Here is a 56,130-nt window from a genome sequence, read left to right as displayed (position 1 = left end):
GGTGCGCCCGTCGGCGGCGGCGATGAGGTCGGCGATCTCGCTCAGCTGCTCGGCCGACCCGGTGCCGTCGCGTCCGGGTGGGGGCAGGTGCGCGGCCACGTACAGGATTCCGGCTTTGGCGTGCTGGAACGGCGAACCGACGTCCAGGCCGCGCCACGGCGCGTCGTCGTCCTCGGCCGTCAGCCCCCACGCCATGGCCATCGCGTCGAACGAGCCCCCGATGGTCAGCGTCGCCGACGTCAGCACCACCGTCGAACGCGAGAACACCCGCGACCGCAGCAGCCCCGCGACCGACAGCGGGGCCACCCGCAACACCGGCCGCGACGAACCCCTGATCTCCTCGTGCTCCAGCCACACCACGTCGGTGCGATCGGGGATGGCCGGGCCGAACGATTCCAGCACCCGCGACGCGGTGTCCGAGATCTCGCTCAGTGCCGCAACGGCTTCGGCGCGCGCCGACGCCGCCTTGGGGTCGTTGGTGGTGTCGATCGCCGAGCGCGCCGCGGTCGACACGTCGCGCAGCGCGGTCAGGTAGGTCGCCAGCTCGTCGTCGAGGCGGTCGATGCGGCCCGGCGTGCCGTCGTGGATGACCGAGGCGAAGTTCGCCGTCGTCGCCTCCAGCCGCTGGACCAGTTCCGGGTCCACGAGTCGGGCGATCCGCCGCGAAGCCACCCCGAGGGAGGCCGACGTCAGCTCCGCGGTGGCCACCGACGTCACCCGGTCCACCAGCTCGTGTGCTTCGTCGACGACCAGCAGCGCATGCTCGGGCAGCACCGCCGATTCGGCGACCGCGTCGATGGCAAGCAGCGCATGGTTGGTGACCACGACGTCGGCGCGGCCGGCCTGCGCCCTCGCGCGTTCGGAGAAGCACTCGGTGCCGAATGGGCAGCGCGCCACGCCGAGGCATTCCCGCGCGGAAACGCTGACCTGCGACCAGGATCGGTCCGGGACGCCGGGCTTCAGGTCGTCGCGGTCGCCCGATTCGGTGCTCGACGCCCATTCGGTGAGCCGTTGCACGTCGCGGCCCAGGGCGCTGACCGCCATCGGGTTGAAGAGTTCCTCTTGCGGCCGGTCGTCGCCGTCGTCACCGTCGGCCGGCCCACCGTTGTGAATCTTGTTCAGGCACAGATAGTTTCGCCGACCCTTGAGCAACGCGAACTGCGGGCGGCGCGGCAGGGCATCGGCCAGCGCATCGACCAGGCGGGGCAGATCGCGATCGACGAGCTGGCGCTGCAGGGCGATCGTGGCCGTGGACACGACGACGGGGGAGTCGTCGTCAAGGGCGTGGACGATCGCGGGCACCAGGTACGCGAGCGACTTGCCGGTGCCGGTGCCGGCCTGCACCACCAGGTGCTCCTCGGTGGCGAAGGCCTGCGCCACCGCGGCGGCCATCTCCTGCTGGCCGTCGCGTTCACTGCCGCCGAGTGCGGCCACCGCGGTGGCCAGCAGCTCGGACACGGAAACGTCGGACGTGGCTACCCTCTTCGCTGTTCGGGGCGGCGCTCGCGCCGCGGCATCTTTCGGGCGTCGCTAGCGCCGGCCGGCGGGAATCTGCGTGGTCGTGACCGCGGGATCGCCGTGCGACAAGTTCAATCCCTCCCACGGCAGACTGCGCAGCCCGGAAGTTACCAGCTCGCGCGCCGCGGCGAGGTTCGGTTTGGACACCAGTTCTCCACCGCGCACCAGCGGGACGGTCAACACCCGGGACGGATCGGAGACGGCGGGCTGTCGGCCGGCGGGATACACGACCTCCTCGGTGATGATGCCCGAGCCGCGCGACAGGCGCAGCGCCTCCTTGCGCCCACCGTGAGATTCCTTGTGGCTGCTGCGCTTCTGGACCGGCAGGCCGTCCACCTCGACGAGTTTGTACACCATGTTCGCCGTCGGGGCGCCCGAGCCCGTCACCAGCGACGTGCCCACGCCGTAACTGTCCACCGGCTCGGCGGCCAGGGCCGCGATGGAGAACTCGTCGAGGTCGCCGGAGACCACGATGCGCGTCCCGGTGGCTCCCAGCCTGTCGAGCTGTTCGCGTACCTGGCGGGCGAGCACGCCCAGCTCGCCGGAGTCGATGCGCACCGCACCGAGCCCGGTGCCGGCGGCGGTGACCGCATTGGCCACACCGGTCGTCACGTCGTAGGTGTCCACCAGCAGGGTGGTGTCCACGCCGAGCGCGTCGACCTGCGCCCGGAAAGCCGCCAATTCGGTCGACTCCGTAGGGGAGTCGGCGCGGGCAAACAGCATGGTGAACGCGTGCGCGGAGGTGCCTTCGGTGGGTATTCCGTAGCAACGCTGCGCCTCCAGATTGGAGGTGGCCGCGAAGCCGGCGAGGTAGGCGGCGCGGGCCGCGGCGACGGCCGCCTGCTCGTGCGTGCGCCGCGACCCCATCTCGATCAACGGGCGCCCCCGGGCCGCGCTGACCATGCGCGCCGCGGCGGACGCGACCGCGGTGTCGTGATTGAAAATCGACAGCGCCAGCGTCTCGAGCACCACGCATTCGGCGAACGTCCCGCTCACCGACAGCACCGGGGAACCGGGGAAGTACAGCTCGCCTTCGGCGTAGCCGTCGATGTCGCCGCCGAACCGGAATTCGCGCAAGTAGCGCAGCGTGTCCGGGTCGAGGAATTGCCCCAGCGATTGGCACGCCTGGTCATCGAAGGTGAACTGTGGCAGCGCTTCGAGCAGCCGGCCGGTCCCGGCGACCACGCCGTAGCGGCGGCCTTCGGGAAGACGTCGGGCGAACAGCTCGAAAGTTGTCCGCCGATCAGCGCTGCCGTCTCGCAGCGCCGCCGCCAACATCGTCAGTTCGTACTTGTCGGTAAGCAGCCCAGTAACGACCGGGTCGTTCATCCCATAACGGTATCGGCTGTGATCGGGGCTCGGAAACGACGTCCAACCCTCGGTATCGTGTAGGCCATGGTTGTTATGTCAGCGCCCACTAAGCCGGGCACTACAGGACAACGAGAGTCCGCTCCGGTAGAGGCCACGTCGAGTCCGTGGGTCACGATCGTCTGGGACGACCCGGTCAATCTGATGACTTACGTGACGTATGTGTTCCAGAAGTTGTTCGGCTACAGCGAGCCGCACGCCACCAAGCTGATGCTGCAGGTGCACAACGAAGGGAAGGCCGTGGTGTCCGCCGGCAGCCGCGAGTCCATGGAAGTCGATGTGTCCAAGCTGCACGCCGCCGGTTTGTGGGCGACCATGCAGCAGGACCGCTGAAACTCGAGGCGCTGGCGATTCCCTGTGCGCAAATGGAAGCGGGTCGAGACCGCGAGCGGTCCCCGTTTTCGGTCGTCCCTGGCTCCGCATGAGGCCACCCTGCTGAAGAACCTGGCCACCGCGATGATCGGCCTGCTCGACGAGCGTGAATCTTCCTCGCCCGCAGACGAACTCGAGGAGATCACCGGGATCAAGACGGGCAACGCCGACCCCCCGAAAGATCCGACGTTGCGTCGGCTGCTTCCCGACTTCTACCGGCACGAAGACGAGGACACCGTGCCGCCCGACGACGCGGACAGCCTCAACGCCGCGCTGCGCAGCCTGCACGAGCCGGACATCGTCAACGCCAAACGCGTTGCCGCACAGCGGGTACTGAGCACGATCCCCGAAGACGGCGGCCGCTTCGAGCTGACCGAGGACGACGCGAATTCCTGGATCGCGGCGGTCAACGACATCCGGCTGACCCTGGGAGTCATGCTCGAGGTCGGCCCCGAAGGCCCGGAGCGCCTGCCGGCCGACCATCCGCTGGCCGTGCACTTCGACGTGTACCAGTGGCTGACGGTGTTGCAGGAGTATCTGGTCCTGGTGCTGATGGGGCCCCGATGATCGGCGACAGATGAACGCCATCACCGACGTCGGCGGCATCCGCGTCGGCCACTACCAACGACTGGATCCGGACGTGTCCCTGGGCGCCGGCTGGGCGTGCGGCGTCACCGTCGTGCTCACCCCGCCGGGCACCGTCGGCGCCGTCGATTGCCGCGGCGGTGCGCCCGGTACCCGGGAGACCGACCTGCTGGATCCGGCCAACACCGTGCGGTTCGTGGACGCGGTGTTGCTCGCCGGGGGCAGCGCCTACGGACTGGCCGCCGCGGACGGTGTCATGCGCTGGCTGGAGGAACGCGAACGTGGCGTGGCGATGGACGGCGGGGTTGTGCCCATCGTGCCGGGAGCGGTGATCTTCGATCTGCCGGTCGGCGGCTGGGAATGCCGTCCGACGGCAGAGTTCGGTTACGCCGCCTGCGCCGCCGCCGAGGACGGGGCGGCGATGGGTGTCGGGAACGTCGGCGCCGGGGTGGGGGCGCGCGCCGGCGCGCTCAAGGGCGGCGTCGGCACCGCGTCGAGGGTACTGCCGTCCGGGGTGACCGTCGGGGCGGTGGCCGTGGTGAACTCCGCGGGCGAGGTCGTCGACCGGGGCACCGGCTTGCCGTGGATGGCGGACCTGACCCGGGAGTTCGGTCTGCGGCCGCCGCCGGCCGAGCAGATCGACGCCTTCGCCCGGTTGCCGTCCCCGTCGAATCCGGTGGACAACCCGCTCAACACCGTCATCGCGGTGGTGGCCACCGACGCCGCCCTGAGCTCGGCGGCGTGCCGGCGGGTAGCCATCGCCGCCCACGACGGCCTGGCCCGCAGCATCCGGCCGGCGCACACGCCGGTCGACGGTGACACGGTGTTCGTGCTGGCCACCGGTGCGGTCGAGGTGGCCGCGGCGGCCAGTTCCAAACCACCGCCCGCCGCCTTCTCCCCGGAGACCCCGTTGGCCACCGAGGTGGGCATCGCCGCCGCCGATTGCCTGGCGGCCGCGGTGCTGGGTGGTGTGCTGGCCGCGGAGTCGATAGCCGGCATACCGAGCTACCGCGACGTGTTGCCCGGGGCGTTACCCCGATGAAAAGTTCACCGCCGTCCGCGCCGGTAACCTGCAGCTATGGCTAAAACCACCGGGCGCCCCGGCACACCGGCGACCCGGGCGAAGCGGCCCGCGTGGGCGGTGGGTGCCGCCACGATCCTCACCTTCGTGGCGCTGCTCTACCTCGTCGAGCTGATCGACCAGCTCACCCGGCATTCGCTGGACGAGAACGGCATCAGGCCACTGGAAGTCGACGGTTTGTGGGGCATCCTGGTCGCGCCGCTGCTGCACGCGAACTGGGACCACCTGATCGCCAACAGTGTTCCGGCGCTCGTGCTCGGCTTCCTGATGACGCTCGCCGGCCTGTCGCGGTTCGTATTCGCCACGGCCATCGTCTGGATTCTGGGCGGCTTCGGCACGTGGCTGATCGGCAATGTCGGCGCGCACTGCCCGTACGTCGGGGTGCGCTGCGAGACCAACCACATCGGCGCGTCGGGCCTGATCTTCGGCTGGCTGGCGTTCCTGATCGTGTTCGGCTTCTTCACCCGCAAGGTGTGGCAGATCGTCGTCGGCATCATCGTGTTGTTCGCCTACGGCGGCGTCCTGCTCGGCGTGCTGCCCGGCACGCCCGGGGTGTCTTGGCAAGCTCACCTCTGCGGGGCCATCGCGGGTGTGGTGGCCGCGTACCTGCTGTCCGGCCCGGAACGCAACACCCGCGCCCGGAAGAAGGCCGGCACCGCTGTGCCGCGGCCCAAGACATGAGTTCGGCGTTGGCGCCCATCGGGGTCTTCGACTCCGGTGTCGGGGGACTCACCGTCGCGCGGGCGATCATCGACCAGTTGCCCGACGAGGACATCATCTATGTCGGCGACACCGGCCACGGTCCCTACGGCCCGCTGACCATCCCCGAGGTCCGCGCGCACGCGCTGGCCATCGGTGACGACCTCGTCGGCCGCGGCGTCAAGGCGTTGGTGATCGCCTGCAACACGGCGTCCGCCGCATGCCTGCGGGACGCCCGGGAACGCTATGACGTGCCCGTCGTTGAGGTGATCCTGCCGGCGGTGCGCCGCGCGGTCGCCACCACCCGCAACGGCCGCATCGGCGTCATCGGCACCCAGGCGACCGTCAACTCGCACGCCTATCAGGACGCGTTCGCCGCCGCCCGCGACACCGAGGTCACCGCGGTGGCCTGTCCGCGTTTCGTCGACTTCGTGGAGCGCGGCGTGACGAGTGGCCGTCAGGTGCTCGGGCTCGCCGAGGGTTATCTGGAGCCGTTGCAGCGCGCGCAGGTGGACACGCTGGTGCTCGGCTGCACCCACTATCCGTTGCTGTCCGGGCTCATCCAGTTGGCGATGGGTGAGAACGTGACGTTGGTCTCCAGCGCCGAGGAAACCGCCAAGGAAGTGCTTCGGGTGCTGACCGAACGGGACCTGCTCCGGCCCCACGATGCGCCCCCCGCGACACGGGTTTTCGAAGCCACCGGTGACCCCGAGGCATTCACCGCGTTGGCGGTGCGCTTCCTGGGTCCGGCGGTCACCGGCGTCCAGCCCGTGCATCAGGTGCACATTGATTGACCTGCGGACGAGATTCTCGTCACACCAATGCGGCGATGTTTTCGTCACGGTCCTATCGGGCATGGCACAGTAGTGTCCGTGCGAATAACCGTGCTCGGCTGCTCGGGCAGCGTGGTCGGTCCGGATTCGCCCGCGTCGGGTTATCTGCTCCGGGCACCGGACACTCCGCCGTTGGTCATCGACTTCGGCGGGGGCGTTCTGGGCGCGCTGCAGCGCTACGCCGATCCCGGTTCCGTGCACGTGCTGTTGTCCCATTTGCACGCCGACCACTGTCTGGATCTGCCCGGACTTTTCGTGTGGCGGCGTTACCACCCGACGCGTCCGCTCGGTAAGGCGTTGCTCTACGGACCGGGGGACACCTGGTCGCGGTTGGGTGCGGCGTCGTCCCCCTATGGCGGTGAGATCGACGACTGTTCGGACATTTTCGACGTTCGGCATTGGGTCGAAGGTGAGCCGGTGACGATCGGCGCGCTGACGGTGACGCCGCGAGTGGTGGCTCATCCGACCGAGTCCTACGGCCTGAAGGTCACCGACCCCTCCGGCGCGTCGTTCGTCTACAGCGGCGACACCGGCTTCTGCGATCAGCTCGTGGAGCTGGCTCGCGGCGCCGACGTCTTCCTGTGCGAGGCGTCGTGGACGCACTCGCCGGAGCGCCCGCCCGCGCTGCACCTGTCGGGCACCGAGGCCGGCCGGGCCGCGGCCGCGGCCGGCGTGCACGAACTCTTGCTCACCCACATCCCGCCGTGGACCTCGCGCGAGGACGTCATCAGCGAGGCCAAGGCCGAGTTCGATGGTCCCGTACATGCGGTGGTCTGCGGCGAGACGTTCGATATCCGCCGCTCCGAGCGGGTCTGAGCCACCCGCGGCGCCGGCGGGTTGCCCGCTAGTGTTGGCGGCGTGACGAGACGAGAAGACGGCCGCCTTGACGACGAGCTCCGGCCCGTGGTCATCACCCGCGGTTTCACCGATCACCCCGCCGGTTCGGTATTGATCGAATTCGGCCACACCAAGGTCATGTGCACCGCCAGCGTGACCGAGGGGGTGCCGCGCTGGCGCAAGGGATCGGGCCTGGGGTGGCTGACCGCCGAGTACGCGATGTTGCCGTCGGCGACCCACACCCGCTCGGACCGCGAATCGGTGAAGGGCCGCCTGTCCGGGCGCACCCAGGAGATCAGCCGGCTGATCGGGCGGTCGCTGAGGGCGTGCATCGACCTGGCGGCGCTGGGCGAGAACACCATCGCCGTGGACTGCGACGTCTTGCAGGCCGACGGCGGCACCCGCACCGCGGCAATCACGGGCGCCTTCGTGGCGTTGTCCGACGCGGTGACCTATCTCGCGGCGGCGGGCAAGCTGTCGGATCCGCGGCCGTTGTCGTGCGCGATCGCGGCGGTCAGCGTCGGCGTGGTCGACGGGCGGATCCGGGTCGACCTGCCCTACGAGGAGGACTCCCGCGCCGAGGTCGACATGAACGTCGTCGCCACCGACACCGGGACACTCGTCGAGGTGCAGGGGACCGGTGAGGGGGCGACGTTCCCGCGCTCGACGCTGGACAAGCTGCTAGATGTGGCGCTGGCCGCCTGCGACAAGCTGTTCACCGCGCAGCGCGAGGCGCTGCAGCAGCCCTACCCCGGTGTGCTCCCCGAGGGGGCCCCGGCGCCGAAGGCGTTCGGCAGCTGACCCGCATGCTGGTCACCAGCCTGCCCTTCGCCTAACTGCCCCGCGGTTCACCATCGCCGCCGCCACGGCCAAGACGAGGCCGCTTCCGGTCGGTCATGACTCGTCGCTCCTCAGCTCGAATATGGGGATGGCGCGTGTGGTTTTTGACTGGTAGTTCGCGAACGCGAACGCGGGTACCGTCGCGTTGATCTTGGGGATGATCGCCTGACGTTCGGACGAGTCGAGCTCGTGCGCCACGACGTCGAACGAGTCGGTCGCGACTTCAACGCGCGCCCGCGGGTTGGCCCGCAGGTTGTGCACCCACCCCGGGTTGACGTCGGCGCCGCCATAACCCGCGACGATCAGCAGCTTGCCATCGACGCGAAAAGCCACCAGCGGCGCGGCGCGCGGCTCGCCGGACTTTGCGCCCTGCGTAGTGAGTAGTAACAGCTCGTTGCCCTCGAATCGCCCGCCGACCTTGCCGGCGTTGGCGCGAAACTCGTCGGTGATGTTCTCATTGAGCGCCTTGAGCGTCTCGTTATCGGGTTTTTCGTTCACTATGGCCGAAGCTGCTTCGTCGCTCTGTCTATTCCTTGCGGAGCGTGTCGCGGTGTAACGGCGCCGTTTGGTGGCATTCCCGTCGCCAACTCAGATCTCGCACTCCGTAGGGTGGCGGGGTGCATCGGCAACGGCCCAGACGTGCGCTGAGGAATGAATGCTGACCCGCCTGCTGGTCGCCAGCCGCAACCCGAAGAAGCTGGCGGAGTTGCGCCGGGTGCTCGACGCGGCCGGCCTGACGGGATTGGCATTGGTGTCGCTCGACGACGTGGCGCCCTTCGAGGAAGCGCCGGAGACCGGCGCGATTTTCGAAGACAACGCGTTGGCCAAGGCGCGGGATGCCTTCGCCGCGAGCGGGTTGGCAAGTGTGGCCGACGATTCCGGGCTGGAGGTCGCCGCGCTCAACGGCATGCCCGGTGTGCTGTCGGCGCGCTGGTCGGGTCGGCACGGCGATGACGCGGGGAACACCGCGCTGCTGCTGGCTCAACTGCGCGACGTGCCCGACGCGCGGCGCGGTGCGGCGTTCGTGTCCGCCTGCGCGCTCGTCTCGGCCGCCGGCGAGGTCGTCGTCCGCGGCGAGTGGCCCGGCAGCATTGCCCGCGAACCGCGCGGCGACGGCGGCTTCGGCTACGACCCCGTGTTCGTTCCGCAGGGGCATGACCGCACGGCGGCGGAGCTGAGCCCGTCGGAGAAGGACGCCGTTTCGCATCGCGGTCGCGCGCTGCGGCTGCTGTTGCCTGCGCTGGAAACGCTGGCCCGATCCCGGTGACGGGCCGCCCGGACCCTCGGGAGCTGCGCGGGCTTACAACCCGAAACGCGCCTTGACGTCCCTGCTTTGGAAGTGCTCGACGATGATGCCGAGCAAGGGGATGGTCCCGGACAGCAGCACGCCGACCGTCTTGCCGAGCGGCCAGCGCACCTTGACCGCCAAGTTGAAGGCGGTCAGCACGTAGATGAAATACACCCAGCCGTGCACCACTTCGATCCACCGGATCTCGTGGCCGAAGGCGAGGTGGGAGACGATCTCGTAGCACAGGGCGATGAGCCACAGACCCGTCGTCCACGCCATGATCCGGTAGCCGAGCAGTGCGGTGCGGATCTTGTCGACGGGCACTGCGGGCACAGATGTTCCGGGCGTCTCCGGTGTGGTCATGCCGTTGTCCTCTTCTGCTTTTCGGCGTCTTGCGCGGCGAGCTCGGCCAGGTAGGTGTTGTACTCGCGCAGCGCGGGGTCGTCGGGTGCCTGCGACGCGGGCTTGGGGCGCTCGGGCAGCAGCCCGGCGGGTATCTCCGTCATCGCGTCCGTGCTCCGCGGCTGTGGTGGTTCCTCTTCATAGCGAACGAACTTGCGGTAGGCGTACACGCAGAATCCGGCGAACAGCGGCCACTGCAGCGCATAGCCGAGGTTCTGAAAGGAGCCGGAGACGGAGTTGAACCGGGTCCACTGCCACCAGCCCAGGGCCAGGCAGCCGCACGCCGCGACGATCACCAGCGCGATGAGCGCGGGCCTGCGACGATGCGTAGTGGACACCCCTTGACCGTACCGCTCACGATCTGGGCCCGGCGAATTCGTCGGGCCGCTCACCGACCATCTCTGCAGCCTCCAAGGCTGTACGATCGGCACGCCGCGGGCGTGATGGAATTGGCAGACATGCCGGCTTTAGGTGCCGGTGCTCGAGAGAGCGTGAGGGTTCGAGTCCCTCCGCCCGCACTGTTCGACACCCGAGACGAAATCTTGAACACCTAGGCGTCAAACCTTTCCTGGCGGGTATCTGGAACGCACGGGACACAAGGGAGACGCCATGCCCACTGGACACGAGCCCTCTGCACGGGGCGAAAAGGCCTTCACCGCAGAAGATGTCGAACTCGCCGAACATAACGCCGCCGCGGCCCGCAAACGCGCCGCCCGCGCGGGACTGTCCGCGGCCGACAGCTTCGAGGAATCCGCGATGCAGCACGAGCGGGTCGCCGAAATTCAAGACCAGACCGTCCAGCAAGGCGTCTCGGACACGGAGGTGCACCGCAGGTCGGCGCTCAAGCACCGCGAGGCGGCAGAAGAAGACCGCAAGCTGGCCGAGCTGAAGCGGAAGGAATCCGAAGCCGACCTCGCCTCGGCGCCGGGCACCGACTGACGCCGGTCAGTCCGCCACGAAGCGGGCACGGACCTCCGGGAGCGGCAGCGGGCAACTGTCGTACTTGCCGCCGACCCGATAGCGGATCGCAGCGAACCTGTCGTAGAGCCAATCGCGCAGCGTAGCCGGAATTACCCGCGCGACCAGGAGCATTCGCCATGGGCCGCCGAGATAGGCCGCCACGCGCAGCACGGCCTCGGATCGGACGGCCACCCGTTCCGAGGGCCCGCCCGGGTCATCCACAAACACCACCGAGTCGACGCTGCCGATCTCCGGATGCCGCTCGATGATCGCTTTGGCGAAGACACTCTCCAACGCCGCGAAGCGCAGCGGACCGGTCGGATCGAACCGAAGGATCGTGCGCACCGACCGGTTGCACAGCCCGCACACCCCGTCGTACAGCAGCACTGGCGCCGCCGACTCACCTTTCATATCTCCCAGGTTATCGAGCGGGGCCCAGGTTGACCTATGGTAAGGCAACCCTTAGTTTGTGGGGGTAACGTACCAAGTCGTGACCGGCTGGCCGGTGATCGCGGCGCCGGCGTGGGGTCGTGGCAGGTGTCGATTCAGGGTGTGCGCGGCCCATGCGGGCCGCATCGATCCGTGGCCTCGTGGCGGTGAACCCGCCGGGTCGTCAGATCGGCGAGGCCATCGCGGCGCGGAGCGCCGCGAGAAAGGACCGCTAATGGCACGCGGACTCTCCGGTGTGATGCTGCGCAGCTTCGGCGCGCGCGATCACACCGCGACGGTGATCGAAACCGTCCGGATCGCACCGCATTTCGTGCGGGTGCGCATGACGTCGCCGACGCTGTTCGAAGACGTCGATGCCGAACCGGCTGCGTGGCTGCGGTTCTGGTTCCCGGACCCGGACGGATCGAAAACGGAATTCCAGCGCGCCTACACGATCTCGGAGTCGGACGTCCCCGCCGGACGTTTCGCGGTCGACATCGTGCTGCACGATCCAGCCGGCCCGGCGTCGTCATGGGCGCGCACCGTCCAGCCCGGGGCGACCATCGCGGTCATGGCCCTGATGGGCTCGTCGCGATTCGACGTGCCCGACGAGCAGCCGGCCGGTTATCTGCTGATCGGCGACTCGGCGTCCATCCCGGGGATGAACGGGATCATCGGGGTCGTCCCCGACGACGTCCCGATCGAGATGTACCTCGAACAGCACGACGACAACGACACGTTGATCCCGGTCGCAAAGCATCCCCGGTTGCGGCTGCACTGGGTCGTCCGCCACGACGAGAAGTCGCTCGCCGCGGCGATCGAGAGCCGGGATTGGTCGAACTGGTACGCGTGGGCGACGCCCGAGGCCACGACGCTCAAGCAGGTGCGGGCACGGCTGCGCGACGAGTTCGGCTTTCCCAAATCCGAGGTACACGCCCAGGCCTACTGGAGCGCCGGGCGCGCGATGGGAACCCGCCGCGGCGACGAGCCTGAGGCACCGGGCAGCGCCACGCCCAGCGTTTCCGCGGAAGACGTTGCGGTGCAACTGGAGTCGGCTCAGCAGGTATCGGACGCGGCCCCCGCCCCGGTAGCACGCGGGAACTGGCGTGCGCAGGGCGCCGGCCGGCTGCTTTCGCCGCTGCGGTCGGCGCTGATCGTCTCGGGTGTGCTGCAGGCGGTGATCACGCTGGTGCAACTGGCGCCGTTTGTGTTGCTGGTCGAGCTGGCGCGGCTGCTGGTTTCCGGGGCGCCCGCGTCCCGGCTGTGGGATATCGGCATCGCCGCGGTGTCGCTACTGGGCCTGGGTGCGTTGCTCGGTGCCGCGCTCACTCTCTGGCTCCACGTCGTCGACGCCCGATTCGCGCGCGATCTGCGATCGCGACTGTTGCACAAGCTGTCTCGGCTACCCCTGGGCTGGTTCACCGCACGCGGGTCGGGGTCGATCAAGCAACTGCTGCAGGACGACACGCTGTCGTTGCACTACCTGGTCACCCACGCCATTCCGGACGCGGTGGCCGCGGCCGTCGCACCGGTCGCGGTGCTGGTCTACCTGTTCGCCGTCGACTGGCGGGTGGCGCTGGTGTTGTTCGTGCCCGTCCTGGTTTACCTGGTCCTGACGTCGTCGCTGACCATTCAGTCGGGCCCGCGCATTCCGCAGTCGCAGCGCTGGGCGGAGACGATGAGCGGCGAGGCCGGCGCATACCTGGAAGGCCAGCCGGTGATCCGCGTCTTCGGTGGTGCGGCCGCGTCCAGCTTCCGGCGCCGCCTGGACGAATACGTCGGCTTCCTGGTGGCCTGGCAGCGCCCGCTGGCCGGCAAGAAGACCTTCATGGACCTCGTCACCCGCCCCGCCACCTTCCTCTGGCTCATCGCGGTCACCGGCACTCTGCTGGTGGTCACCGGCCGGATGAGTCCGGTGGATCTGCTGCCGTTCTTGTTGCTGGGCACCACCTTTGGGGCACGGCTGCTCGGCATCGCCTACGGCCTCGGCGGCATCCGCGCCGGCATGTTGGCCGCGCGGCGCCTGCAGAACACGCTCGACGAGGCCGATCTCGCGGTGCGAGACCACGACGAAGCCCACCACGAGGTGGCGGCGACGGTGGTGTTCGACAACGTCGGCTTCGGCTACCGCCCCGACGTTCCCGTCATTCATGACGTGTCGCTGACCCTGCGGCCCGGCACGGTCACCGCGCTGGTCGGCCCCTCCGGATCCGGCAAGTCGACGCTGGCCGCCTTGCTGGCCCGGTTCCACGACGTCGGCCAGGGCGCGATACGCGTTGGGGGGCAGGATATTCGATCGATGACCGCCGACCAGCTCTACGCCGAGGTCGGATTCGTGCTGCAGGAAACGCAATTGGTGCACGGCACCGTGGCGGAAAACATCGCGCTGGCCGTCCCGGATGCCACCGCGGCGCAGATCGAACAAGCGGCGCGCGACGCGCAGATCCACGACCGGATCATGCGACTGCCGGACGGCTACGACACGATGCTGGGCGCGGGAAGCGGGCTCTCCGGCGGTGAGCGCCAACGACTCACCATCGCCCGCGCGATCCTGGCCGACACCCCGGTACTCATCCTCGATGAGGCCACCGCCTTCGCCGACCCCGAATCGGAATACCTTGTGCAGCAAGCGCTCAACCGCCTGACTCAGGACCGCACCGTGCTGGTGATCGCGCACCGATTGCACACGATCACCCGGGCCCACCAGATCGTCGTGCTCGACCACGGCCGCATCGTCGAACGCGGCACCCACGATGAGTTGCTGACCGCAGCCGGCCGGTACCGGCGGCTGTGGGAGGGCGGCCGCCGTGACGAGGTGGCCGCCGGCACGACGGGCGAGGGGGCACGATGATCCGCACGTGGTTGAGTTTGGTTCCGGGCGATCGCCGCAACCGGGTCATCACCTACACGGTGCTGGCGTTGATCTCCGTCGTGGTGCGCGCCGTGGCCACCGTGCTGTTGGTCCCCCTGGTCGGGGCGTTGTTCAGCGACGAGCCGCGGCGCGCCCTGGTCTGGCTGGGCTGGCTGACCGCGGCGACCGTAACCGGCTGGGTGATCGACACCGCAACCGCGCGCATCGGTTTCAACCTGGGCTTCGCGGTGCTGGATCACAGCCAGCACGATGTGGCGGATCGGCTGCCCGGCGTGCGGCTGGATTGGTTCACGGCCGAGCACACCGCGACCGCGCGGCAGGCGATCGCGGCCACCGGACCGGAACTCGTCGGCCTGGTCGTCAACCTGCTCACGCCGCTGATCTCCGCCATCCTGCTGCCCGCCGCCATCGCGGTGGTCCTGCTGCCGGTCTCCTGGCAGCTGGGGGTCGCCGCGCTGGGTGGCCTGCCGCTGCTGTTGGGCGCGCTGTGGGCGTCGGCCCGCTTGGCCCGGCGCGCCGATGCCGCGGCGGCCGACGCCAATAGCGCGCTCACCGAGCGGATCATCGAGTTCGCCCGCACCCAGCAGGCGCTGCGGGCCGCGCGTCGCGTCGAGCCGGCGCGAAGCCTGGTCGGCGACGCGCTGGCCGCGCAGCACGGCGCCACCATGCGCTTGCTTTCCATGCAGGTCCCCGGGCAGCTGCTGTTCAGCCTCGCCAGCCAGCTTGCACTGATCCTGCTGGCGGGGGCGACCACAGCGCTGACGGTGAACGGAACGCTCACGGTGGCCGAGGCCATCGCGTTGATCGTCGTCATCGTGCGCTACCTGGAACCGTTCACCACCATCAGCGAGCTGGCGCCGGCGCTGGAGAGCACCCGCGCCACGCTCGACAACATCCGTTCGGTGCTCACCGCGCCGCTGATGAATGCCGGCGCCGGCACGCTGACGGGCGCCGCGGCGCCCCGTATCGAGTTCGACGATGTCGTGTTCCGGTACGACGGCGCGGGTCCGCCGGTGCTTGACGGGGTGAGTTTCGCGTTGGAGCCGGGCAGCACGACGGCGATCGTCGGACCATCCGGTTCGGGTAAGAGCACCGTTTTGGCGCTGATCGCCGGGCTGCATGAGCCCACCGGCGGCCGGGTGCTGATCGACGGGGTGGATGCGGCGACGCTGGACGGCGACGCCCGGCGCGCGGCGAGCAGCGTGGTGTTCCAGCATCCCTACCTGTTCCACGGGTCGATCCGCGACAACGTGTTCGCCGGGGATCCCGGCGCCGGCGACGAGCGGTTCACGCGAGCGGTGGCCCTCGCGCGTGTCGACGAGCTCGTCGCGCGCCTGCCCGACGGCGCCGACACCGTGGTCGGCGAGGCCGGCTCGGCACTGTCCGGTGGTGAGCGGCAACGGGTCAGCATCGCGCGCGCGTTGCTCAAGCCCGCACCGATACTGCTGGTAGACGAGGCGACCAGCGCGCTGGACACCGAGAACGAGGCCGCGGTGGTCGACGCCCTCACCGCCGACCCGCAAGCGCGCACCCAGGTGATCGTCGCGCATCGGCTGGCCAGCATCAGTCACGCCGACCGCGTCCTGTTCCTCGACAACGGCCGCGTTGTCGAGGATGGAACGGTTGACGAATTGCTCGCTGCGGGCGGCCGTTTCGACGAATTCTGGCGGCAGCAGCACGAAGCCGCCGAATGGCGAATTCTGGCCGACTAGCGCACCGCGATGGACCGCAACTCTTGCGGTATGCCTTACAGTTTGTCAGTCGGACCGAGCTGTCCGCGTACAGGAGGCGTGCTACTTATGAGTGCTGTGCTGTCGATACCGCGTTACCCCGGCGACGTGACCCCGCAGTGGTTGTCAGGCGCGCTCAGTGGCAGCGGCACACCCGTCGAGGTCGCCGATGTGGACGTGGTCGCGATCGGCACCGGGCAGACGGGGGCGACCTACCGGGTGACCGCCCGCTACGCGACGGATCCCGGTGACCTGCCGCAGACGTTTGTGATCAAACTGCCCGCGCAGGACGACACGGTCCGCGACCGGGTGGTCATCGGCTACCGCAGCGAATGCGCGTTCTACTCTTCGGTGGTGGATCGGGTCCAGGTGCCCACACCGCGGTGCTTCTACTCCGAGATCACGGATGATGCAATGGATTTCGCCCTGCTGCTGGCCGATCAGGCGCCGGCGGTGCAGGGCGATCAGCTCGTTGGTTGCGGTGAAACCGAAGCGCGCCTTGCGGTTACCGCGCTGGCCGGCCTGCACGCGCCCAGTTGGTGCGATCCCGTCTGGCTCGATTTCCCGGGCATCGCGTTCGGCCGTCCGGACGAGGCCGGTGCCAACGGCATGGGCGAGGTGGCGAAGATGAGCGCCGACATCACGTTGGAGAAGCTGGGTAATCGGATGAGCGCGGAAGATCGCGACACCTTCGCCGCTGCAATGGGTTCGATCGCGCCATGGCTGCTGTCCGAATATGACCGGTTCGCCTTGCTGCACGGCGACTACCGGCTGGACAATCTGCTGTTCGATCCCGAACGAACCAGGGTCAGCGTGGTCGACTGGCAGACGCTCGGCGTGGGCCTGCCGGCCCGGGATCTCGCCTACTTCACCGCGACCAGCCTCAATTCGCAACTGCGCGCTGGTATCGAGAAAGAGCTCGTCACCGACTACCACCGCGCGCTGACGGCCGGCGGGGTGAGCGACTACGACCGCGAAACATGTTGGCGCGATTACCGGCTCGGCGTGTTGCAGGCACCACTGATCTCGGCGCTGGGTTTCGCGTTCGCCGCGGCCACCGAGCGCGGCGACGACATGGTGCTGACCATGCTCAGCCGCGGCTGCCAGGCGATCCGCGACCTGGGAACGCTGGACCTGATCGGCTGAGACCTCAGAGGTCGCCGGTGAAGTCGGCGCTCAGCCAGCGGTCGGGCCGGATGGTGAAGAGCACCTCCTCGACGCCTTCCATGCTGCGCACGAACGCGCGTCCGCCCTCCTCGCCGAGGTAGCGGATGGCGATCGACTCCTGCAGGTCCGCCGGAGCCGGATTGGTGGTCTCGACGACGGTGCCTTCCACCACCACGTACTGATATGGCGGCTCCTCGCGCTGAACCACGAGCGTCACGGCGCCCGCTTGCTTGATCAGCCGGGCCTTGCGGCTGGACGCCCCGGTCATGATCCGGACATCTCCCCCGGGGGTGTAGTCGTACCAGATCGGGACGCTGGCCGGCGGGCGGCCCTCGGTGGCGGCGACGGACAGCACCGCCACATGCTTGTCGGCGAGGAACTCCTGGCGCTCGGTTTCGCTGAAGGCTTTCATGTCGAGTGCCAACGCCGCGATGGTGGAGCTATTCCCGGGCGACCGATGATCAGTACTGCGTCGAGCCCTGGTCGACCGGGATCTGTGCGGCGGTGACCTTGCGCGACTCGTCGCTGGCCAGCCAGCACACGGTGTCGGCGATCTCCTCCGGCTCGGCGACCCAGTCGGGCAGGAACGGGGTGAGGACGTGCGACAGCTGCGGGTTGGTCTCCATCGTCTTGCCCACCGCGTTGACCATGTCGCCGGAGCCCATCGCGGTGTTCACCGGACCCGGGTGAACGCTGTTGACCCGGATCGAATGCTTGCCCAGTTCCGCGGCGAAGGCCCGCGCCATCCCGGTGACGGCGTGCTTGCTAGCGGTGTAGTGGATCATGAACGGCTGCATCTTCATACCGGCGGCGGAGCTGATCAGGATGATGGAGCCGCCGCGGCCACCCTCGATGATCTTGTCCGCGCCGGCCATCACGGTGTTCCAGGTGCCGGTCACGTTGATGTCCATGACGTCGCGGAAGTTCTCCGGCGTGATGTCGTCCCAGGCCTGCGGAGCCGCCACCCCGGCATTGGCCACGATGATGTCCAGCCGGCCGAGCTCGGCGACGCCGTCCGCGACGACCTTTCGCAGACCGTCGAAGTCGCGGGTGTCCACGACCGACGAGATGATCCGGCGGTTCGTCGCTTCGACCAGGCGCACGGTCTCGCTCAGATCATTGGGCGTCGCCGGGTCGTAGGGCACGCAGGACGGCAGCTTGCCGGCGATGTCGACGGCGATGATGTCGGCGCCTTCCTGGGCCATGCGCACCGCGTGCGCCCTGCCCTGGCCGCGGGCCGCGCCGGTGATGAATGCCACTCTTCCGGCAAGCTTGCCGCTCATAGTTGCTCCTCCATTGGGTTCGGCCGCTGTTAGCGCTGCGCGGCTTTGACGAGATTCGCCCCGATGATCAACCGCTGAATTTCACTGGTGCCCTCGTAGAGCCGCAGCAGCCGCACATCACGGTAGATGCGTTCGACGGCGACGCCGCGCATGTAGCCGGTGCCGCCGTGAATCTGCACCGCGAGATCCGCGACATTGCCGGCCATTTCGGTGCAGAAGACCTTGGCGGCCGACGGCGCGATCCTGCGGTCCTCGTCGGCGACCCACAGCCGGGCGGCTTCGCGCACCAGCGCACGGCCGGCCATCACCCCGGTCTGCTGGTCGGCGAGCATGCCCTGCACCAACTGGAAGCTTCCGATCGGCGTCCCGCCCTGCGTCGCGGTGGCGGCGTACGACACCGATTCGTCGAGCGCGCGTTGAGCGGCGCCCACCGCCAGGGCGGCGATGTGGACGCGGCCGCGGGCCAACGAGGTCATGGCCGCCCGGTATCCGTGGTCCTCACTGCCGCCGACGAGGGCATCGGAGCCGACACGGACGTCGGTCAAATTCACGTCGGCCGTCCAGGCGCCCTCCTGGCCCATCTTGGCGTCCTTGGCGCCCACCTCGACGCCGGCGGCGTCGGCCGGGACCAGGAAGACGGCGATACCCGGACCCTGGTCGTCCGCGGGCCGGGTACGCGCGAACACCACGAAGAGATCGGCGACGGGCGCGTTGGTGATGAAGCGCTTCTGCCCGGAGATGACCCAATTATCGCCGTCGCGAACGGCTTTGGTGCGCAAGCCGGCCGGGTTCGATCCGGCGCCGGGTTCGGTCAGCGCGAAGGAGGCGACGACGTCGCCGGACGCGATCGACTCCAGCCAGCGGGATTTCTGTTCGTCGGTGCCGAACCCCACCAGCACCTGTCCGGCGATGCCGTTGTTGGTGCCGAACATCGACCGCAGCGCCAGCGACGTGTAGCCCAACTCCAGCGCCATCTCGACGTCCTGCATCAGGTTGAGGCCAAGGCCGCCCCACTCCTGGGGAATCGCGTAGCCGAACAGGCCCATCTTCTTGGCCTCGTCGCGCAGATCGTCGGGGACGCAGTCGGTGTCCAGGATCTCCTGCTCCCGGGGAACAACAGTGCTGCGAACGAATTGCCTTGTCTGAGCGAGGATCTCGCGGAAGTCCTCATCGGAGACTTCGGCGACTTCGGCGGTGGCCATGGGCTCCACACTCCTCTCTCGATCCGGGGCACCCCGGTTCAGAGCAGGATCCTATATCAAATATGATATTCGCCTTACGGGTGCCCGGTGGAGGCGATAACAGTGAAGGGTGTGTGATCGACAGTGGCGTTGTTGACAGGTCAGACCGCGGTAATCACGGGCGGAGCGCAAGGGCTGGGCCTGGCCATCGCGGAGCGCTTCGTCGCCGAGGGTGCGCGAGTCGTGCTCGGCGACGTCAACCTCGAGGAAACCCAGGTCGTGGCCAAACAGTTGGGCGGCGATGACGTCGCGGTCGCGGTTCGGTGCGACGTCACGCAGGCGTCCGACGTCGAAACCCTGATCCAGACCGCGGTCGAGCGTTTCGGCGGCCTGGACATCATGGTCAACAACGCCGGAATCACCCGGGACGCGACGATGCGCAAGATGACCGAGGAGCAATTCGATCAGGTGATCAACGTGCACCTGAAGGGGACCTGGAACGGCACCCGGTTGGCCGCCGCTGTCATGCGCGAAAACAAGCGCGGCGCCATCATCAACATGTCCTCGGTGTCCGGCAAGGTCGGCATGATCGGCCAGACCAACTACTCGGCGGCCAAGGCCGGCATCGTCGGCATGACCAAGGCGGCCGCCAAGGAGCTGGCCTACCTGGGCGTCCGGGTGAACGCGATCGCTCCCGGCCTGATCCGCTCGGCTATGACAGAGGCTATGCCGCAACGCATTTGGGATTCCAAGGTCGCCGAGGTGCCGATGGGTCGGGCCGGTGAGCCCAGCGAGGTCGCCAGCGTGGCGCTGTTCCTGGCTTCCGATCTGTCGTCGTACATGACGGGCACCGTTATGGAAATCACCGGCGGCCGCCACCTATGAGTGCCGAGGCCGTCATCTGCGAACCCGTTCGGACCCCGATCGGCCGCTACGGCGGAATGTTCAAGGCGTGCAGCGCCGTCGACCTCGGTGTCACCGCGCTGAAGGGGCTGCTCGAGCGGACGGGGCTGGCGCCCGACGCCGTGCAGGACGTGATCCTCGGCCATTGCTATCCCAACAGCGACGCCCCGGCGATCGGGCGCGTGGTGGCGTTGGATTCCGGTCTGCCGGTGACGGTTCCGGGCATGCAGGTCGACCGGCGTTGCGGCTCGGGCCTGCAGGCGGTCATCCAGGCGTGCCTGCAGGTGGGCGCCGGGGACAACGACCTCGTCGTCGCCGGCGGCTGCGAGAGCATGAGCAACGTCGCCTTCTACTCCACCGACATGCGTTGGGGCGGCGCACGCAACGGTGTACAGGTGCACGACGGGCTGGCGCGGGGGCGCAGCACCGCCGGCGGGCGGAACTACCCGGTGCCGGGCGGAATGCTGGAGACGGCCGAGAATCTGCGCCGCCAGTACGGCATTTCACGTCAGGAGCAGGACGAGCTGGCGGTCCGATCGCACCAGCGCGCCGTGGCCGCGCAGAAGGACGGCGTCCTGGCCGAGGAGATCATTCCGGTCGCGGTCCGCACCCGCAGCGGCGAGGAGCTCATCGACACCGACGAACACCCGCGCGCCGACACATCGGTCGAGTCGTTGGGCAAGCTCAAACCCGTGCTGTTGAAGGATGATCCGGAGGCGACGGTCACCGCCGGCAACGCCAGCGGGCAGAACGACGCGGCATCGATGTGCGTGGTCACCACACCGGAGAAGGCCGACGAATACGGCCTGAACCCGTTGGTGCGCCTGGTGTCGTGGGGCGTGGCGGGGGTCGCACCCAACGTCATGGGCATCGGTCCGGTGCCCGCGACCGAGGTCGCGCTGGCCAAGGCGGGCCTGCGACTGTCCGACATCGACCTCATCGAGCTCAACGAAGCCTTTGCCGCGCAAGCGCTTGCGGTGATGCGGGAATGGAACTTCGGCGCCGCCGACCACCAGCGGACCAACGTACACGGTTCAGGGATCTCGCTGGGCCATCCGGTGGGCGCGACGGGCGGCCGGATGCTGGCCACCCTGGCACGTGAACTCCATCGTCGCGAGGCGCGCTACGGCCTGGAGACCATGTGCATCGGCGGCGGCCAGGGCCTGGCGGCCGTCTTCGAACGGGTCGCCTCGCGATGACCGATTCGGCGTTGCCACTGGACGGTCTCACCGTCGTGGAGGTGTCGAGTTTCGTCGCGGCTCCGCTGTGCGGCATGACGCTGAGTCAGCTTGGCGCGGAAGTCATCCGAGTCGACCCGATCGGCGGCGCATCCGATGTACAACGGTGGCCACTGACGGCGGATGGCACCTCGATCTACTGGACCGGCCTGAACAAGGGAAAGCGTTCGGCCACCATCGATCTGCGGTCCCCGGAGGGCCACGAACTGGTCCAGCGGCTGATCGTCGAGGGCGACGGCATCGTGGTGACCAACGCCGCGGGATTGTCCTGGCTCAGCCACGAAGCGCTGGCCGCCACGCGCCCGGACGTGATTCACGTTCAATTGCTCGGGCGCGGCGACGGTTCCACGGGAGTGGACTACACGGTCAACGCGGGTCTGGGCTATCCGCTCGTCACCGGTCCGGCCGATCATGGCGGAGCGATCAATCACGTCCTCCCGGCCTGGGACGTGTGCTGCGGACTGTACGCCGCGCTGGCGGTCGTCACCGCCGTGCGCCACCGCGAGCAATCCGGGACGGGAGCGCGGATCAGCCTGGCGTTGGAGGACGTCGCCCTGGCCACCGCGGCCAACCTGGGGCTGCTGACCGAACCGCAAGTCAACGGGACGCAACGCGAACGTTTGGGTAACGCCATCTACGGTCAGTACGGGCAGGACTTCGTCAGCAGCGACGGCGCCAGGTTCATGGTGGTTACCTTGACCGGCAGGCACTTTCGCGACCTGCTCGCGGTGACGGGCACCGGCGCCGCGGTGTCGGCGCTCGCCGAGGCGCTGGGCGCCGATTTTGGGTCCGAGGGCGACCGCTACCGGTACCGTGACGTGCTGTCGAGTCTGTTCGCCACCTGGTTCAGCGATCACACCGCCGACGAGATCACCACCGCGCTGTCCGCCACCACGGTGCTATTCGAGCGGTACCGCACCTTCGCCGAGGTCGCGGCGGGGCCGAAAGTCACCGACAATCCAATGTTCTCGCGGCTGCACCAACCCGGTCTCGGCGAGTATCTCGCACCGGGCCTGCCGGCCGCATTCGACGGCGCACATCCGGCCAGCGCGCCCGCGCCGGCCCTGGGGCAGGACACCGCCGACATCCTGGCGCGGCTGGGGTTGAGCGCCGCCGACATCGAGCGCCTGACCAACGCCAAGACCATCGCCTGCTGAGCCGCTGGAAGGGAAACACAGCACATGACCAAACTCGCCCAGACCCTCGGACTGACCGAGGTGCAGAACGAAATCATCGCCACCGTAAGGAAATTCGTCGAAAAGGAAGTCATTCCCCACGCGGCCGAACTGGAACGCGGTGACACCTACCCACAGGCGATCGTCGACCAGATGCGCGAAATGGGCCTGTTCGGCCTGATGATTCCGCCGGAGTACGGCGGGCTGGGTGAGTCGCTGCTGACCTACGCCCTGTGCGTCGAGGAGCTGGCACGCGGCTGGATGAGCGTGTCCGGCGTGCTCAACACGCATTTCATCGTGGCGTACATGCTGCGCCAGCACGGCACCGACGAGCAGAAGCAGCGGTTCCTGCCGCGGATGGCAGCCGGTGAGACCCGCGGTGCCTTCTCGATGTCGGAGCCGGAGCTCGGTTCCGACGTGGCCGCGATCCGCACCCGGGCCCGGCGGAACCCCGACGGCACCTACACCATCGACGGTCAGAAGATGTGGCTGACCAACGGCGCTACCTCCACGCTGGTGGCGGTGCTGGTGCGCACCGACGAAGGGTCGGACAAACCGCATCGCAACCTCACCGCGTTCCTCGTCGAGAAGCCGGTCGGTTTCGGCGAAGTCGTTCCCGGCCTGCGCATTCCGGGCAAGATCGAGAAGCTGGGCTACAAGGGCATCGAAACGACGGAGATGATCTTCGACGGCTACCAGGCCGGCGCCGACGACGTGCTCGGCGGCACTACCGGCCAGGGGTTCTTCCAGATGATGGACGGCATCGAGGTCGGCCGCGTCAACGTGTCGGCGCGTGCCTGTGGTCTCGGGATTCGTGCCTTCGAGCTCGCGGTGCGCTACGCGCAACAACGCCAGACCTTCGGCAAGCCGATCGCCGAGCATCAGGCCATCGCGTTTCAGCTCGCCGAGATGGCGACCAAAGTCGAAGCGGCACACCTGATGATGGTCAACGCGGCGCGGCTGAAGGACTCGGGGGAGCGCAATGACGTCGCCGCCGGGATGGCCAAATACCTGTGCAGCGAGTACTGCACCGAGGTCACCCAGCAGAGCTTCCGGATCCATGGCGGCTACGGCTATTCCAAGGAATACGAAATCGAGCGGCTGATGCGCGACGCCCCGTTCCTGCTGATCGGTGAGGGCACCAGCGAGATCCAGAAGAACATCATCAGCAAGCGACTGCTCGCCGAGTATCAGGTGTAAGCGATGAGCGTTCCGGAATTCGCAGCGCGCCCTCAACTTTCCGAGGACGTCGCACGGATCATCCGCGGGCGGATATTCGATGGGGCGTACGCCGCCGGATCGTACGTCCGGTTGGACCAATTGGCCGCGGAGTTGGGTATCAGTGTCACACCGGTGCGCGAGGCGCTGTTCGCGCTGTGCGCCGAAGGCCTGATCAACCAGCAGCCGCGCCGAGGTTTCGTGGTGCTGCCGGTCACCGGACGCGACGTCACCGACGTGGCGAACGTGCAGGCGCACGTGGGCGGTGAGTTGGCGGCGCGGGCTGCGCTCAACATCACCGACGACCAACTGCACGAGCTCAAGGAGATCCAGGCGCAGCTGGAGGACGCCTATGCCGGCGATGAACACGAACGGACCGTCCGGCTGAATCACGAATTTCACCGCGCCATCAATGTCGCGGCGGACTCGCCCAAGCTCGCCCAGCTGATGTCGCAGATCACCCGTTACGCCCCCGAATCGGTGTTTCCCGCCATCGAGGGCTGGCCCGAGCAATCGATGCAGGACCACCGGCGGATCCTGTCCGCGCTGAAAAAGCACGACGACAGGCTCGCCCGCGCGGCGATGTCGGAACACCTTGCCGCAGGCGCGGTGCCGCTGATCGATCACCTCGTCGCGCGCGGTGTGGTGGCCGACGGGGGCGGCCAAATGTCCTCGTAACACCGCCCCGGCGGCAACGCTTGTTGCTTGCGCTCAGCTAGGCATACGCTGCAACGCAGGGGGGCAACCGAAGAGCGAGGAAGAATGTCCCCACCGCTTGGCGCATCGGCAGTATTCGTAGCCTGCGCCTCGGCAATCGCGTTCGCGCCACCGGCTCACGCCGACCTGCTCGACCCCATCCCCGGCAACGGCGTCTTCGTCGTCGGGCCCGACATCGCGCCGGGCCTCTACCACACGAGCGGGTCGGGGTCGGCGTTCGGAGTGTGGATCAACAACGTGCCGACCCAGGACTCGATGTGCTCGTGGTTCACCTACAGCACGCCGGACGCGAACAAGGACCACGTCCTGCAGACGAATACCTCGATCGGCCCGATGTTCGCGAACATCAACTCATCGGTGAAGGCCTTCGAGTCGCAGAACTGTCAGCCCTGGACGCGGGTCCCCTGAGCCTGGTCTGACAACATCTCGCGCAGTCGACGGAGGTCGACCTTTCCGGTGCCGCCGCGCGGAACGTCGTCGTCGGAAGCCAACAGCAGCCACATCGTGGGGACCTTGAAGGCGCTCAGCAGAGTTCGCGCGGAGCCGCGCAGCTGTTCTGCGCTCAGCGCATGGCACACGACCGCCGCGCCCACCCGATTGCCCGCCGCGCCGGGAACATTGGTGACGAAGGCGTTGTCGACGCCGTCGATCGCGCGCAGGGCAGTCTCGACCTCACTGGGGTAGACGGTCGCGCCGCTGACTTTGAACATGTCGTCGGATCGCCCGTGGTAGAACAGGAATCCCTCGCCGTCGAGGTGGCCGAGGTCACCGGTGGGGTAGAAGCCGTCGGCGGTGAACAGGTCCTCGCGGGTGCGCCCGCAGATGCCGCGCAGCGTGTGCGGTCCGCGGATCTGGATCATGCCGGTGACGCCCGCCGCCACGGGCGCGCCGCTGTCGGTGTCGACGATGCGGACCTCCATGCCGGGGAACGGTTTTCCGCAGCTGCCCCACGCCGACGCGGGCATGTCGGTGTCGGCGGGGTAGCCGCAGTACGGGCCGAAGGCCTCGGTCATGCCGAACAACGTGGCGCGCGCGCCGGGCTGGGCGCGCTGCTCGGGCGGTAGCAGGGCCTGCAGGCTCCCCGCCTGTAGAGCCGACAGGTCGGCGCCGGCCTCGCCGGCGTGCCGGGCCAATGTCTCGGCCTGGTCCGGCCAGCCCCGAAACAGCGTGACCCCTTCGTCTTCCAACAGTTTCAGGGTCGTTTCCGGCCGGGGAATCTCTTCGGTCACCAGCGTGGCGCCGGCCAGCAAGGCGGACAGTATTCCACTGCCGAAGCCGCCCACCCAGAAAAACGGCATCGGCAGATACAGGCGGGTCTCGGCGGTGATGCACCGCGCCGCGAGGCCCGACCGCACCGCGGCAAGCGCGTTGCCGTGCGAGTGGATGACTCCCTTGGGCGATCCGCTGCTGCCCGAGGTGAACATGATCACCAACGGGTCGGCGGATGTGACGGTCGCCGTCATGGGGTCGACGATGTTGCGGACCTGTTCGCTCGCGACGGCGTTATCGAGCCGGTCGGCCGGCCAAACCTGCTGTAACGCAGGAAGTTCGGCTCTATGGATCGCCGCGAGGTCATCGAGGTAGCGGTGGCCGCGGAACTCCTCGACACTGACCACGAACTGCACCGCGGCTGCCCGCAGCTGCGCGGCCAGCTCTGCGGCCGTCAACAGGGTGCTCAGTGGTACCAGCACCGCGCCGATCCGGGTCAGGGCGATGGCGACCCGCACCCAGCGGGTGCTGTTGGGCATGATGAGTCCCACCCGGGTGCCCTTGCCCACGCCCGCCTCGATGAAGTTCGCAGCCAGATCCTTTGTGGTGGAGTCGAGTTCGCGGTAACTGATCCGGGAGGTGGGATCGATTATCATCGGTGTGTCACCGTCGTGGTCGGCCCGCAGTCGCACCAGCCGGTCGATGGTGTTAGACATCGAAAAGACCTCTGAGTCGCCGCACGTCGACCTTGCCACTGGACAGCAGTGGAACCTCGGCACCGCGCAGAGCGATGAACCGTTTGGGAATCTTGTATGCGGACAGTTCCGACTTGAGCCGCGCGACCAGTGCGGCTTCGTCGAAATGCGCGGCACCGTCGGGCTGGACAACCACCGCGGCGACGACCTGCCCGCGCCGGGCGTCGGGAATGCCGATCACATAAGTCGGCGCCCCGTCGGTGACCCTGCTGATGGTCTTTTCCACCTCGGCCGCCGAGACATTCGCGCCCGCCGTCTTGATCATCGCGCTGCGCCGGCCGACGAAATAGACGAACCCGTCGGCATCGATGCGCACCAAATCGCCGCTGTGGAACCAGCCGTCGGCATCGAAACACTTTTCCCGGCTGCGTTTGTAGTAGCGCTGCATCAGGTACGGCCCGCGAAGGCACAGCTCGCCGACCTCGCCGACCGGCACGGCGGTCGCGGTGTCCGGATCGATGACCTTGGCCTCGAATCCCGGCGCCGGCTTGCCGAACGAGCCGCGCCGGTGCTCGGGTTGGTCGGATTCGTCATCACCGAGCAGCACGACGCTGCCGGCCTCGGTCATGCCCAGCATGTTGTGCCGCAGTTCCGGGTCGGCCGGGCGAGCGTCAGGGGCCATGATCGGGTACAGGTTGCCGCGCCGCATCGATGACAGGTCACGTCGGGGGAAGCTCGGGTGGTCGGCCAGGTGGGCGATTCCGGCCGCGAATCCGTTGGTGGCGGTGGGCTTTTCGGATTCCAGCAGGTCGAGTGTCGCCCCCGCATCGGTGGCATTGGAACACACCAAAGTCGATCCGGCCATCAGAGTCGCGAGTAGGCCGAACGCGAGCCCGCCGATCCAGAAGAACGGCGAATTGCAGAACAGCCTGTCGTCGGCCGTCAATCCCCGGATCCGATTGAGGTTGCGTTGATGTGCGAGCAGACTGCCGTGTGTGTGCACCACGCCCTTCGGCGCACTGGTCGAGCCCGATGTGTACACGATCGCCAGCGGATCACCTTCCGTGACGTCACCTTCCAGCGCCGTCAGCAGTGCCGGATCGACGGTGTCGGCCAGACGGTACACCGGCTCGTGGGTGATCGCCACGTGGCGCAGCTGGGGGGCTGCGGCACACAGCAATCGGGAGCCGAGATCGGCGCCGGTGCAGATTTCGGACAGTCGTTGCACGTAATCGTGAGAGCGAAACGATGCTGCAGTCAACAGGATTTCCGCGTCGCTGTCGACCAGTTGCTCGCGCAGCTCGCGACCGGTGACGAAGGTGGAGAACGGGATCACCACGGCGCCGATTCGCGCCGCGGCCAGCATCCCGACGACGAACTCAGATCCGTTCGGATAGAGCAGTCCCAGATGGGTTCCCTTGCCGGCACCGAGCGCGATCAGACCGCGCGCGAGCCCCGCCGACCGGACATCGGCCTCCGCGTAGCTGATCCGGTCGGCATCGCAGACCAGAAGCGGGTGATCGCCGCGCAAACGGGCTCGCTGGCGCAGAATCCCGGCGACCGTCAATCGATCAACGGGCATGGTCGCGCTGCGTCACGGGCTCGCGGAAGTAGCCCCGGATCGCACCGAGATCGGCTTTCCCCGAGGGTGTTCGGGGGATGGTGTCGACGATCGCGATCTCGGTGGGTATCTCGTAGCGGGCCAGCCGCTCGCGCAGGTACTCCACCAGCGCGTCGACGTCGGCGTCGGCTCGTTCGCGTAGCTCAACCATGGCGACCGGCGTCTCGCCCAGCCGCTCGTCGGGTCGGGCTATCACGGCCGCGCCGGCCACCGCGGGGTGGCTCTCCAGTGCCGTGCGAACGTCGTCGGGCATCACCTTGAAACCACCGCGGATGATCGCCTGGTCGGCGCGGCCGACGATCCAGAGAAACCCGTCGGCGTCGATCCGAGCCATATCCGTGGTCCGCATCCATTGTGCGGCGGGCCCCAGCTGGCCCGGCTTGACCTCCAGCAGGCCGACTTCGCCTGGGCCCGAGGGGGTTCCGTCCTCGGTAACCACCCTGAGCTGGGCGCCCGGATTGGCCCGACCGACGCTGCCTCGTTTGGTCTGCCAGTACCGCTGGTAATCGGCAAGGGTCCAGCCCGCCACCCCACCGCCGAACTCGGTTGCCGCATAGGAGGTCAACACCGGAACTCCGTACTTCTCGGTGAAGGCGTCGGCATCCTCGGCCGACAGCGGCGCCGTCCCGCAGGTGACGGCCCGCAGGCTTTCCAGGTCGGCGCGCGGAACATCGGAGTGCAAGACGGTGCGCAGTGCGGCCGGTACCAGCGACGCCGCGCGGGGCCGATGCTTGCGGACCGCTCCGGCCCAGGCGTTGAGCTCGAATCGTTCCAGCAGCACGAACGGTCGGGCCTCGGCGATGCATTGCAGCACCCGGAACACGCCGCCGATATGTACCAGCGGCGAGTTCACGATCGCGACTCCGCGGCGCAACTCTTGAGGCGGCGCCGCCTGATCGGGATCCGGCCCCATCACGCTGCGCGCCAGCATGTCGTAGCCCAGATCGATTCGCTTGGGCGGCCCCGTCGTGCCGCTGGTCAGCATGCGCACCGCGACGCCGGACCGCGAAGCGGAGTCGCCGTCGAGGGGCGCGGACACATCGACGTCGTCCAGCACGCTCGAAATCGCGACCGTCGGCGTGTCCGCGGCGACCAGTGTCGCCAGATCGTCGCGCTCGCCGACGATCATGGGAAGCCGCAGTCCCTTGATATCGGCCTTGGTGCGCTCGTCGCCGCGAGAGGGGTTGATGACCACGACCGTTCCGCCGCCCAGCAGCACGCCCAGAAACGCGGCCACGTGTCCCGGCCGGTTGCGCAACAGCATCCCGACCTCGGCCCCGGAGGTTACGGTGGCGATGCGTCGTGCCGATGCGGCGAGCTGAGCCCAGGAGATCCATTGGCCGCCAAACTCGATGGCGTGCGCGTCGGGCTCCAGGTCGAGCACGTCGGCGATGCGTTGCACCAGCGGGTGACGCGGCATCAGCGAATCTTCGGTTTGCGCGCGGAGCCCCGGGCTTGGGAATCGCTCTGAGTGGCCAGCTCGGCGGTGCCCAGCGGATTGCCCAGCCGGGTGTAGATCAGGTTCTGCTCCATCGCGGCGCGGTACGGCTTGTCCAGCGACTCCCAAATCGCTTTGACGGTACCCGCGGTCGCGGTCGGCGGCTTGGCGGCGATGGTCGCCGCGATCTGGTGGGCGCGGTCCCACAGCTGGTCGGCGGCGACGACCTCGGAGACCAGTCCGATCCGCAGCGCCGTGTCGGCGCTCACCCGTTCGTCGTTGCCCATCAGGGCGATGCGCAGAGTCTCGCCCAGCCCGATCCGTCGCATCAGGCCGACCGGCTCCAATGCGCAGACCAGGCCCGCCGACACGTGAGAGTCGAAGAACGTGGCGTCTTCTGCGCAGATGACCACGTCGGATTCGTTGACGAAGTAGAACGCGCCGGCGGTGCACATCCCCTGGACCGCGCACACCACGGGCTTCCACATCTTCTGCCACTTGGGGCTCAGCAGCTCCCCGGGATCCTCGTGGTTCCAGATGTTTTCGGGTTGGCCATACGGTGTTTTGATGTCAAGCCCGGCGCTGAACGCCCGGTCGCCGGCCGCGCGCAGCACCACCGCATGCACCGACTCGTCGAGTTTGACCGCGCGCCAGGCGCGGGCCATCTCCTCGCACATGGTGCGGTTGAACGCGTTCAGCTGATCGGGGCGATTCAGCGTGATGGTGGCGACGTGGCTGTCCGCGTCGACGTGGAGCAGGATGGTGTCGAAGGTCATCGGCATTGCCAATTCGGTTTGCGTTTCTCGACGAACGCCCTGGGGCCTTCGGCCGCGTCCTCGGTGCGCAGCACGCGTTCGCGGAAGGTTTCGGCGAGTATCTCCGCCTCGTGCAGTGGCACGTTCAGGCCCTTGAGGATCGCCAGCCGGGTGCCGCGAACGGCCAGCGGCGCATTGGAATTGACGATGTCGGCGATCTCGTGCGCCCGCTGCAGCAGGTTGTCGTGCTCGACGATCTCGCTGATCAGCCCGAGCTCGTAGGCGCGTTGTGCGCTCATTCGCTCGTGCTTGCCCATCAAGGCCATTCGCAGCGCGATCGAGCGGGGCAACACCCGAGACACCCGCACCAGTTCCCGGCCGGCAACCAGGCCGATGCTGACGTGTGGATCGAAGAAGGTCGCCTGCTCGGAAGCGATGACGATGTCGGTCGTGGTGACCCAGTCCATCCCGGCGCCACAGCAGATTCCGTTCACGGCGGTCAGTACGGGCTTGGCCATGGTGCGGAAAGGCGGCGTGCCCTCCTGTGGCGCCTCCCATTGGTCGTACGTCGACAGGTACGGGCGCTCGTAGATCACCTTGCCGTCTTCGGGAATCTCTTTGACGTCGGCGCCGGTGCAGAACGCGCGGCCGGTGCCGGTCACGATGGTCAACCATACGTTGTCGTCGTTTTCGGCCTCGTCGTAGGCGGCTCGCAGCTCGGTGATCATATGCGGGCTGAGCGCATTGAGGGCATCCGGGCGGTTCAGGGTGATGGTCGCGGTGTGGCGAGCGACTTCGTATTTGATCGTGTCGAACGAATCAGTGGGCATTGATCATCCCTTCGATCATCGGCCATTGAACTTCGGTGGGCGTCGCTGCCGAAAGGCCTCCAAGCCCTCCTTGAAATCGCTTGTTCGGCAGGACAATTCCAGGTTGAACAGCTCCTGGGTCAGCGATTGGCTCAGCGTCGCATGCTGGCCGAAGTTCACGGCCTGTTTGGCCAGGCCGATCGCGGCCGTCGGTCCGGAGGCCAGTCGACGCACCAACTGCTCGGCGGCGTGGTCGAGCTCCGGGCCGCCTACCGCCTGGTGGATCAATCCCCAATCGGCCGCGTCCGGCGCGCTCACCTTCTCGCCGAGCAGCAGCATGCGCCTGGCCCGCGCCAGGCCGACGAGCCGGGCCAGCAGCCAGGTGGATCCGGAGTCCGGGCTGAACCCGCGATCGATGAAGGGCTCCCAGAACACCGCATCGTCGGCGGCCACGGTGAAGTCGGCCGCCAGCGCGAGGTTGCAGCCGAATCCCACGGCCCAGCCCCGCACGCTGCACACCACCGGCAGCTGGATGGTTGCCACCAGCTCGATCACCCGGTGCGCGGCGTGGGGGATCCGCCGCACCAGATCACCGGCGCGGGGACGCTGCCCGCCCGGATTGTTGGCGGCCACCCAGTCGGCACCGGCACAGAAGTCGTCACCCGCGCCGCGGATGTGGACGACTCGCAGTGAATCGTCGGCGGCCGCATCTGTCAGTGTTTCGACCAGAGTCCCGATCATCAACTGCGTCAACGAATTACGCCGGGATGGACGGTCGATCGTCACCAGCAACACCGCACCGTCGCGGTGCGCTGTTACCGAACCCTCGGCACCGGCCGTGTCGGCCCCCTGACTCACCGTCGAATCCGGCCTTTCTTCGCCGATACGGTTACCCATACAGTAGGCAATACGATTGATACGCTGTATAAGTTAGCAAGGATACGCTGCCTGCGAAACAACCCGGGTGAAAGAGAGAACCATGGCCGCGCCGGCGACGATGCAGAGCGCGGCGATGAGGAGGAGGGGCGCCGATGACACTGTCGGAGGGGCGCGCCGCGCCCGCGTCGACGAGCAATGGCGCCGCCAGGTTCGGCGAGGCGCCGCTCGCCCAGACGGTCGCCGCCGCTGCCGCGATGCGGCGCCTGAGCTCGCTGCTGGTCTCCCTCGAGCACCCGCACCGCGCGGTCGATGCGATGTTGCAGAAGTTCGCCGAATGGGAGGGCGAACTGTCGGCCGCGGCGCCGACGGACAATGCTCCGCGTATCGGCGAACGGCCCGACGATCCCCGCCGCGTCTACCTCAACCACGCAACCGATATCGGTGCGTACAACCCGTGCTTTCCCGAATACCGGTTCGACCGGCTTGATGCCGAGAACGCAACGGGCGGTGTCGAATTCCCGCTTGTGTACGAGGGACCGCCGGGGCTGGTGCACGGCGGATTCCTGGGCGTCTTCTTCGACTGCGTCATTCAGCACCACAACTGTGTCACCGGCCTGTCCGGCAAAACCCGGTCCCTGGTGGTGACCTTCCGCCGGCCGACGCCGGTGCTGACCGACCTGCGATTCGACATCACCCGCTCCGAGGGTGAACGCGGCATCACGTCGACCGGGCGGCTGTTGCTCGACGACGAGGTCCTGTGTACCGGCGAGGTCAACACGTTGGCGTCACGGCCGGAGAAGCTTGCCGGATCGCGATTCGGCAGGCGCCGAAAGGAGTCCGATACATGACCGCCTCGAGCAGCTCAGACGATCGGGTGCTCTTCGACGTCGATCCCGATCGGCGCATCGCGACCATCACGCTGAACAATCCCAAGCAACGGAACTCGTATGACGCGTCGATGCGTGAGGCCGTCGCCCGTTGTCTGGACCGGGTGGCCGAGGACGACGACCTGACGGTGGTGTTACTGCGCGGTGCCGAGGGGGTCTTTTCCACCGGAGCCGACATGAACAATGCCTACGGCTGGTACGGCGCCGCCGCGCCACAGAACCAGGCGGCCGGCGACGACCGGGCGGCCAAGCGTCGTCCGAGTCAGCGTCGGCGACTTACCGTGGACCGCAAGTCTTTTGGCTTCTATCACAATTTCATGGGCTTCCCGAAGGTGACGGTAGGAGAGATCGCCGGCTACGCCCTCGGCGGCGGCTTCGAGATGGCGTTGATGACCGACATCTCGGTGATCGCGCGCGACACCAAGATCGGCATGCCGGCAACCCGGTTCCTCGGGCCCGCACTCGGCAGCCTGCACATGTTCTTCCACCGGCTCGGGCCGGTACTGGCTCGGCGCCTGCTGCTGACCGGCGACATCATCGAGGCGGCCGAGGTCGAGCACCTCGGAATCTTCACCGACACCTGCGCGCCCGGCGCTGTGACGGCCCGGGCCCGATATTGGGCCGAAAAGGCGGCGAAGATGCCCGCCGACGGCGTCGTGATCGCCAAGGAGGCATTCCGGCTGGTCGAACAGAGCCAGGCGTACCAGGGCGAAGAAGTCGCCAGCTATCTGTTCCATGCCTTCGGCACCAATCTGCAATTCGGGCCAGACGAATTCAACTTCGTTAAAACCCGTGCGCGGCATGGCGCCAGGGAGGCATTTCGGTTACGCGACGAGCACTTCCACGTACCTGAACCCGAAGACTGACAGGCTATTTCGGCTCAGGTTAGCGGGCCGCTGCCGCCTTGGTCCGGTTCCGGGTGGTAGCCGACTTGGCCGGCTTGGGCTGGCGTGACGGCGCCGCCTTGCCGGCCTTGGACCCGCTGCTCTCGTCGATCAGCCGGCTGGCATGGTCGAGAATGCAGGTCAGACCATATTCGAAATTGGTTTCATCGGGCGCGCCGATGCGGTGACCTATCCGGGTCACCTGAGCCAGCAGCGGGGTCTTTTCCGGATCGATCGACACGGCGTCTTCGATGGCCCGGGGGCCGACGTCCGACGACTGGTTCTTTTCGTAGAGCCGTTGCAGCACCACCGACCCGCGCACGTGAACCGAAATCGCCGAGTAGGTGTCGAACGCATCCTCCGGGGACAGGCCGGCCTGCACCAGATTGGCAACCGCCTTCTCCATCTCCTGAGCGCCCATCCGCGCCGCCTTCGGGGAAAGGGCCGCGCGAATCAGAATCAGGTCGCACAGAATTGGGTTGCCCATGAACGTCTTACGCATCAACCGCGCGTGGTTGGCCAACGTCTCACGCCAGTCGCTGGCCTCGACATAGGGGGTGGCGAACACATACTTGCTCAGCGCGCGGTCGGTCATCGCGTTGAGCAGGTCGTCCTTCTTGCGAAAGTACCAGTAGATGCTCGTCACACCGACACCGAGATGTTTGCCGAGCAGCGGCATGCTCAGGTTGTCGATCGACACCTGTTCCGCGAGTTCGAATGCGCCGCTGATGATGTCATCGGGATTGATGGACCCGCGTTCGCGTCGCTGACGCTTATCGGCGGTTGCCTGTTTTGCCACTACGGGCACCTCCATCAAAATCTGTTTCGTGCGTGTGGTCCGGCGGCCGTGCTGCCGGTAAAGTCGAATTTACCGGCACTTCCGTTTCTGACCTGCGTATACGCCTACGTGTCGTATTCTTCCTCTGCTACTGTAATACCTATCGTAGGCTTTTTGGTAAACCGGCTGGACGGGCGAAAATGACCAGACTAGAGCTACGGATTAAGCAATGGATCTAGGGCTGGGGAATGCCACTGCGGTGGTAGTCGGCGGTAGCCGCGGTATGGGATTGGCGACCGCACGGTGTTTCGCCGACGAAGGCGCCCGGGTGGCGGTGGTCGGGCGTAGCCGAGACGCCCTCGACGCGGCGGTGACCGATCTCACCCGACGCGGTAGCCCGGACGCGGTCGGCCTGACCGCCGACATCGGGGACGACGATGCGGTCGGCGCGGTGTTCGGCGAGCTAGCGCAGCGATGGGACGGCGAACTCAACGCTCTGGTCGTCACGGTGGGGCCGGGCGCCGCGGGCACGTTCGAAGATCTGACCGACGACCAGTGGCGTGAGTCCGTCGAAGACGGCGTGCTGGGGATGGTGCGCTGCGTGCGCGCCGCGCTGCCACTGTTGCGCAAGGCGCAATGGGCCCGGATCGTCACCTTCTCGGCGCACTCGACTCAGCGGCAAAGTGTCATGCTGCCGGCCTACACGGCGGCCAAGTCGATGCTGACCAGCGTTTCGAAGAACCTGTCCCTGCTGCTCGCCAAGGACGAGATCCTGGTCAACGTGGTGTCGCCCGGCAGCATCGCGTCGGAAGCCCTGGTCGGCTGGGCGAAGTCGGTGGGGGTCGACGGCAACGATCTCTACGCCCTGATGGAGGCCATCGCCAAGCATTTCGGCCATCCCGCGCACATGCCGCGTGCGGGCCTGCCGGACGAAATCGGCCCGGTCGCGGCGTTCCTCGCCTCGCGACGCAACTCCTACATGACCGGAGCCAACATCAACGTCGATGGCGGCTCAGACTTCACCTGAACCGCGGGTCCAAGAAATCGATTGGCAGACAAAAGGAGTCGGTTATGGCTACGGCAGCAGAGGCGCGTGCGTGGGCGCCCGGCGCATTGCGGGGGATCGGTGACTCCCTCTACACCCCGTTCTGCGGGCCCGACGGCGATGACATCGACTGGGACGCCTACCGGACGCTGGTGCGCTACTGCGTGGGTGATCTCGGGCATCCGATGTTGTGGTGCACCAGTGGAATAGCCGAGTTCTGGTCGCTGACCCTCGACGAGCGCAAACGCCTGCTGGAGGTGGCTGTCGAGGAGGCGCGCAGCATCAATCCCGACGTGGTGGTGCAGGCCTGCACGGCGGCCATGTCGGCCAAGGACTGTGTGGACTTGACGCTGCACGCCCAGCAGGCGGGTGCCGACATCGCGTACATCCAGACGCCGATGATGGAGGCGCACGGCGGCGACGGCGTGCTGCGCTTCTTTGAATACGTGGCGGCGCGCACGAATATCGCGTTGGGCATGTTCAATTCGCCTTCGTCGGGTTATGTGCTGACGCCGGCCGAAAGTGCCCGGATCTACCACGAGGTTCCCGCGGTGTGCGCCACCAAGGAGGGCGCCTTCCGGCCGGCGAGCAGCCGGATGTTGCATGAACTGGCGCCCGGTCTGGCGGTGTGGGAATGTGACAAGACGGTGTACCGGGCCGGCTGGCTGCGCGACGGGATCGTCTGCCCGGCGCAATTGGGTACCGCGGGCTATCTTTTCGAAACACCAACGCGGCGTTTGTTTTCCGAGTACTGGGAGTTGGTGCGCAGCGACAAGCTGGTGGAGGCCATGGACTACGGCCGCGAGTCCGGCATGGACCAATTCGATCTCGACGTCGGATCGTGGTGGACGTGCTACCCGGGGCGGGCGGACTACTTCACTCACTGGGGCGGCGCGTTCAAATACGCCGCGTCGTTGCTCGGCCTGCCGATCGGGGCCTATCCGCACTCCCGTCCTCCGCAGGCCGAGCTGCCCGCCGAGGCGAAGGCCCAGATCGAGAACGCCTATCAGCGTCTGGGCCTACTCGAAACTGTGTTGCAGTAGACGGGATTACGCAGCGAAGCGGGCCCGGTCGGTGACCGGGCCCGCTCCATAAACTGGCCGTCTAGTTCTGCTCGGCCCGCTCACGCTGCTCGTAGGCCTTGGCCTTGCCGCGGGCCTTCTCGGCAGCGGCTTCCTTCTTGCCGGCGTTGCGCTGTGCTTCCGCCTTGTCCTGCTGAGCCTTGCCCTCATCGATCAAGCCGTCGTTGCCGATGACGATCCCGATGACCTGCTTGGTCTTGCCGAGGGCATCTTCGACGATGCCTCGCACGAATTCGACCGGACCGCTCTTGACGTCAACCATTGCATGTACCTCCCAAATTGTCGGCTGGCTTGTGTTGGGTTTCCCGATCGCGCGACCGATGCAAACGTGGCTTCGACGTGTCCCACACCACAGGAATTAAGTCTTGCCACGTCGACGGCCGTTTGTGCGCCGAAAAAGAATTGCCGGCGTTCGGTTACGGCGCCGTCAAATTCGTCGCCCGCCGGACCGCCGATTCGTGGGTGGCTGGAGCGACGGTTCGGCACCCGAAAATCGCAGTTTAGTCGGGGTTTCAGGACCGGATGGCGCCGGTTGTGGAATGCAGTACCGATAGGTATACAGTATGGGTACAAACTCGCCTGTTGGTCAGCTATGAGGGGACGGTCCGATGAGCGCCGCCGACCATGTGGTCACCGGTGAGGCAGTGCTATATGAGACCACTGAAACCGGTGTTGCAATTCTGACGTTCAATCGCCCGGATCGCCTCAACGCCTGGGGCCCCGACATCGCCGCCGGGTTCTACGCGGCGATCGACCGCGCCGAGCAGGACCCGGCCGTCCGGGCCATCGTGTTGACCGGCAGCGGCCGGGGGTTTTGTGCGGGCGCGTATTTGGGCGCGCCGAGTGCGGCACCCAGCTACGGCGAGACGATGGCGAAGGCGAGTCGGACGAACCTGGCCGACCTGGTCGGGGAGCGCCCGCCCCACTTCGTCACGACGCTGCGCAAGCCCGTCATCGCCGCCATCAACGGTGCATGCGTCGGCATCGGGCTGACCCAGGCGCTGATGTGCGATGTCCGGTTCGCGGCCGCCGGCGCGAAGTTCGGCGCCGTGTTCGCGCGCCGCGGTCTGATCGCGGAGTTCGGGATTTCCTGGATACTGCCGCGGCTGACCAACTGGGGCGTGGCCCTCGATCTGTTGCTGAGCGGGCGGACCTTCCTCGCCGAGGAGGCGGCCGAGCTGGGCCTCGTGAAAGAGGTTGTCGCGCCGGACAGTCTGATGAAGCGTGCCTTGGACTACGCCGAGGACATCGCCGCCAATTGCTCCCCGGCGTCGATGGCGGTGATCAAGAGGCAGGTCTACGGCGACGCGACCCGCGACGTCGAACAGGCCAATTCGCTCGCCGAAGTTTTGTTGCACGAGGCCATGCCGCGCCCGGACGTGATCGAGGGCATCACGAGTTTTCTCGAGAAGCGGCCGCCGCAATTCCCATCGCTCGATTCGACCGACGCTTAGTGTTCGCCGGTATGGCGGAAAGGATGATCATGGCTGACTTGGGTTACCAGGCGATCGACGTTGACAATCACTACTACGAGCCGCTGGACTCGTTCACCCGCCACCTGGACAAGAAGTTCAAACGGCGCGGCGTCCAGATGGTCAATGAGGGCAAGCGGACGTGGGCCGTGATCGGGGACCGCGTCAACCACTTCATTCCCAACCCCACCTTCGATCCGATCATCGTGCCGGGCTGCCTCGATCTGTTGTTCCGCGGCGAGATCCCCGAAGGCGTCGACCCGGCCTCGCTGATGAAGGTCGAACGGCTGGCGGACCATCCCGAGTATCAGAACCGCGACGCCCGGATCACGGTGATGGACACTCAGGACATCGAGACGGTGTTCATGCTGCCGACGTTCGGATGCGGGGTCGAGGAGGCGCTCAAACACGACATCGAGGCGACGATGGCGTCGGTGCATGCGTTCAATCTGTGGCTCGACGAAGACTGGGGTTTCGACCGGCCCGATCGCCGAATCATTGCCGCGCCGATCATTTCGCTGGCCGACCCGGCCAAGGCCGTCGAAGAGGTCGAATTCGTGCTGGCGCGCGGCGCCAAGCTGGTGCTGGTGCGGCCCGCGCCGGTGCCCGGCCTGGTCAAGCCGCGGTCGCTGGGCGATCCCAGCCACGACCCGGTCTGGGCCCGGCTGGCCGAGGCGGGGGTGCCGGTGGGATTCCACCTGTCCGACAGCGGATATCTGCACATCGCGGCGGCGTGGGGCGGCAAGGCGACGTTCGAGGGCTTCGGGGCCAAGGATCCGCTGGATCAGGTTCTCCTCGACGATCGGGCCATCCACGACACGATGGCCTCGATGATCGTGCACGGGGTGTTCACCCGTCATCCGAAACTCAAGGCGGTCAGCATCGAGAACGGCTCCTACTTCGTGCACCGGCTGATCAAACGCCTGAAGAAGGCGGCGAACACCCAACCCCAGTTCTTCCCAGAAGACCCGGTGCAGCAATTGCGCAACAACGTGTGGATCGCCCCTTACTACGAGGACGACCTGCCGGAGCTGGCCGAGGCCATCGGCGTCGACAAGATTCTGTTCGGTTCCGACTGGCCGCACGGAGAGGGCCTCGAATCGCCGGTATCGTTCGCCGAGGAGCTGAAAGGCTTCAGCGAGTCCGACGTTCGAAAGATCATGCGCGACAACGCGCGAGACCTCCTCGGCATCCAAGTCGGCTCGGCTGCCTGATCGACTTGATTACTCAAGGCCGGCTGCGCCCGTGAGCGAATGGACCATCGGGGCGGTTCTCGACGAAATCGCCGACGTCATCGGAGACCGGACGATGACGGTTTGCGGCAGCCGCCGCACCACTTTCCGCGAGTCGGCGGAGCGCACTCGCCGGCTGGCGAACTTCCTGGCGGGCAAAGGGTTAGGGGCGCATCGCGAACGTGCGTCCCTGCAGAACTGGGAATGCGGGCAGGACCGGGTCGCGCTGGTCATGCACAATGATCTGTATCCGGACATGGTCATCGGCTGCCTCAAGGCCCGCACCGTCCCGGTGAACATCAACTACTACTACACCCCGCGCGAGGTCGGCGAACTGCTCGACTATGTGAAACCCCGGGCGGTCATCTATCACCGCGCCCTGGGCGCTAATTTCGCCGACGTGCTGACGGGCGCAGGCGTCGACGTGCTGGTGTCGGTCGACGACGGAAGCGGCGTCCCGGAGTTACCGGGCGCGGTGTCGTTGGAAGATGCTCTGGCACAGGGGGATACCGACCATCACGTAGCGGCGTCCCCGGACGATCTGCTGATGATCTGCACCGGAGGCACAACCGGCCGCCCCAAGGGCGTGCTATGGCGACAGTCCGACATCTACGTGTCCTCGATGGTGGGGGCCGACCACGCCTGTGCCCAGGAGATCCACGACAAGGTGCGGGGCGACGCCGGTGCCCCGTGGTTCGCGGTCTCGCCGCTGATGCACGCGGCCGGCATGTGGACGGCGTTCGCGGCGATCATGGCAGGCACCCCCGTGGTGCTCTACGACACCTCGAAAAGACTTGATCCGCATATAGTCTGGGAGACGGCCGAGCGCGAGAAGGTCGGCATGATGACCATGGTCGGCGACGCCTACGCCGCACCGCTGGTGGCGCAGTTGCGGGGTGGTTCCTACGAGCTGTCGTCGCTGTACGCCATCGGCACCGGCGGTGCCGCGACGAATCCTAAATATCAGCAGGCCCTACTGGAGCTGCTGCCCCAGATCACCCTTATCAACGGTTACGGCTCTTCGGAGACCGGGAACATGGGCTTCGGTCACAGTCGGCGCGGCACCCAGGCCGACACCTTCACGCTGCGCGAGGGCGGATTGGTGCTGTCCGAGGATTACAGCCACTTTCTTTCACCCGGCGAGTCGGAGGTGGGCTGGGTCGCCAGGGAAGGGCGAATACCTCTGGGATACTTCAACGATCCCGAAGCGACCCGCAAGACCTTCCCCGAGATCGACGGCAAGCGGGTGGTGATATCCGGTGACAGGGCCGCGCTGGAGCCCGACGGCGCGCTGCGGTTGTACGGCCGGGACTCACTGGTGGTCAACACCGGCGGCGAAAAGGTTTTCGTCGAGGAGGTCGAAGAGGTGCTGCGCGCCCACCCGGCGATCGCCGACGCGCTGGTGGTCGGCCGGCCCAGCGAACGCTGGGGCGAAGAACTCGTCGCCCTCGTCGAACTCCGTGATGGAGCCGCGCCGGCCGCCGAGGAGCTGCACACACTCTGCACAACGCGACTGGCACGGTTCAAGGCGCCCAAGGAGTTCCTCGTCGTCGAGCAGGTCCAGCGGTTGGGCAACGGCAAGGCCGATTACCGTTGGGCGAAACGTCACGCAACAGCAAAGGCGCCGATGTCGACATGAAAGCTATCGATTGCCTGGTCAACGTGCACTTCGGCGAGACCGAGCAGCAGCCGAGCTGGATGCTCAAGGTGCGCGACGACTACTTCAAGGGCCCGGAGTCCATGTTCGCCCCGGTCGAGTTGTCGAAGTTGCTCGAGGAGATGGACGCCCAGGGCGTGCGCAAGGCGATCCTGATGGACAATCTGGCCAAGCCGTCGGTGACCGCGCGCAAATTCGTCGAGGAGAAGCCGGATCGTTTCGCCCTGGCGATGGGCGGGGTGAATCTGCTGCGCCCGATGCCGTCCCTGCGCGAACTCTCGGCCATCGTCAAAGACCTGCCCGTCGCCTATGCCGCTGTGGGACCAAGCTTTTGGGGCGACGGACAGTACCCGCCCAGCGACGCCGTCTATTATCCGCTGTACACCAAGTGCGCCGAGCTCGAACTGCCGCTGTGTATCAACACCGGCATTCCCGGGCCCCCCATCCCCGGCGAGGTGCAGAACCCCATCCACCTGGACCGGGTCTGTGTGCGATTCCCGGAATTGAAGCTGTGCATGATTCACGGCGCGGACCCGTGGTGGGACGTCGCGATCAGGCTGTTGATCAAATACGCCAACCTGCGGTTTATGACGTCGGCGTGGTCGCCGAAGCGGTTGCCGGACAGCCTGTTGCACTACATGCGGACCCGCGGGCCGAACAAGATCATCTTCGCTTCCGACTGGCCGGTGCTGAAAATGCACCGCGTCGTTCCCGAAGCTGCAGCGCTGGACCTGCCCGCCGACGTGCTCGACAACTATCTCTACAACAATGCCCGAGAATTCTTCTTCGGTGGCCAGGAGGAAGGCTGAGGATGGACCGCTATGAACTACGTAGGCTCGACTACAGCCTGACGTCGGATCACGAGGCGCTGCAGGCCGCCTACCGCGATTTCTTCAAGGCGCATTGTTCGATCGAAACCGTGCGAGCCGCCGAGGAAACCGGCTTCGACAAGAACCTGTGGGAGCGGTTGTGCGCCATGGGCGCAACGACCATGGCCGTCCCGGAATCCGCGGGCGGAGACGGTGCGACGATCGTCGACCTGACCCTGGTGGCCGAGGAGATCGGCCGGTCGCTGGCACCGGTTCCGTGGATCGACCAGGTGTGCACCGCACGGCTGCTCGCGCGGCTCGGCGCGGCCGAGCCCGACGTCGTCCACGGCAAGCGACTCGCCGCATTCGATCCGCAGCACGACAGCGCCTCCGGTGCCCGGCTCCTGCCCACCGGGTCGATCGCCGACCAGATCGTCGTTCGCGACGGCGACGACGTCGTCGCGTTGACCTTCGGAACGCGCCCGACCAAGGTGGACAACATCGGCCGGTTGCCGATGGCCTGGGTGGACCCGGCGACCGCCGACACCCGCACCGTGCTGGCCAGCGGATCCGGCGCATTGACGGAATATCAACGGGCGCTGGATGAGTGGCGCGTGCTCAGCGCCGCGGCGCTGGTGGGCCTGGTGGAGGAGACCATGACCATCGCGGCCGAGTTCGCGAAGACTCGTTACACGCTGGGTGTGCCGATCTCCACGCTGCAGGGCATCTCGCACCCGCTGGCCAACATCGCGATCACCGTGCAGGGCGGTCGCAACCTGGCGCGGCGCGCAGCCTGGTTCCTGGACAACGAGCCGCAGGAGCGACCGGAGCTGGCGCCCTCGGCGTTCGTGTTCATGGCGGAGGAGGCGGCGAAGGCCGCGACCATGGCCGTGCACATCCAAGGTGGACTTGGTGTTTCGGCGGAGGCCGCAGCGACCGCGTATCTGGTGCGTGCCCGCGGGTGGGCTCTGGCCGGCGGCGATCCCGGCGCCAGCGCCAAGTACATCGGCGAGCTGGTCGCCGCACGCGAAAGTGGAAAGGGCGCCTAAGTGGATTTCTCACGGGTCACGCTGTCCGACGACGATCAACGCTTCCTCTCCGAAGCGCGTGACTTCCTGCGCACTCATGTGACGGAAGACGTCAAGCGCCGGGACCGGGAAACGGGTGACAATTTCGACGAAGGGGTGCACCTGGCGTTGGGCGCCGCCGGTTACCTTGAGCGCGAATGGAAGCCGGAGGCCGACGGCGGCTTCAGCCGGCTGCGTCGCCGCATCTGGGAGCTGGAGAAGCGGCGCGCGCATGTGCCCTGGGTGACCTGGGGTACCACCGCCATGGTGGCCCGTTCGGTCGCGAGGTTCGGCTCTGCCGAGTTGCGGGACGAAGTGCTACCGGGCGTCTTCAGCGGGCGTGTCCGGCTGTGCCTGGGCTACACCGAACCCGAGGGCGGATCCGACATCGCCACCTGCAAGACCCGCGCGGTGCGGGAAGGGGATGGATCGAGCTGGATTATCAACGGCTCCAAGATGTTCACCACCGGAGCGCACAACTGCCAGTACGTCTTCCTCATCACCAACACCGATCCGGACGCCCAGAAGCACAAGAGCCTGACCATGTTCCTGGTTCCGCTGAACTCCGCGGGCATCGAGATTCAGGGCATCCGCACCGTCGACGGTGACCGCACCAACATCGTCTACTACAGCGACGTGCGCGTCGACGACAAGTACCGCCTGGGCGACGTGAACGCGGGATGGACGGTGCTGCGTGAGCCCCTCAACACCGAGCACGGCGCGGTGGCGGCTGCCCCGGACGGGTTGCAGGACGTGTCGATCATGATGCACCAGGCCGGTTTCATGGCCGACGCCCTGGATAAGGCCGCGGCCAAAGTAGCGGAACGAGATCCGAACGGACGCAGGCTGATTGACGATTCCGCGGTGGCATATCGGTTGGGGCGCAGCGCCGCGCGGATGGAAGCGTCGCTGAGCGCGCCCAGCATCTTCGGGCGCGTCGCCCTGGCGCAGACGATGCGTGACATCTCTCCGGACCTGATGGACATCCTCGGCACCGCGGCCACGCTGCCCCTGGGCACCGATGGCGCCGCCGACAATGGGGCCGCGGAATACGTGTACCGGTTCGCCCCGCTGGTCGGAATCTACGGCGGCACGCTCGAGGTGTTCCGCAACATGATCGCGCAATACATGTTGGGCCTGGGCAAGCCGGCGTACGCGCCGGTCGCGAAGAAAGCGTCCTAGCGCCCAGCGTGAACTGATGGCGGGCGCCTTCGGCGTGTCGCCGCCGCCGGTGCACGCTCGGCGTGCGTCAGGTCGTGAGGATGGTCGCCGCGGCGGTGCCCGGCGCGCCGTACAGCTGGGTGAACCCCACCTTCGGGTTACCGGGCACCTGTCGTTCGCCCGCCTCACCGCGGAGTTGGCACACGATCTCGTGAATCTGCCGCAGGCCGGAGGCGCCGATGGGCTCGCCGTTGGCGATCAGCCCGCCGTCGGTGTTGACCGGCATCGCTCCGTTGATCTCGGTGGCGCCGTCGGCCAGGAGCTTCTCTTGATCGCCGTGCCCGCAGAACCCGCACTCGGCCATGTGGATGATCTCGGCGCCGGCGTCGGTGTCCTGCAACTGGATCACGTCGACATCGTCGGGCGCGATGCCGGCCTTCTCGAACGCGGTCCGGGCGGCGTAAACCGTTGGGGCCAGGTCTTCTTGCACCGGCGCGCAGGTGGTGTTCACCTCGTAGGCCCCGTAACGGCGGGTGCGCACCTCCACCGCCCGCAGATAGACGGGCTTGGAGGTATAGCGGTGCGCGATGTCCGCTCGGCACATGACCACGGCGGCGGCGCCTTCGTCGGGCGCGCAGAACATGTATTGGGTCAGCGGATAATTCAGCATCGCCGAGTTCAGGATGTCTTCTTCGGAGATCGGTTTGCGGCGAAACGCGTTGGGGTTGATGGCACCGTTGCGGAAATTCTTGGCGGCGACCTTGGCCAGGGTCTGCTGGGAGACGCCGTGATCGTGCAGGTAGCGGTTGGCTTTCATGCCGAAGAACTGGGTCGTCAGATACTGTCCGTTCTCCGCATACCAGCGCGGCATTCCCACCAGGGCGGGGTCCTCGGTGAACGCGCCGCGCGGATGCTTGTCCAGGCCGATGGCGATCCCGATGTCGTAGTCGCCCAAGCGGATGCCGTCGGCGCACGCCTTGGCGGCGCTGGCGGCGGTCGCGCACGCGTTGAACACGTTGGTGAACGGGATGCCGGTCAGGCCGACCATGCCGACGATCGCGTCCGGGTTGGCCACCGTCCAGCTTCCGCCGGTGGCGAACTGGACGTCCCGCCACGCGATACCGGCGTCGGCGACCGCGGCGAGAATGGCGTCGACGCCCATCTGCATCGCCGACTTGCCCTCGAAGCGCCCGAACGGGTGCAAACCCACGCCGATGATGGCGACATCATTCATGGGCGCCGCTCCTCCCCATCGCTTCGCTCTGCATCGTCGCTGCGCGGTTGCTGTAAGAGCTCACGCAATGGCTCCTGCATTCTTGAGCTCCTCGATGCGGTCCCAGTCCATGCCGAGCTCCATCAGGACCAGCTCGGTGTGCTCGCTGGCCTGCGGTGCCCGTGTCGTCGTCAACGGCTCGTGGTTGAACTGAACGGGGCCGCGGACCACGCGGAACGGCTTGCCGCCGCCGGCGAGCTCGACCTCGGCGATCATGTCGTTGGCGATCGCCTGCTCGTCGTCGACCAGATCGATGAGGCTCTGGAACGGCGCCCACTGTCCCTTCATGGTCTTGAGGTGCTGGCGCCAATAGTCAAAAGGCTTGCCGGCAAAGGCCTTTGAAATCAGTTCGGCGGCCGCGTCGGCGTTCTGGATCAACGGGAGCACCTCGGAAAAGCGGGGATCGTCGGCGGCCTCGGGAATGCCCAGGTGTTCGAAGGTGTCGCGGATCAGCCCGGTCGGGCTGATGATGCACAGGTTGATGGTGCCTCCGTCGGAGCTTTCGTAGTTGCCCATGAAAGGATTCACCGAGGCCGCGCCCGAACCCGGCATGGGCGTGCGCATGACTTCGCCGGTCTCCATGCCCTGCGTCACGCTGGCGCCCGCCGCCCACCACGCCGTGCTCAGCAGCGACACGTCCAGTTCGACGGCTTCGCCGGTGCGCTCGCGATGCAGCAGCGCGGCCGAGATGCCGCCGGCGATGAACATGCCGCCGATCGAGTCGCCGAATGCCGGAATGCCTTGTCCCAGTGCGCCGCCCAGTTCCTCGGGGGTCAGGGCGTACCCGATACCACTGCGCGTCCAGAACGCCGTGCCGTCGTAGCCGCCCGTATCGCGCTCGGCCCCTTTGTCGCCGTAGGCCGAGCCGCGGGCGTACACGATGTTCGGGTTCACCGCGCGAATGTGCTCCACGTCGAACTTGTGCTTCTGGCGCTGCGCGGGCATGTAGTTGGTGAGGAACACGTCCGCGGTCTTGGCCAGCTCGTAAATCACTTCCTGACCGCCCGGGGTGGAGACGTCGATCCCGACGCTGCGTTTGCCGCGGTTGGGATGTTCCATCAGCGGGTGCCGCTCCGGATCGACTTGAATGCCACCCATATTCAAAAAGCCGCGCTGGGTGTCGCCGCGCGCCGGGTGTTCGACTTTGATGACGTCGGCTCCCCAGTCGGCCAGGATGGCTCCCGCCGCCGGAACGAAGGTGAACTGCGCAAGCTCCAGGACCCGAAAGCCCGTCATGACTTTGACCATTTCGCCGACCCTACTTCGCGTCGAACGTCACCGGAAGCGCATTCGGTGACCGGAATGGCTGACCGTGGATGTGCGGGTCGTCGTCGGTCAGCAAGGTGACGTTGGTCAGCCGGTCCAGCAGGCATTCCATCGCGACGCGCGTTTCCAGCCGCGCCAGATGCAGACCCAGGCAGGTGTGCTCACCGGCGGCGAACGAGATGTGTGGCACGTGCTTGCGGAAGATGTCGAACTCTTCGGAGCGTTCCCAGCGCCGTTCGTCGCGGTTGGCCGAACCGATGCACACTCCGATCACCGACCGAGCCGGAATCTTCACACCTTCCACCTCGGTGTCCTCGGTCGTGAAGCGTTGCACGACGGTCAGCGGCGTCTCGTAGCGCAACCCTTCCTCGATGGCCGGCGCAAGCAAGTCGCGGTTCGCTTGCAGCGCGGCGAACTGCTCGGGATGGGTGAGCAACAGATACAGCAGGTTCCCCGACGAGCGATAGGTGGTCTCCAGGCCGGCGGGCAGCAGCAGCCGCAGGAACGAGTAAATTGCTTCGTCGGTGAGCTTTTCGCCGTCGATCTCCGCAGTGACCAGGTCGCCGATGATGTCCTCGGTGGGCTTGGACTTGCGCCGTTCAATCTGTTCGACGAAGTAGTCCTTGAGCGCGGCCGACGCCTCGAAGGCACCCTCGTAATTGACGTGGTAGCTGATCAATTGGACGGCGCGCTTGCGGAACATCGGCAGGTCGTCGGCCGGCAATCCCAGCAGCTCGGCGATGACGCGGGTGGGGAATTCGAAGGTGAAGTTCCGGATCAGGTCGGCGCGACCGGTCTCGATGAACTCGTCGATCAGGCCATTGCAGATCGGCCGCACGATGGTGGGCTCCCAGCGGGCCAGCGCCTTGGACTTGAACGCGGCGGAAACCAGGTTGCGGTGTTCGCGGTGCTTCTTGCCCGCCATCGCCAGAATCGTCGGACCCATGAACAGGCCGATGGTCTTGTCGTACGGCTTGGAACTGAACACCCGGCCGTCCCGGAACACCGTGTTGACCGCGTCGAACGACATCGCCGAGTACTCCTGCTTGGGCATCAGGGACTCTGGCGTCTTGGAGTAGTCCATCACCGTGCCGGCGAACACGCCGGCCTCGCGCCGCTTGCGGGCGAAGAACGGGTAGGGGTCACGCAGGCTGACGGTTTCGTCGCCGGCACCGGCGGCGGTGTGAACGTTGGTCGTCACCTGATCTCCCAGATCTCAGCACGATCGAACACTTGCTTCGTAAGATCGTACTGTAATTATTACAGTAGGCAATATGGGCATGACCACGCGAGGTCGCTCGCCGGTCCGGACACCGAAGGTGATTCATGAGCACACTCGACGAACGCGCTCACGGCACTGCCGAACAGCGGACCGCTGAGCTGGATGCGATCCTGCAGCGGCAACGGCGTGCCTTCCTGAATGAGGGGCCGCCCAGCCTGGCGGCGCGGCGCAACCGCATCGACCGGTTGATGGCGCTGGTTCTGGACAACACCGACGCGTTCGTGGACGCCATGGCGGCCGACTTCGGCACGCGTTCCAGGGCGGCCACCCTGTTCACCGAGGTCATCGGGATGCTCTCGGTCATCGAGCACACCAGATCGCATGCCGCTCAATGGATGCGGCCAAGCAAGCTGATGCGCACGGCGCGGCTGTGCGGCCTGCGGGCCGAGGTCCAGCCGTCACCACTCGGGGTGATCGGGATCATCGGGCCGTGGAACTTCCCGCTCAATCTCGTTGTCCTGCCCGCCGCCACCGCGTTCGCGGCCGGCAACCGGGCAATGGTCAAGATGTCGGAGGTCACCTCGCACACCGCCGACCTGATGGCGTCGCTGGCACCCCGGTACTTCGAATCGGACGAGCTGCACGTAGTCACCGGCGGTCCCGACGTGGCGGCCGCCTTTGCCGCCTTGCCGTTCGACCACCTCTTCTTCACCGGCTCACCGTCGGTCGGGGCCCTGGTGCAAAGGTCGGCGGCGCAGCATCTCGTCCCGGTGACGCTGGAGCTCGGCGGGAAGAATCCCGTCGTCGTCGCACCGGACGCCGACATCCGCCGGGCGGCGAGACGGATCGCGCAGGCCCGCATGGTCAACGGGGGGCAGGTCTGCGTATGCCCCGACTATGTGTTCGTGCCCGAGGGGCGGCTGGACGCCTTCGTCGACGTCGCCCGGAATACCCTGCGCGACATGTTCGGAAGCATCGTGTCGAACGAGGACTACTGCTCGAGTGTCAATCAGGCGAATTTCGACCGCGTCGTCGGGCTGATCGAGGATGCCCGAGACAAGGGAGCCGGCGTGGAAACCATTGCGCCGGCGGGGGAGTCGCTACCGGACCGGGCCTCGCGCAAGATCGCACCCACGATCGTCCGAGATGTCGACGAGCGCATGAAGATCGCGAGCGAGGAGATCTTCGGTCCGGTCCTCGTGGTCAAGGCGTACTCGGGGCTGACGGAGGCCATCGACTACATCAACGACCGGCCGGCGCCGTTGGTGGCGTACTGGTATGGACCCGACGATGCGGACTTCCGCACCTTTGTTCGCAGCACCCGCAGCGGCGGTGTCGCCCGCAATGACTTTGCGGCACAGATGATCCCGTCTGCGGCACCGTTCGGGGGTGTGGGCCGCAGCGGGATGGGCGCCTACCATGGCAAGGCCGGTTTCGACACCTTCAGCCATCACCGCACCGTGGTGGGCAACGATCTGCCGTTCAGCATCACCGGAAACGCGGCGCCGCCGTTCGGCCGGTCGTTGCGGCTGGGCGCCGACGTGATGATGCGAATAACGAAGGCCCGCAACCGCCGCCGGCTCAGCGCGAGTCGGTGAGTTTCCCGGCCCTGGCCAACAGGCCCTCGTATCCCGCGCCGAGTAGGCGTGGCATCGCCGCCATCACGCGGCCGTCGGCTCCGATAAGGATGCGGGCGCGGTTCTTCTCGGCCCCGCGCAGAATCAACTGGGCGGCCTTGGTGGCGGACGTCAGGGCCGCGCGATCGAACATCTTGGTCGCCATCTCGGGATCCTCGGTGTCCGCTGTGCGCATGTTGGCCCCGAAGTTGGTACGCACGACACCGGGATGCACGCAGTGCACGGTCACCGGACGCCTTTCCATGATCATCTCCTGCCGCAGCGCCTCGGTGAGGCCGCGCACCGCGAACTTGGACATGCTGTAGGCGCCTTGGTAGGGAACCGCGATCAGCCCGAAGGCGCTGGACAGGTTGATCAACCTGGCGGGCCGTTGCGTCGTACCCGCTTCGATGAGCTGTGGCAGAAAGGCTTTGGTCCCGTTGACGACGCCGCCGACGTTGATGCCCATCAGCCAGTCGAAGTCCTTCCAGGACATGTCCGCCACGCCGGCGAACAGGTCGACTCCGGCGTTGTTGAACACCAGCGACGCGGGCCCGTGCTGCTCGCGCACGTGGTCGGCGAAACCCAGCACCGCATCGCGGTCGGCGACGTCGACGCGGTACGTGGTGACCTGCCCGGGCGGACACGCGGCCTGGGTTTCGGCCAGGCCGTTCGGGTCGATGTCGGATGCCGCGACGTGCGCCCCATCCCGGGTAAGCGCCTGGGTCAGGGCGCGGCCGATGCCGGAGCCGGCACCCGTGACCACTGCGACACGACCTTGGTACTTCATGAGTTCCTCACGCATTCACTCCTTCTCGACAATCCTGCGGATCCAGTCCACCGAGACGTCGAGGTCGTTCTGCAGATCCCGGCGACGATCCCGGACGAACAAGGACAGATGCTCGAAGGCCACGGCGCCAACGGCAGCGGCACGCACATCCGGAACGTTTCGGTGAGACGCGTTGTGACGTCGGGGATGGCGGCATCGACCTGATCCGCGGCGGCGCGCACGTCAGTGGATGCCGTCGTACTTTTGCAGCAACGACATCAGCTACGCCTTCCCGCGGCGGGCGGCCGGGATCACCGGTCAGCCGCTCACCGCCTGCTCGCGCGCCCACCGGTAGTCGGCCTTACCCGACGGACTGCGCTCGATGACCGAACGGAACACGATCGCTTTGGGCAGTTTGTAGCGCGCCAGCGTCTGCGCGGCGTGCGCCACCAGTTCGTCGGATTCGGCGCTGGCTCCCGGTGCGAGCGCCACCACGGCGACGACCTCCTGGCCCCACCGCTCGCTCGGCCGACCGGCGACCACCACGTCGGCCACCGCGGGATGCGACGCGATGGCCGTCTCGACCTCCTCGACGAAGATCTTCTCGCCCCCGGAGTTGATGGTCACCGAATCCCGGCCCAGCAGTTCGATGGAGCCGTCGGTGCCGTGCCGCGCGCGGTCACCGGGGACGGCGTACCGGACGCCGTCGATCACCGGAAATGTCTTGGCCGTTTTGGCCGCATCGCCCTTGTAACCGAGCGGAACGTAGCCCCGCTGCGCCAGCCAGCCCATCCCGTCGTGGCCCGGCTCCAGGATTGCCGTCAGGTCCTCGGCCGCCACGAAAGTGTCCGGTCCGGCGTTGAACGTGCCGGTGGCCACCGCTCCCGACGTCGACATGTGGTGCATCTGCGCCCCGGTCTCGGACGAGCCGACGCCATCGACCACAACGGCGTTCGGCAGCGTTTCGATCAAGCGCTGCTTGACGTACGGGGTCAGCAGCGCACCACCGTTGGCGACGACCGCCAGCGACGACACGTCGGCGGTCCCCTTCTCGATCGCGGCGACCAAGGGGCGCGCCATCGCATCGCCCACCACGGTGACCACCATGACTTTTTCCCGCTCGATGGTGCGCACCACGTCGTCGGCGTCCAGGTGATCGACCACCGTCGGAAAGACGACGGACTGCCCCGTCGTGATCGCGGTCATCACACTCCACTGGGCGGCGCCGTGGATCAGCGGGGGCAGGATCATCAGCTTGGTGCCCGGGCCCGACGCGGCGCGTTCGACGATCTCCTCGAGGGAGCTGGACGGCTCACCCGTCATCAGATTCCGGCCGCCGAAGGACGTCATGAAAATGTCGTGCTGGCGCCACAACACGCCCTTCGGCATGCCCGTCGTGCCACCGGTGTACAGAACGTACAGGTCGTCGGCGGAGTGCTGGACCGGCGGCGGTTCCGGGGACACCGACGCCAGGGCGGCCTCATAATCGACTGCGCCCTCGACTAAGTCGTTGCCCGAGTCGTCGGCGATCTGGATGAGCACGCGCAGCTGTGGCAGATCCGGCAGGATCTCGGCCACCCGCGGCGCGAACGCGGCGTGATAGAGCAGCGCGGTCGCCCCGGAATCCGCCAGCAGGTACTGCAGCTCGCTCTTCACGTAGCGGAAGTTGACGTTGAACGGGGCGACTCGTGCTTCGAAGCTGCCCAGCAACGCCTCGACGAATTCGTTCCCGTTGTAGGCGTAAAGGCCCAGCAGGTCTTGGCCCACCTCGTGGCCACCCAGCGCCGAGCGCTCGGTGTGGCAACCCAATCCCTGCGCGTGCAGATACGCGGCCAGCCGGTTGGAGCGCTCGATCACCTGCCGGTAGGTGTAGCGCTGGTCCCCCTGGATGATCAGCTCCCGATCGGGGATCGCGGCGGCGACGGCCTTCGCGACGGCCGGAACCGTGAATGTTGTTGTGGTGTCGGACATCGTGCCTCTCACGGCTGGTGGGGTAACAAACGAACCATCAGGCCGTTGGCTTCGCTGAGCAAGGTTCCATCGGCGGCTATCATAGTAGCGTCAATGAAAACCTTCCTGCCGTCGACGTTTGTGATGCGGCCGCGGGCGGTCAGTGGCTGGTCAATGGGTGTGATGCTGCGGAATTCGACGTGCAGGTAGGCGGTGCGCGTCGGCCGGATGTCTGCGGCCGTCACGACCATGCCGAACAGCCAGTCGTAGAACAGCGGGATCATGCCGCCGTGCACGGCCCGGTTCCCACCGATGTGAGCGGTGCTGAAATGGCCGGCCATCCGCACGCCGTCGGGACCGGACTCCGTCACCATCCAGGGCGGTATCAGCGGATGGGCCAACCCCGGCAGGCTCAGCACGCGGCCGGCCACCGCCTCGGTCTCGGGGACCTGGTGGCCGTCCAGCAGCGCGCAGGCGTTCTCCAGGTGCACGGTCGCGGCGGCCCACAGCGCGGGGTCGGGCCTGGTGGACACGGTCAGGTCCTGCAGCCGGCGCAGCGCGGCGACGAACGGGCCCAGTTCCGCGGGTGCGTCCTCGACGGGTCTGACGTCGGGGAATCCGCCTCGAACTTCCGGCGCAGTTTCGGTCATCGCGTTCCTTCGTCCCAGGCCCGGAGCAGATCGTCGGTGCTGGTGATCGAGGCCAGCAGCGACAGGGTGTTCGCGATCATCGCTGCACCATAGTCGGCGGGTACGCCGGCCACCGCGTCGCGGGGGACGACCACCCGGTAGGCGGCGTTGACGGCATCCATGACGAGGTTGGGAATCGCGATGTTCAGCGAAACACCCACCACGACAATGGTCGACACCCCGAGATTGCGCAGCACCGCATCCAGGTCCGTGCCGCCCATCGGGCCCACGCCGTGCCACCGGCACAACACCAAATCCGAAGGCTCCGGCCCCAATTCGGGAAGCAGCTTCGCACCCGGCGTGCCGGGCGCGATGTCCACCTTGTCGCCGCCGCCCAACGCGAAGATCTTCGCGTTGTGGTTGGAGCCGAGCCCGTCGGGCCGCCGCTGCACCAGGCAGTGCACGACCCGCACCCCGGCCGCCCTGGCCACCGGCAGCAGACGCGCGATGTTGGGCAGCGCCTCGCGGCGGGCCTCCTCGGCGAGCATCGCCAGTCCGGCGTCGGGGCCCATCACCGCGCCCTGGCACTCCTGGGTGACGATCGCGGTGTGCTCGGGTGCGGCCAGTCCGGCCAGCCGGTCCGTCATGCGGGGGAGTCCACCGGGGCGACGTCATAGAACTGCGTCGCCCACTTCCGCAGCGCCATATAGCCTTTCGCATCGACTTTCGACAACGCGGGGTGTTCCACGTACTTCTGGTAGCGCCAGATCTGCAGATCGTCGAACACGGTGGACAGGAATTGCTTTTCGATGACGTCGCGCAGTGTGCCTTCGGGAACATCCGCGGTATCGCCGCGGAGCCGCGGCCACCAGATCGAGTAGAACAGGTCCGAGCATTCGTCGTCGACCGGTGTGCAGGTGAAGATCAGCCGATGATTCTGCGCGCCCTCGAAGACGCTGATCGCTCCGCCGAGGCCGAACAGGTGGCTGTGGAACCGCAACGCGAGGTCCTCGGGGTCGTCACTGCGCGCGTCCGGCCAGCCCGCGATGAACTGCCATTCCTGGTCGACGATCTTCCAGTCCAGCACCCGCGGCGTCACGGTGGCGTGGTGCACGTATTCGAAATGCGCGCTGTCGGGGGCATTCTCGGCGACGATCTGCGGATGCACCGGTTCGCGCTCCGCGCGCCGGGAGAACTCCGGGTACGCCCGGTAATACGCCGCCGGGTCCGTCTCGAACTGCGGGAACTTGTGAAAGATGTCCGGCATCTGCCACTGCGGCTCCTTGCCGTCCGGGTGGTGCCAGACGAACACGCAGTCGTACTGCTCCTGCACGGGAAACACCTTGAGCCGTAGCCCGCGGTTGGGCCGGTCCGGCTGATAGGGGATGTATCGGTTGGTGCCGTCCGGACCCCAGCGCCAGCCGTGGAAGGGGCACTCGACGCAGTCGCCGACTACCTTGCCGCCGTGACCGATGTGCGCGCCCAGGTGCTTGCAATGTGCTTCCAAGACGTGCAACTCACCCTGCTCATCCCGGTAGGCGACCAGATCCTCGCCGAAATAGTGCAGCGGCCGGACCTCGCCGACGGGAAACTCTGGAGACCAGCCGACCATGAACCAGCCGGTGACTTTCCAGGTGAACGGGACTTTCACGCGAAGCCTCTCGATTCCTGATAGATACTAAGTCCATTACAGTATAGATTTCAGCAGTCAAGTCCGTAAGCGGCAAGGGAGTGCGATGACTGAGGCGGCTGACGAGCTGGAAGCCCTCCGGCAACAGAAGGCGCGCTACTGCCGTTTCCTGGACACCAAAGACGTCGGGGCGTGGCGTGACGTATTCGCCGCCGATGTCGTGGTCACCCTGGACATGGCGGTGTCCACCGCCGGCGCCGATCCCATGACCGCTGCACCGATCGAGGGCGTCGACAACTTCGTCCCGATGGTGATGGGCGGCCTCGAGAACGTGGTGACCAAGCATCACTGTCACTCGCCGGAGCTCACGCTCACCTCGGCCACCACCGCGGCCGGTATCTGGGCGATGGAGGACCTGCTGATCTTCGGTGACGGCCGCGAGTTGTACGGCGCCGGCCACTATCACGAGACCTACGAGAAGCGGGACGGGTCATGGCGGATCAAGAGCCTGCACCTCACCCGAACCATCCTCAAAATCACCGGTGGTGACGATGGCTGAATCCGATACCCCCTTCGATGTGCTCGTCATCGGTGCGGGATTCTCCGGGTTGTACATGCTGCACCGGCTGCGGCAACTCGGAATGCGCACCCGAGTGCTGGAGATGGCAGAAAACGTCGGTGGCACCTGGCTTTTCAACCGCTACCCGGGTGCGCGGTGTGACATCGAAAGCATCGAATACTCCTACAGCTTCTCCGAGGAGATTCAGCAGGAGTGGGTTTGGACCGAGTCGATGCCGGCCCAGCCCGAGATCGAGGCCTACCTCAACTTCGTGGCCGACCGGCTCGACCTCCGTCGCGACATCCAATTCGGCACCAAGGTCGTCGCGATGACCTTCGACGAAGAAGCCGGCGTGTGGCTGGTGCGCACCGAAGCAGGCGACGCGTTCCGGGTGCCGTTCGTCGTCGCCGCCTCCGGCATCCTGTCGGTACCGCTGGAACCCGACATCCCCGGAATGGACACCTTTGCCGGGACCTCACTGTTCACCAGCCGCTGGCCCGAGGGCGGCGTCGACCTCACCGGCAAGCGCGTCGGCGTCATCGGCACCGGCTCGACCGGCGTTCAGCTCATCCCGGTGGTTGCCCGAGAGGCCCTGCACCTCTCGGTGTTTCAGCGCTCGCCGGCATACACCCTGCCTTGGCGGGTGCACCGCTTCGAACCGGGCGAACTCGACGACATGAAGGCGCGCTACGGCGACATCCGGGCGGCCCAGCGCGCCCACCCGATCGGGGCCGCCCGGTTGAGCGCCTTCTCCGTGCTGCTCGAGATGCTCGGCAGGCCGCCGCTGAAGTCGGCGACTCGCGAAGAACAGCTGCGTGCCATCGAAGAGGACGGCGTGATGGGCGCGTTGAACTGGGGCGACATCTTCTTCGACATCGAGGCCAACCGGATGGCCGCCGCACTGTACGGCGAGGCGGTGGCCCGGATCGTCAAGGACCCGGACACCGCGGCGTCGTTGGTGCCGGTGCATCCCTTCGCGTGCAAGCGACCGATCATCGACCAGGGTGACGTTGTCCCGGTTGAATGTCTCGTAGTAACCC

56 protein-coding genes and 1 tRNA gene (1 of these 57 only partly in view) are annotated in these 56,130 nt (G+C 67.1%); 32 read left to right on the top strand and 25 right to left on the bottom strand.

Translation table 11 applies throughout. From position 1 onward, the window contains the following. Window positions 1-1,458, bottom strand: partial view of an ATP-dependent DNA helicase gene (locus tag A5708_RS03940; RefSeq protein ID WP_065027368.1) — the 5' portion only. 537 nt of this gene lie to the left of the window's left edge; only the first 1,458 of its 1,995 coding nucleotides appear in the window; it begins with the start codon at window positions 1,456-1,458; its stop codon lies beyond the left edge, outside the window. Window positions 1,459-1,530: 72 nt separating this feature from the next. After that, window positions 1,531-2,847: a nicotinate phosphoribosyltransferase gene (locus A5708_RS03935; protein WP_065027367.1), complete on the bottom strand. Its 1,317-nt coding sequence runs from the start codon at window positions 2,845-2,847 to the stop codon at window positions 1,531-1,533. Between the two features lie 66 nt (window positions 2,848-2,913). Here A5708_RS03935 and clpS point away from each other — a divergent pair, with 66 nt between their 5' ends. The 7 genes from clpS (at window position 2,914) to rph (ending at window position 8,094) form a co-directional block, all read left to right on the top strand. Further along, window positions 2,914-3,219, top strand: a complete 306-nt coding sequence (gene clpS / locus A5708_RS03930; RefSeq protein WP_064950340.1) for an ATP-dependent Clp protease adapter ClpS — start codon at window positions 2,914-2,916, stop codon at window positions 3,217-3,219. Between the two features lie 24 nt (window positions 3,220-3,243). Beyond that, window positions 3,244-3,825 carry a DUF2017 domain-containing protein gene (locus A5708_RS03925; protein WP_065027366.1) on the top strand — a complete coding sequence of 194 codons (582 nt, stop codon included), beginning with the start codon at window positions 3,244-3,246 and terminating at the stop codon, window positions 3,823-3,825. 10 nt (window positions 3,826-3,835) lie between these two features. Beyond that, the gene (locus tag A5708_RS03920) at window positions 3,836-4,885 is read left to right on the top strand and encodes a P1 family peptidase (RefSeq protein WP_065027365.1); all 1,050 of its coding nucleotides are present in this window, start codon (window positions 3,836-3,838) and stop codon (window positions 4,883-4,885) included. Window positions 4,886-4,921: 36 nt separating this feature from the next. Beyond that, a complete protein-coding gene (locus tag A5708_RS03915) occupies window positions 4,922-5,605 on the top strand; it encodes a rhomboid family intramembrane serine protease (protein ID WP_065027364.1) in 684 nt (227 codons plus the stop codon). Further along, on the top strand, window positions 5,602-6,417 hold the full coding sequence (gene murI, locus A5708_RS03910) for a glutamate racemase (RefSeq protein ID WP_065027363.1): 816 nt from the start codon (window positions 5,602-5,604) through the stop codon (window positions 6,415-6,417). The genes A5708_RS03915 and murI overlap by 4 nt, the downstream gene beginning before the upstream one ends. Before the next feature lie 72 nt (window positions 6,418-6,489). Then, window positions 6,490-7,272 (top strand): cyclic nucleotide-degrading phosphodiesterase, encoded by a 783-nt coding sequence (locus A5708_RS03905; protein WP_065027362.1) that lies wholly within the window; start codon window positions 6,490-6,492, stop codon window positions 7,270-7,272. 42 nt (window positions 7,273-7,314) lie between these two features. After that, entirely contained in the window at window positions 7,315-8,094 is a 780-nt protein-coding gene (rph, locus tag A5708_RS03900) for a ribonuclease PH (RefSeq protein WP_065027361.1), read from the top strand. Window positions 8,095-8,187: 93 nt separating this feature from the next. On the opposite strand, the gene A5708_RS03895 is transcribed toward rph, so the two are convergent. Next, entirely contained in the window at window positions 8,188-8,631 is a 444-nt protein-coding gene (locus A5708_RS03895) for a nitroreductase family deazaflavin-dependent oxidoreductase (RefSeq protein ID WP_065027360.1), read from the bottom strand. 157 nt (window positions 8,632-8,788) lie between these two features. Between A5708_RS03895 and rdgB the strand changes: the two genes are divergently transcribed. Further along, window positions 8,789-9,400: an RdgB/HAM1 family non-canonical purine NTP pyrophosphatase gene (rdgB, locus tag A5708_RS03890; RefSeq protein WP_065027359.1), complete on the top strand. Its 612-nt coding sequence runs from the start codon at window positions 8,789-8,791 to the stop codon at window positions 9,398-9,400. Between the two features lie 33 nt (window positions 9,401-9,433). Here rdgB and A5708_RS03885 read toward each other — a convergent pair whose 3' ends face one another. Further along, window positions 9,434-9,784 (bottom strand): DUF3817 domain-containing protein, encoded by a 351-nt coding sequence (locus A5708_RS03885; protein WP_007773933.1) that lies wholly within the window; start codon window positions 9,782-9,784, stop codon window positions 9,434-9,436. Continuing rightward, window positions 9,781-10,161, bottom strand: a complete 381-nt coding sequence (locus A5708_RS03880; protein ID WP_065027358.1) for a hypothetical protein — start codon at window positions 10,159-10,161, stop codon at window positions 9,781-9,783. Before A5708_RS03880 ends, A5708_RS03885 begins: the two co-directional genes overlap by 4 nt. A gap of 96 nt (window positions 10,162-10,257) precedes the next feature. Here A5708_RS03880 and A5708_RS03875 point away from each other — a divergent pair. After that, window positions 10,258-10,341, top strand: a tRNA-Leu gene (locus A5708_RS03875). Between the two features lie 91 nt (window positions 10,342-10,432). After that, entirely contained in the window at window positions 10,433-10,762 is a 330-nt protein-coding gene (locus A5708_RS03870) for a hypothetical protein (RefSeq protein ID WP_065027357.1), read from the top strand. Between the two features lie 6 nt (window positions 10,763-10,768). Here the strand turns inward: A5708_RS03870 and A5708_RS03865 are convergent, their stop codons facing one another. Then, entirely contained in the window at window positions 10,769-11,194 is a 426-nt protein-coding gene (locus A5708_RS03865) for a thiol-disulfide oxidoreductase DCC family protein (protein WP_065027356.1), read from the bottom strand. A gap of 253 nt (window positions 11,195-11,447) precedes the next feature. Here A5708_RS03865 and A5708_RS03860 point away from each other — a divergent pair, with 253 nt between their 5' ends. The 3 genes from A5708_RS03860 to A5708_RS03850 all read left to right on the top strand — a co-directional run bounded on the left by A5708_RS03860 (window position 11,448) and on the right by A5708_RS03850 (window position 16,960). Continuing rightward, a complete protein-coding gene (locus tag A5708_RS03860; RefSeq protein ID WP_065027355.1) occupies window positions 11,448-14,063 on the top strand; it encodes an ABC transporter ATP-binding protein/permease in 2,616 nt (871 codons plus the stop codon). Beyond that, window positions 14,060-15,796: an ABC transporter ATP-binding protein gene (locus tag A5708_RS03855; protein ID WP_065027354.1), complete on the top strand. Its 1,737-nt coding sequence runs from the start codon at window positions 14,060-14,062 to the stop codon at window positions 15,794-15,796. The genes A5708_RS03860 and A5708_RS03855 overlap by 4 nt, the downstream gene beginning before the upstream one ends. An 87-nt stretch (window positions 15,797-15,883) precedes the next feature. Next, complete coding sequence (locus A5708_RS03850; protein WP_065027353.1) at window positions 15,884-16,960, top strand: phosphotransferase family protein; 1,077 nt, start codon at window positions 15,884-15,886, stop codon at window positions 16,958-16,960. A 4-nt stretch (window positions 16,961-16,964) separates the two neighbouring features. On the opposite strand, the gene A5708_RS03845 is transcribed toward A5708_RS03850, so the two are convergent. From A5708_RS03845 to A5708_RS03835, 3 genes are read right to left on the bottom strand one after another with little or no spacing between them, the layout of a single operon-like run. After that, window positions 16,965-17,393: a pyridoxamine 5'-phosphate oxidase family protein gene (locus tag A5708_RS03845; protein WP_065027352.1), complete on the bottom strand. Its 429-nt coding sequence runs from the start codon at window positions 17,391-17,393 to the stop codon at window positions 16,965-16,967. Window positions 17,394-17,442: 49 nt separating this feature from the next. Beyond that, window positions 17,443-18,264, bottom strand: a complete 822-nt coding sequence (locus A5708_RS03840) for a mycofactocin-coupled SDR family oxidoreductase (RefSeq protein WP_065027351.1) — start codon at window positions 18,262-18,264, stop codon at window positions 17,443-17,445. A 29-nt stretch (window positions 18,265-18,293) separates the two neighbouring features. Next, window positions 18,294-19,466: an acyl-CoA dehydrogenase family protein gene (locus A5708_RS03835; protein WP_065027350.1), complete on the bottom strand. Its 1,173-nt coding sequence runs from the start codon at window positions 19,464-19,466 to the stop codon at window positions 18,294-18,296. A gap of 123 nt (window positions 19,467-19,589) precedes the next feature. On the opposite strand from A5708_RS03835, the gene fabG reads away from it, so the two are divergent. From fabG to A5708_RS03805, 6 genes are all read left to right on the top strand, one after another. Next, the gene (gene fabG, locus A5708_RS03830) at window positions 19,590-20,330 is read left to right on the top strand and encodes a 3-oxoacyl-ACP reductase FabG (protein WP_065027349.1); all 741 of its coding nucleotides are present in this window, start codon (window positions 19,590-19,592) and stop codon (window positions 20,328-20,330) included. After that, window positions 20,327-21,547 (top strand): acetyl-CoA C-acetyltransferase, encoded by a 1,221-nt coding sequence (locus A5708_RS03825; RefSeq protein ID WP_065027348.1) that lies wholly within the window; start codon window positions 20,327-20,329, stop codon window positions 21,545-21,547. Before fabG ends, A5708_RS03825 begins: the two co-directional genes overlap by 4 nt. Then, a complete protein-coding gene (locus tag A5708_RS03820) occupies window positions 21,544-22,743 on the top strand; it encodes a CoA transferase (protein WP_065027347.1) in 1,200 nt (399 codons plus the stop codon). The genes A5708_RS03825 and A5708_RS03820 overlap by 4 nt, the downstream gene beginning before the upstream one ends. A 24-nt stretch (window positions 22,744-22,767) precedes the next feature. Continuing rightward, window positions 22,768-23,961, top strand: a complete 1,194-nt coding sequence (locus tag A5708_RS03815; protein WP_065027346.1) for an acyl-CoA dehydrogenase family protein — start codon at window positions 22,768-22,770, stop codon at window positions 23,959-23,961. 3 nt (window positions 23,962-23,964) lie between these two features. Next, complete coding sequence (locus A5708_RS03810) at window positions 23,965-24,657, top strand: GntR family transcriptional regulator (protein ID WP_065027345.1); 693 nt, start codon at window positions 23,965-23,967, stop codon at window positions 24,655-24,657. Window positions 24,658-24,741: 84 nt separating this feature from the next. Next, window positions 24,742-25,104 (top strand): hypothetical protein, encoded by a 363-nt coding sequence (locus A5708_RS03805; protein WP_065027344.1) that lies wholly within the window; start codon window positions 24,742-24,744, stop codon window positions 25,102-25,104. Here the strand turns inward: A5708_RS03805 and A5708_RS03800 are convergent. From A5708_RS03800 to A5708_RS03775, 6 genes are read right to left on the bottom strand one after another with little or no spacing between them, the layout of a single operon-like run. Next, window positions 25,080-26,621, bottom strand: a complete 1,542-nt coding sequence (locus A5708_RS03800; protein ID WP_065027343.1) for a class I adenylate-forming enzyme family protein — start codon at window positions 26,619-26,621, stop codon at window positions 25,080-25,082. The two genes, A5708_RS03805 and A5708_RS03800, sit on opposite strands and share 25 nt — an antisense overlap. Continuing rightward, window positions 26,614-28,182 carry a class I adenylate-forming enzyme family protein gene (locus A5708_RS03795; protein ID WP_065027342.1) on the bottom strand — a complete coding sequence of 523 codons (1,569 nt, stop codon included), beginning with the start codon at window positions 28,180-28,182 and terminating at the stop codon, window positions 26,614-26,616. Before A5708_RS03795 ends, A5708_RS03800 begins: the two co-directional genes overlap by 8 nt. Next, on the bottom strand, window positions 28,172-29,641 hold the full coding sequence (locus A5708_RS03790) for a class I adenylate-forming enzyme family protein (RefSeq protein WP_065027341.1): 1,470 nt from the start codon (window positions 29,639-29,641) through the stop codon (window positions 28,172-28,174). Before A5708_RS03790 ends, A5708_RS03795 begins: the two co-directional genes overlap by 11 nt. Then, window positions 29,641-30,441: an enoyl-CoA hydratase/isomerase family protein gene (locus A5708_RS03785; RefSeq protein WP_196772524.1), complete on the bottom strand. Its 801-nt coding sequence runs from the start codon at window positions 30,439-30,441 to the stop codon at window positions 29,641-29,643. The genes A5708_RS03790 and A5708_RS03785 overlap by 1 nt, the downstream gene beginning before the upstream one ends. Further along, window positions 30,432-31,244 carry an enoyl-CoA hydratase/isomerase family protein gene (locus A5708_RS03780; RefSeq protein WP_065027340.1) on the bottom strand — a complete coding sequence of 271 codons (813 nt, stop codon included), beginning with the start codon at window positions 31,242-31,244 and terminating at the stop codon, window positions 30,432-30,434. The genes A5708_RS03785 and A5708_RS03780 overlap by 10 nt, the downstream gene beginning before the upstream one ends. A 15-nt stretch (window positions 31,245-31,259) precedes the next feature. Next, on the bottom strand, window positions 31,260-32,081 hold the full coding sequence (locus A5708_RS03775; RefSeq protein ID WP_065027429.1) for an enoyl-CoA hydratase/isomerase family protein: 822 nt from the start codon (window positions 32,079-32,081) through the stop codon (window positions 31,260-31,262). Window positions 32,082-32,254: 173 nt separating this feature from the next. Here A5708_RS03775 and A5708_RS03770 point away from each other — a divergent pair, with 173 nt between their 5' ends. Both A5708_RS03770 and A5708_RS03765 read left to right on the top strand, forming a co-directional pair. Then, a complete protein-coding gene (locus tag A5708_RS03770) occupies window positions 32,255-32,950 on the top strand; it encodes a hypothetical protein (protein ID WP_065027339.1) in 696 nt (231 codons plus the stop codon). Beyond that, a complete protein-coding gene (locus A5708_RS03765) occupies window positions 32,947-33,855 on the top strand; it encodes an enoyl-CoA hydratase/isomerase family protein (protein WP_065027338.1) in 909 nt (302 codons plus the stop codon). Before A5708_RS03770 ends, A5708_RS03765 begins: the two co-directional genes overlap by 4 nt. A gap of 19 nt (window positions 33,856-33,874) precedes the next feature. On the opposite strand, the gene A5708_RS03760 is transcribed toward A5708_RS03765, so the two are convergent. After that, window positions 33,875-34,687, bottom strand: coding sequence for a TetR/AcrR family transcriptional regulator (locus tag A5708_RS03760; protein WP_065027337.1), 813 nt, complete (start codon window positions 34,685-34,687; stop codon window positions 33,875-33,877). A gap of 193 nt (window positions 34,688-34,880) precedes the next feature. Here A5708_RS03760 and A5708_RS03755 point away from each other — a divergent pair, with 193 nt between their 5' ends. Together A5708_RS03755 and A5708_RS03750 are read left to right on the top strand one after the other, a co-directional pair. Further along, the gene (locus A5708_RS03755) at window positions 34,881-35,678 is read left to right on the top strand and encodes an SDR family NAD(P)-dependent oxidoreductase (protein WP_065027336.1); all 798 of its coding nucleotides are present in this window, start codon (window positions 34,881-34,883) and stop codon (window positions 35,676-35,678) included. A gap of 44 nt (window positions 35,679-35,722) precedes the next feature. Then, on the top strand, window positions 35,723-36,739 hold the full coding sequence (locus A5708_RS03750; protein WP_065027335.1) for a dihydrodipicolinate synthase family protein: 1,017 nt from the start codon (window positions 35,723-35,725) through the stop codon (window positions 36,737-36,739). 61 nt (window positions 36,740-36,800) lie between these two features. Here A5708_RS03750 and A5708_RS03745 read toward each other — a convergent pair whose 3' ends face one another. After that, a complete protein-coding gene (locus A5708_RS03745) occupies window positions 36,801-37,040 on the bottom strand; it encodes a CsbD family protein (protein WP_065027334.1) in 240 nt (79 codons plus the stop codon). 346 nt (window positions 37,041-37,386) lie between these two features. On the opposite strand from A5708_RS03745, the gene A5708_RS03740 reads away from it, so the two are divergent. The 6 genes from A5708_RS03740 to A5708_RS03715 are packed head-to-tail and all read left to right on the top strand — an operon-like array spanning window position 37,387 to window position 44,197. Next, window positions 37,387-38,232, top strand: coding sequence for an enoyl-CoA hydratase (locus tag A5708_RS03740; protein ID WP_065027333.1), 846 nt, complete (start codon window positions 37,387-37,389; stop codon window positions 38,230-38,232). Window positions 38,233-38,261: 29 nt separating this feature from the next. Then, entirely contained in the window at window positions 38,262-39,464 is a 1,203-nt protein-coding gene (locus tag A5708_RS03735; protein WP_065027428.1) for an amidohydrolase family protein, read from the top strand. A gap of 31 nt (window positions 39,465-39,495) precedes the next feature. Next, window positions 39,496-41,121 carry an acyl-CoA synthetase gene (locus A5708_RS03730; protein ID WP_065027332.1) on the top strand — a complete coding sequence of 542 codons (1,626 nt, stop codon included), beginning with the start codon at window positions 39,496-39,498 and terminating at the stop codon, window positions 41,119-41,121. After that, window positions 41,118-41,948 carry an amidohydrolase family protein gene (locus A5708_RS03725; RefSeq protein ID WP_065027331.1) on the top strand — a complete coding sequence of 277 codons (831 nt, stop codon included), beginning with the start codon at window positions 41,118-41,120 and terminating at the stop codon, window positions 41,946-41,948. The genes A5708_RS03730 and A5708_RS03725 overlap by 4 nt, the downstream gene beginning before the upstream one ends. A 2-nt stretch (window positions 41,949-41,950) precedes the next feature. Then, the gene (locus tag A5708_RS03720) at window positions 41,951-42,997 is read left to right on the top strand and encodes an acyl-CoA dehydrogenase family protein (protein ID WP_065027330.1); all 1,047 of its coding nucleotides are present in this window, start codon (window positions 41,951-41,953) and stop codon (window positions 42,995-42,997) included. Next, window positions 42,998-44,197, top strand: coding sequence for an acyl-CoA dehydrogenase family protein (locus A5708_RS03715; protein WP_065027329.1), 1,200 nt, complete (start codon window positions 42,998-43,000; stop codon window positions 44,195-44,197). It abuts the gene before it with no gap. A gap of 67 nt (window positions 44,198-44,264) precedes the next feature. On the opposite strand, the gene A5708_RS03710 is transcribed toward A5708_RS03715, so the two are convergent. The 3 genes from A5708_RS03710 to A5708_RS03700 are packed head-to-tail and all read right to left on the bottom strand — an operon-like array spanning window position 44,265 to window position 47,916. Then, window positions 44,265-45,410, bottom strand: a complete 1,146-nt coding sequence (locus A5708_RS03710) for a thiolase family protein (RefSeq protein ID WP_065027328.1) — start codon at window positions 45,408-45,410, stop codon at window positions 44,265-44,267. A 60-nt stretch (window positions 45,411-45,470) separates the two neighbouring features. Beyond that, the gene (locus A5708_RS03705) at window positions 45,471-46,685 is read right to left on the bottom strand and encodes a CaiB/BaiF CoA transferase family protein (RefSeq protein ID WP_065027427.1); all 1,215 of its coding nucleotides are present in this window, start codon (window positions 46,683-46,685) and stop codon (window positions 45,471-45,473) included. 22 nt (window positions 46,686-46,707) lie between these two features. Next, window positions 46,708-47,916 (bottom strand): cytochrome P450, encoded by a 1,209-nt coding sequence (locus A5708_RS03700; protein WP_065027327.1) that lies wholly within the window; start codon window positions 47,914-47,916, stop codon window positions 46,708-46,710. A 125-nt stretch (window positions 47,917-48,041) separates the two neighbouring features. Between A5708_RS03700 and A5708_RS03695 the strand changes: the two genes are divergently transcribed. Further along, window positions 48,042-49,535, top strand: coding sequence for an aldehyde dehydrogenase family protein (locus A5708_RS03695; RefSeq protein WP_081292806.1), 1,494 nt, complete (start codon window positions 48,042-48,044; stop codon window positions 49,533-49,535). On the opposite strand, the gene A5708_RS03690 is transcribed toward A5708_RS03695, so the two are convergent. From A5708_RS03690 to A5708_RS03670, 5 genes are all read right to left on the bottom strand, one after another. Then, a complete protein-coding gene (locus A5708_RS03690; RefSeq protein WP_065027426.1) occupies window positions 49,519-50,343 on the bottom strand; it encodes an SDR family NAD(P)-dependent oxidoreductase in 825 nt (274 codons plus the stop codon). The genes A5708_RS03695 and A5708_RS03690 overlap by 17 nt on opposite strands. 297 nt (window positions 50,344-50,640) lie before the next feature. Next, complete coding sequence (locus tag A5708_RS03685) at window positions 50,641-52,293, bottom strand: acyl-CoA synthetase (RefSeq protein WP_065027326.1); 1,653 nt, start codon at window positions 52,291-52,293, stop codon at window positions 50,641-50,643. A gap of 8 nt (window positions 52,294-52,301) precedes the next feature. Continuing rightward, window positions 52,302-52,922, bottom strand: a complete 621-nt coding sequence (locus tag A5708_RS03680; protein WP_065027325.1) for a PaaI family thioesterase — start codon at window positions 52,920-52,922, stop codon at window positions 52,302-52,304. Further along, window positions 52,919-53,548 (bottom strand): cysteine hydrolase, encoded by a 630-nt coding sequence (locus A5708_RS03675; protein ID WP_065027324.1) that lies wholly within the window; start codon window positions 53,546-53,548, stop codon window positions 52,919-52,921. The genes A5708_RS03680 and A5708_RS03675 overlap by 4 nt, the downstream gene beginning before the upstream one ends. Next, entirely contained in the window at window positions 53,545-54,552 is a 1,008-nt protein-coding gene (locus A5708_RS03670) for a Rieske 2Fe-2S domain-containing protein (protein WP_065027323.1), read from the bottom strand. The genes A5708_RS03675 and A5708_RS03670 overlap by 4 nt, the downstream gene beginning before the upstream one ends. An 85-nt stretch (window positions 54,553-54,637) precedes the next feature. Here A5708_RS03670 and A5708_RS03665 point away from each other — a divergent pair, with 85 nt between their 5' ends. Continuing rightward, the gene (locus A5708_RS03665; protein WP_065027322.1) at window positions 54,638-55,090 is read left to right on the top strand and encodes a nuclear transport factor 2 family protein; all 453 of its coding nucleotides are present in this window, start codon (window positions 54,638-54,640) and stop codon (window positions 55,088-55,090) included. Next, window positions 55,083-56,130, top strand: a 1,048-nt coding sequence (locus tag A5708_RS03660) for a flavin-containing monooxygenase (protein ID WP_155765875.1), incomplete at its 3' end; no start/stop codon positions are given. The genes A5708_RS03665 and A5708_RS03660, both read left to right, overlap by 8 nt.

The sequence above is a fragment of the Mycobacterium colombiense genome, from assembly GCF_001672755.1.
Lineage (GTDB): Bacteria > Actinomycetota > Actinomycetes > Mycobacteriales > Mycobacteriaceae > Mycobacterium > Mycobacterium colombiense_C.
This window is presented reverse-complemented; position numbering and strand designations above follow the sequence as displayed.

Coding starts and splice junctions, on each gene's coding strand:
- A5708_RS03780 (WP_065027340.1), bottom strand. CDS start 31,244: ATGCCCACTGATTCGTTCGACACGATCAAATACGAAGTCGCTCGCCAC.
- A5708_RS03820 (WP_065027347.1), top strand. CDS start 21,544: ATGACCGATTCGGCGTTGCCACTGGACGGTCTCACCGTCGTGGAGGTG.
- A5708_RS03765 (WP_065027338.1), top strand. CDS start 32,947: ATGACCGCCTCGAGCAGCTCAGACGATCGGGTGCTCTTCGACGTCGAT.
- A5708_RS03860 (WP_065027355.1), top strand. CDS start 11,448: ATGGCACGCGGACTCTCCGGTGTGATGCTGCGCAGCTTCGGCGCGCGC.
- A5708_RS03720 (WP_065027330.1), top strand. CDS start 41,951: ATGGACCGCTATGAACTACGTAGGCTCGACTACAGCCTGACGTCGGAT.
- A5708_RS03665 (WP_065027322.1), top strand. CDS start 54,638: ATGACTGAGGCGGCTGACGAGCTGGAAGCCCTCCGGCAACAGAAGGCG.
- A5708_RS03735 (WP_065027428.1), top strand. CDS start 38,262: ATGGCTGACTTGGGTTACCAGGCGATCGACGTTGACAATCACTACTAC.
- A5708_RS03790 (WP_065027341.1), bottom strand. CDS start 29,641: ATGCCGCGTCACCCGCTGGTGCAACGCATCGCCGACGTGCTCGACCTG.
- A5708_RS03685 (WP_065027326.1), bottom strand. CDS start 52,293: ATGTCCGACACCACAACAACATTCACGGTTCCGGCCGTCGCGAAGGCC.
- rdgB (WP_065027359.1), top strand. CDS start 8,789: ATGCTGACCCGCCTGCTGGTCGCCAGCCGCAACCCGAAGAAGCTGGCG.
- A5708_RS03755 (WP_065027336.1), top strand. CDS start 34,881: ATGGATCTAGGGCTGGGGAATGCCACTGCGGTGGTAGTCGGCGGTAGC.
- A5708_RS03800 (WP_065027343.1), bottom strand. CDS start 26,621: ATGTCTAACACCATCGACCGGCTGGTGCGACTGCGGGCCGACCACGAC.
- A5708_RS03795 (WP_065027342.1), bottom strand. CDS start 28,182: ATGCCCGTTGATCGATTGACGGTCGCCGGGATTCTGCGCCAGCGAGCC.
- A5708_RS03920 (WP_065027365.1), top strand. CDS start 3,836: ATGAACGCCATCACCGACGTCGGCGGCATCCGCGTCGGCCACTACCAA.
- A5708_RS03845 (WP_065027352.1), bottom strand. CDS start 17,393: ATGAAAGCCTTCAGCGAAACCGAGCGCCAGGAGTTCCTCGCCGACAAG.
- A5708_RS03835 (WP_065027350.1), bottom strand. CDS start 19,466: ATGGCCACCGCCGAAGTCGCCGAAGTCTCCGATGAGGACTTCCGCGAG.
- A5708_RS03935 (WP_065027367.1), bottom strand. CDS start 2,847: ATGAACGACCCGGTCGTTACTGGGCTGCTTACCGACAAGTACGAACTG.
- murI (WP_065027363.1), top strand. CDS start 5,602: ATGAGTTCGGCGTTGGCGCCCATCGGGGTCTTCGACTCCGGTGTCGGG.
- A5708_RS03750 (WP_065027335.1), top strand. CDS start 35,723: ATGGCTACGGCAGCAGAGGCGCGTGCGTGGGCGCCCGGCGCATTGCGG.
- A5708_RS03705 (WP_065027427.1), bottom strand. CDS start 46,685: ATGACGGGCTTTCGGGTCCTGGAGCTTGCGCAGTTCACCTTCGTTCCG.
- A5708_RS03810 (WP_065027345.1), top strand. CDS start 23,965: ATGAGCGTTCCGGAATTCGCAGCGCGCCCTCAACTTTCCGAGGACGTC.
- A5708_RS03870 (WP_065027357.1), top strand. CDS start 10,433: ATGCCCACTGGACACGAGCCCTCTGCACGGGGCGAAAAGGCCTTCACC.
- A5708_RS03785 (WP_196772524.1), bottom strand. CDS start 30,441: ATGCCGATGACCTTCGACACCATCCTGCTCCACGTCGACGCGGACAGC.
- A5708_RS03675 (WP_065027324.1), bottom strand. CDS start 53,548: ATGACGGACCGGCTGGCCGGACTGGCCGCACCCGAGCACACCGCGATC.
- clpS (WP_064950340.1), top strand. CDS start 2,914: ATGGTTGTTATGTCAGCGCCCACTAAGCCGGGCACTACAGGACAACGA.
- A5708_RS03850 (WP_065027353.1), top strand. CDS start 15,884: ATGAGTGCTGTGCTGTCGATACCGCGTTACCCCGGCGACGTGACCCCG.
- A5708_RS03745 (WP_065027334.1), bottom strand. CDS start 37,040: ATGGTTGACGTCAAGAGCGGTCCGGTCGAATTCGTGCGAGGCATCGTC.
- A5708_RS03740 (WP_065027333.1), top strand. CDS start 37,387: ATGAGCGCCGCCGACCATGTGGTCACCGGTGAGGCAGTGCTATATGAG.
- A5708_RS03695 (WP_081292806.1), top strand. CDS start 48,042: ATGAGCACACTCGACGAACGCGCTCACGGCACTGCCGAACAGCGGACC.
- A5708_RS03680 (WP_065027325.1), bottom strand. CDS start 52,922: ATGACCGAAACTGCGCCGGAAGTTCGAGGCGGATTCCCCGACGTCAGA.
- A5708_RS03760 (WP_065027337.1), bottom strand. CDS start 34,687: ATGGAGGTGCCCGTAGTGGCAAAACAGGCAACCGCCGATAAGCGTCAG.
- A5708_RS03825 (WP_065027348.1), top strand. CDS start 20,327: ATGAGTGCCGAGGCCGTCATCTGCGAACCCGTTCGGACCCCGATCGGC.
- A5708_RS03725 (WP_065027331.1), top strand. CDS start 41,118: ATGAAAGCTATCGATTGCCTGGTCAACGTGCACTTCGGCGAGACCGAG.
- A5708_RS03855 (WP_065027354.1), top strand. CDS start 14,060: ATGATCCGCACGTGGTTGAGTTTGGTTCCGGGCGATCGCCGCAACCGG.
- A5708_RS03840 (WP_065027351.1), bottom strand. CDS start 18,264: ATGAGCGGCAAGCTTGCCGGAAGAGTGGCATTCATCACCGGCGCGGCC.
- A5708_RS03805 (WP_065027344.1), top strand. CDS start 24,742: ATGTCCCCACCGCTTGGCGCATCGGCAGTATTCGTAGCCTGCGCCTCG.
- A5708_RS03915 (WP_065027364.1), top strand. CDS start 4,922: ATGGCTAAAACCACCGGGCGCCCCGGCACACCGGCGACCCGGGCGAAG.
- A5708_RS03885 (WP_007773933.1), bottom strand. CDS start 9,784: ATGACCACACCGGAGACGCCCGGAACATCTGTGCCCGCAGTGCCCGTC.
- A5708_RS03690 (WP_065027426.1), bottom strand. CDS start 50,343: ATGAAGTACCAAGGTCGTGTCGCAGTGGTCACGGGTGCCGGCTCCGGC.
- A5708_RS03815 (WP_065027346.1), top strand. CDS start 22,768: ATGACCAAACTCGCCCAGACCCTCGGACTGACCGAGGTGCAGAACGAA.
- A5708_RS03865 (WP_065027356.1), bottom strand. CDS start 11,194: ATGAAAGGTGAGTCGGCGGCGCCAGTGCTGCTGTACGACGGGGTGTGC.
- A5708_RS03710 (WP_065027328.1), bottom strand. CDS start 45,410: ATGAATGATGTCGCCATCATCGGCGTGGGTTTGCACCCGTTCGGGCGC.
- A5708_RS03770 (WP_065027339.1), top strand. CDS start 32,255: ATGACACTGTCGGAGGGGCGCGCCGCGCCCGCGTCGACGAGCAATGGC.